Source organism: Streptomyces sp. ME19-01-6 (assembly GCF_033793745.1).
Lineage (GTDB): Bacteria > Actinomycetota > Actinomycetes > Streptomycetales > Streptomycetaceae > Streptomyces.
Genome location: NZ_JARAXF010000004.1, coordinates 607,052 through 664,722, shown reverse-complemented (window position 1 = coordinate 664,722; position 57,671 = coordinate 607,052). Strand labels below are relative to the sequence as shown.

Sequence of the window (57,671 nt, the reverse complement as noted above, 5' to 3'; positions counted from 1 at the left end):
CTGGCCTGGCTCGGCGGGCTGGCCCATGAGGTGCGCACCCGCAAAAACGGTGACGTGGTCCACTTCAACGTCAACCGCCACCTCAACATGACCAATGTGTGCACCGCCTCGTGCGCGTACTGCTCCTTCCAGCGCAAGCCCGGCGAGAAGGACGCGTACACCATGCGCATCGAGGAGGCCGTCCGCCTCGCCAAGGCGATGGAGAACGAGAACCTCACCGAGCTGCACATCGTCAACGGCCTGCACCCCACCCTCCCCTGGCGCTACTACCCGCGGTCGCTGAAGGCGCTGAAGGAAGCCCTTCCGCAGGTGTCCCTGAAGGCCTTCACCGCCACCGAGATCCACCACTTCGAGAAGATCTCCGGGCTGCCGGCCTCGGAGATCCTCGACGAGCTGATCGACGCCGGCCTGGAGTCGCTCACCGGCGGTGGCGCGGAGATCTTCGACTGGGAGGTCCGGCAGCACATCGTCGACCACGAGACCCACTGGGAGGACTGGTCGCGCATCCACCGGCTGGCGCACGAGAAGGGCCTCAAGACCCCGTGCACCATGCTGTACGGGCATATCGAGGAGCCCCGGCACCGGGTGGACCACGTGCTGCGGCTGCGCGAGCTGCAGGACGAGACCGGCGGGTTCCAGGTCTTCATCCCGCTGCGCTACCAGCACGACTTCGTGGACATGAAGGACGGCAAGATCCGCAACCGGCTGCAGGCCAGGACCTCCATGGCCACCGGCGCGGAGGCGCTGAAGACCTTCGCGGTCTCCCGCCTGCTGTTCGACAACATCCCCCATGTGAAGGTCTTCTGGGTGATGCACGGCGTGCGGACCGCGCAGCTCGCGCTCACCCATGGCGCGGACGACATGGACGGCTCCGTCGTCGAGTACAAGATCACCCATGACGCCGACAACTACGGCACGCCGAACAAGCTGACCCGGGACGATCTGCTGGAGCTGATCCGGGACGCGGGATTCCGGCCGGTGGAGCGGAACACCCGCTACGAGATCATCCGCGAGTACGAGGGTCCGGACCCGGCCCGGCGCGAGGCGCCGCAGCCGATGCGCGTCTGACACCGGTCGGCCGGTGTCAGAGGCTGTCTGAGGGCCGCCGCGGCGGGTACCCGTGGCCCTATGGCCGCCGCCCGAGGGTCCGCGGGGAAGGACGCCGCCGAGGACGCGTACACCGCCGAACCCTTCGTGCCGCGCGGCGCCGATCTGGCCGCGCTGCGCGAGGCGGCCGCCGGGTGCCGCGGCTGCCCACTGCACCGCGAGGCGACGCAGACCGTCTTCGGCTCGGGCGCCGAGGACGCCCGCGTCATGCTGGTCGGGGAGCAGCCCGGAGACCAGGAGGACCGGCAGGGGCGCCCGTTCGTCGGGCCCGCGGGCAAGGTGTTGATGCGGGCGCTGGACGAGGCGGGCATCGACCCGACCGAGACCTACATCACCAACGCCGTCAAGCACTTCAAGTTCGGCCACCTCCCCGGGCGCGGCAAGCGGCGCATCCACAAGCCGCCGAGCCTGCGCGAGATGACCGCCTGCCGGCCGTGGCTGGCCGAGGAGATGCACCTGATCGACCCCGAGGTGATCGTGGCGCTGGGCGCGACGGCCGGGAAGGCGCTGCTCGGCCCCTCCTTCCGGGTCACCAAGCAGCGCGGGATGCTGCTGCCCGTCCCCGAGGAGGGGGCGCGCGAGTGCGTGGTCGCCACCATCCATCCCTCCGCCGTGCTGCGCGCCGATGACCGGGAGGCGGCCTACCAGGGCCTGGTCTCGGATCTCAGGGTCGTCGCGGAGGCCCTGGGACGTCCGTGATTCACTGGATGGGCAGGACTCCCCAGCAGAAAGAAGACGGCCGTGTCTTTCAAGCCGAGCGCGACGTTCCGCTACACCGCCCTGCGCGTGGGAATCTTCGTGGGCTCCTTCCTGGTGATGTGGGGCCTGGTGTACTTCCGGGTGCTGCCCTCCGGGCTCGGCGGCTCCAACCTCTTCTGGGTCGCGCTGCTGGCCCTGATCGTCTCGGCGCCGCTGAGCTTCGTCCTGCTGCGCAAGCAGCGCGACGAGATGGCCGCACAGGTCGCGGAGCGGGTGGATCGCGCCAAGGCGCGGCTCGCGGCGAACCAGGGCCAGGAAGACGGCGTCTGAGCCCCGCCCTGCCCCGCTCTGTCGCCGACAATCGTCCTGTAAGACTCCTCACACGCCTCCGACGCCCCGTCGGCCAGCTTCCGCTGGTCGACGGGGCGTTGCTCGTTCTCGCCGCCCATGTGTAAAAGCCTGGCTATGGGGAACTCAAAGCCAGGGTGTTAATGTTTTTGTCATGACGACAGCAGCCGCGCCCCGCTTGACCATGAGCGTTCCGCTCGTGGCGCGCCTGCACATCGATCTCTGCCGCTGCCGCTCAGCGGCCTGTCGCCGCCGCTGACCTCCCCGTTCCAGCGGCCGGAGGTCCCGTACGGACTCCTGGCTTCTCTCTGCCCTCCGTCACTTCCTCTGACTTTCCCCGACTTTCCCTGCCTTCGGAGTGTGTCCGTTGTCATCCGTCCCCGAGACGTCGTCCAAGACGTCCATACGCCTGCCCAAGGTGCCGTTCTGGGCGCAGATCCTGCTGGGCCTCGTGCTCGGCGTACTGCTCGGCTGGATCGCCCGCAGCGGTGACGTCAGCTGGCTGGTCACCACCCTGGACAAGATCGGTTCGATCTTCGTCCAGCTGCTGAAGCTCGCCGTCGCCCCGCTGGTCTTCTTCGCGATCCTGATCTCGATCACCAACCTGCGGAACGTCAACAACGCCGCGCGCCTCGCGACCCGCACCCTCCTGTGGTTCATGGCGACCTCGCTGATCGCGGTCGCCATCGGCCTGACGATCGGCCTGCTCACCAACCCCGGCTCGGGCACCGGCCTGACCCCGCAGGACGGCTCCAAGCCCGACCACGCGGGCTCCTGGCTGGACTTCCTCACCGGCATCGTGCCGACCGACGTCATCACGCCGTTCACCGAGCTGAACGTCCTGCAGATCGTCTTCATGGCCGCCGTCGCGGGCGTCGCCGCCCTCCAGCTCGGCGAGAAGGCGCAGCCGATCCTCACCCTCAGCCAGGCCATCCTGGAGCTGCTGCAGAAGGCCCTGTGGTGGGTCATCCGCCTCGCCCCGCTGGGCACCCTCGGCCTCATCGGCTACGCCATCGCCGAGTACGGCTGGGACCTCATCGGCAAGTACGCCACCTTCACCGCCGACATCTACGTCGGCTGCGCCCTGGTGATGTTCGGCGTCTACCCGACGCTGCTGGCCACCGTCGCCAAGGTCAACCCGCTGCACTTCTTCAAGGGCGCCTGGCCCGCGATCCAGCTCGCCTTCGTCTCCCGCTCCTCGGTCGGCACCATGCCGGTCACCCAGAAGGTCACCGAGCGCCTCGGCGTCCCCAAGGAGTACACCTCCTTCGCGGTGCCCTTCGGGGCGACGACGAAGATGGACGGCTGCGCCTCGATCTACCCGTCCATCGCCGCGATCTTCATCGCGCAGATCTTCGACGTGCACCTCGGCGTCGGCGACTACCTGCTGATCGCCTTTGTCTCGGTCATCGGCTCGGCCGCCACGGCCGGCCTCACCGGCGCCACCGTCATGCTGACCCTGACCCTGTCCACCCTCGGCCTCCCGCTGGAGGGTGTCGGCCTCCTCATGGCCATCGACCCGGTCCTGGACATGATGCGCACCGCGACGAACGTCGCAGGTCAAGCCCTGATTCCGGTCCTCGTCTCGGCCCGCGAGAAGATCCTCGACCGCCACGCCTACGAACACGCCTCCGCCTCGCCCCTGGACGACGCGGACGCGGCCGACGACCGCCGGGTGGTCCCGGCCGCCGCGTAGCGAACGCGTCGCCTAGAGCCAACTGCAACGTCGCCCCACTCTCCGCTGAGGGTGGGGCGACGTGCTGTTCGGATGCGTCCTCGCTCAGAGCTGTCCCGCAGTGCGCCTACCGCGTCGGTACCGGGGCGCCCAGGCATTGGAGGGCTGGCGTCCACTTTCTGGGCAGAGATGTCCTACTGGACCGGTCTTTGTAATGATCGTCCGGTGAGTGATGAACTGCGCATACTCCCTTGCAAGGTGGCCGACGAACATACGTCTTTGGCCTCATTCCTCGAATATCAGCGCGCCACCTTGGCCATGAAGTGCCAGGGGCTGTCCGGCGAACAGCTGAAGGCGAGGGCGGTTCCGACCTCGGACCTGACCCTCCTCGGCCTGGTCCGGCATGCGGCCGTGGTCGAGACCATCTGGTTCTGCAGGGTGCTGAACGGGGAACAGGTCACGCCCCGGTGGCCCGACGTCGACGGCCTCTGCGGGGAATTCCTCGTAGATGATGCCGACGTGGACGAGGCGTTCACGCTCTGGCAGGAGGCGTGCAAGGGATCCCGCACGGTTACGGACGGCTTCGCGTCTCTCGACGACACCGTGGAGTTCCGCGGCGAGACCATCTCGCTGCGCTATGTCCTTACGCACATGATCGAAGAGTATGCGCGCCACAACGGCCATGCTGACCTGCTGCGCGAAGCGATCGACGGAGCTGTCGGAGAGTAGGGCATCAGGCGGGGGCGAATCGGCAGGCCCGGCCAACTCGGCCGCCCGCCCAGTCGGCCGCCGCTCGAACAGCAGGTAAGCGCTGCCCTTCGGCGAGAGCCGGGGCTGCTCATGGTCGGTCAGCCTCACGCTCGCTCAGTGCTGACGCTGCCGTGTCCAGGGCCAATTGCCATGGGTACCGCTCAGGTCGGCCCGTGCCAGGCTCATTGGGGACGAATCCACCTTCGCCGTACAGCACGCGTACGCCCATCGCGCGGAGCGTGGCAACGCTGGTGTCGAACTGCGTGTGCTGCACGTAGGCGGCGTTGACGCATGGCATGGTCACGGTGGGGATGCCCTTGCCGATGGCCTCGGCCACGAACCCGACGACGAACTTGTCGGTGATCCCCAGTGCCCATTGATTGATCGTGTTGAAGGTGGCGGGTGCCACGACGGCGACATCTGCGGGGGGCCAGACGTCCGGCTCCCGGGGAAGCTTGTACTGGCTGCGCACTGGGTGCCCGGTCAACTCCTCCAGCGCTGGCAGATCATCACCAAGCCAGCGTGCGGCGTCATGGCGGCAGTTCACCGCGTCGTACCCCTCACCCGCAATCCCTGCTCGATCGGGGCTGGATCGCCGTTCACCGTCGCACATCACCGGAAACGGGCCGGACTGACTCAGCGCGGGCTGGCTCAGAGAGTTCCCTGTTCGTACACCCTGCTCACCCAGGTTGAGTCCGGGCACAAGCCGGAGGTGGCCGGCCGGGGTCCAGGCCGCGATGGCGACCAACGCGGCCTGGTGGAAGCGGATACGTATGCTGCCGTGGCCCGCCGCAGGGCGGCCGTCTCCGTAGGCGTCCCCGGGGACGTGTTCGGCCCGGCCGGTGAGGCCGAGGCATGTGCGCGGGGCCTGGGTGAGCGCCGGCACGGTCTCGACTCGCTGCTGCGCTCCGCAGGGCCCGCGCAGCCGTAGTGGCAGCCGTAGTAGCGGTGACGGTCAGCCCACGCCGTCCTCGGCCAGGACGCGGGCCATGGTGCGCTCGGCCAGGGCCGTGATGGTCACGAACGGGTTGACGCCGATCGAGCCCGGGATGAGGGAGCCGTCGGTCACGTACAGCCTGTCGTAGCCGACGGCCCGGCCGTACGCGTCCGTGGCGCGGCCCAGGACGCAGCCGCCCAGGGGGTGGTAGCAGAAGTCGGCGGCGAAGGCGCGGGTGTCGCCGAAGAGGTCGGAGCGGTAGATGGTGCCGTTGGCCGAGTTGACGCGGTCGAAGAGGGCCTTGGCGGCGGTGATGGAGGGGGCGCTCTGGGCGCTGGTCCAGTTCAGGGTGGCGGTGTCCTTGGCGGCGTCGTAGGTGAAGGTGCCGCGTTCGGGGTTCTTGGTGATGGCCAGGTAGAGGCTGGCCCAGGTCTCGAGGCCGGCCGGGAGCGGGGCGATCTCGGCGAAGACGGGGTTGGCGGCGTTGGCCCAGTCGTCGATGGCCATCACCGGGATGGTGGACTGGTTGGCGCCGGTCGGGTTCCATATGTGGTTGGCGCGGCCGAGCATGACGTTGCCGTTGCCGCCCCAGCCGCGGCCGATCTGTGGGCTCAGGGAGGGCAGGGTGCCGGTCTCGCGGGCGCGCAGCAGGAGCTCGGTGGTGCCGAGGCTGCCGGCGCCGAGGAAGAGCGAGCGGCAGGAGACCTCGTCGGTGCCGACGACGGCGCCGGTGTCGTCGAGGCGGTCCACGGTCACGATGTAGGTGCCGTCGGTGGCTCTGCGGATGGCGCGGGCGCGGCTGAGGGTGCGGATGGTGACGTTTCCCGTGCCGAGGGCCGCCGCGAGGTAGGTCTTGTCGAGGCTGCGCTTGCCGAAGTTGTTGCCGTAGATGACCTCTTGGGCGAGGGCGGACTTGGTCGCGGTCCCGTCGGCCTCGCGCCGCATGTAGTCGAAGTCGTAGACATTGGGCACGAAGACGGCCTTCAGGCCCGCCGCCTTCGCCTGGTCGCGGGCGACGCGGGCGTACTTGTACCACTCGGTGGACTCGAACCACGCGGACGGGACGGTGGCCGTGCCGAGCATGCGATTGGCGCGCGGGAAGTAGGTGGCGTACATCGCGTCCGCGTCGACCTGGGGCAGGACCTCCTGGAAGTACGGACGGGACGGGGTGACCGCGATGCCGCCGTTGACGAGCGAGCCGCCGCCGACGCCGCGCCCGACGTAGACGGACATGTTGGGGAAGCGGACGCGGTCCAGGACGCCGGGGTAGGGCGTGATGTCCTTGTTGATGACGTCCAGCCACAGGAAGGTGGCCAGCGGCGCCTCGGTTCTGCTGCGGAACCACATGGAGCGCCGGTCGGGCGCGGTCATCGAACAGTAGATCTTGCCGTCGGCGGCCGGGGCGTTCCACAGCCGCCCCATCTCCAGGACCAGGGTCCGGACGCCCGCCTCGCCGAGCCGCAGGGCGGCGACCGCCGCGCCGTAGCCGGAGCCGACGACGACGGCCGGGGCGTATTCGGCGCTCGCCGTGGGGGCGGGGCGGTCGGCGGCCGCCGCCGGGGAGAGGGCTATCCGGGTGAGCCCGAGGGCCGCGGCGCCGCGCAGGGCGGCCAGACCAAGAATGTGACGACGCGTCAGATGTGCTGTCATGCTCGCATCATGTGCGGATTCCCGGGTTCCGCCCATCCCGTTCACACATGGTCTTTTGCTGACCACTCGCGTCACACGCCCACCAAAGGGTCATAGCAGCCCCTTCCGTCCCAGCCGCGTTATGAACGTCGGACGCGTACGGCGGCGGGCGGAGGAGCGATGGCAGTAGAGGCGAGGCGGGCGGAGCAGCGGGAGCCCGACCGGGAAAGCCGGAACAGAGTGGGCACAGTCATCATCGATTGGCTGACCACGACCGATCACAAGAAGATCGGCACCTTGTACATGGTGACGTCCTTCGCCTTCTTCCTCTTCGCCGGTTTGCTGGCGATGGTGATGCGGGCGGAGCTGGCGCGGCCCGGGACCCAGCTCATCTCCAATGAGCAGTACAACCAGTCGTTCACCATGCACGGCACCATCATGATGCTGATGTTCGCGACGCCGCTGTTCGCCGGTTTCACCAACGCGATCATGCCGCTCCAGATCGGCGCCCCGGACGTGGCGTTCCCGCGGCTGAACATGTTCGCCTACTGGCTCTATCTCTTCGGCTCGCTCATCGCGGTGGCCGGATTCATCACCCCGAACGGGGCCGCCGACTTCGGCTGGTTCGCCTATACGCCGCTGTCGGACAAGACGCATTCGCCGAGCTTGGGTGGCGATATGTGGGTCATGGGGCTCGCCTTTTCCGGATTCGGCACGATCCTGGGCGCGGTCAACTTCATCACCACGATCGTCTGCATGCGCGCCCCGGGCATGACGATGTTCCGGATGCCGATCTTCACCTGGAACGTCCTGCTCACCAGCGTGCTGGTGATCATGGTTTTCCCGGTGCTGGCCGCGACCCTCTTCGCGCTGGAGGCGGACCGCAAGTTCGGCGCGCGGGTCTACGACCCGTCGAACGGCGGTCCGCTGCTGTGGCAGCATCTGTTCTGGTTCTTCGGCCATCCCGAGGTCTACATCATCGCGCTGCCGTTCTTCGGGGTGATCACCGAGATCATTCCGGTGTTCAGCCGCAAGCCGATCTTCGGATACGTGGGTCTGATCGGGGCCACCATCTCCATCACCGGGCTGTCGGCCACGGTGTGGGCGCACCACATGTTCGTCACCGGGGCGGTGCTGCTGCCGTTCTTCGCCTTCATGTCCTTCCTCATTGCAGTGCCCACCGGGGTGAAGTTCTTCAACTGGATCGGCACCATGTGGAAGGGGGCGCTGTCGTTTGAGACACCGATGCTCTGGGCCGTCGGATTCCTTGTCACCTTCCTGTTCGGCGGGCTCACCGGGGTGCTCCTGGCCTCGCCGCCCCTCGACTTCCACGTCAGCGACAGCTATTTCGTGGTCGCCCACTTCCACTACGTCGTCTTCGGCACCGTGGTTTTCGCGATGTTCGGCGGCTTCTACTTCTGGTGGCCGAAGTTCACCGGAAGAATGCTTGACGAACGGCTCGGGAAACTCCATTACTGGACGCTGTTCACTGGGTTTCACACCACCTTCCTCGTCCAGCACTGGCTCGGCGTCACGGGAATGCCGAGGCGCTATGCCGACTATCTGGCCGCGGACGGATTCACCGCGCTGAACACCATCTCGACCATCGGCGCGTTCCTGCTCGGCCTGTCCACCTTCCCGTTCCTCTACAACGTGTGGAAGACCGCCAAGTACGGGGAAAAGGTGACCGTGGACGACCCCTGGGGATACGGCCGGTCGCTGGAGTGGGCGACCTCCTGTCCGCCGCCCCGGCACAACTTCCTCGCCCTCCCCAAGATCCGCAGCGAATCCCCCGCCTTCAACCTGCACCATCCCGACGTCGCCGCCGAGCCTGTGCACCGCGAGCGGGCGTAGGCACGCGTGCCCGATCCCTATGAGATCGAGTCGGGCATCGCCCGGCTGGAGGGCTATCTGCTGTGCCAGAGCGAGCTCGGCGACGCCCAGGCGGAGGCCGAGGCGTTCGCCGAACGGCTGGTCTGGCTCACCGTCGCCCAGCGCGAGGAGGTGGTCCGCCTGTACGCCGAGGAGCGCGTCGAGCTCTCCCGGCGCATGCTGCGCCGCATCGTCGACCGCTGCGAGGAGCTGCGCGCCGAGTACACGGCGCGGTACGACGAGCTGCGGCGGCGTCTGCTGTGCCGGTGCATCGCGGGGATCCTGGTGGCCGTGACGGCTCTGGCGGTCGTGGGCGCCGTCGCGCTGTGGGCGGCCCTGGGTGTGATCCCTTGATCCGGATCTTCCCGAACTGACGTGAGGCGTCTCCAGCAGCCTTAGGCTTGACGGCGGCCAGGCGACCCGGCGATCGAGGGCCGCCGGGCGGGCACGGGCGAAGGGGGCGGCCGGCGTGGGCGGGGCGACGAAGAGCAGGCGGATGCCGAGGGCGGTGCGTGAGCAGCAGATGCTCGACGCGGCCGTACGGACCTTCGCGCGGCGCGGCTACCGAAACGCCTCGATGGACGACATCGCCGAGCAGGCGGGGGTCTCCAAGCCGCTGGTCTACCTGTATCTGAACTCCAAGGAGGAGCTGTTCGCGGCGTGCATCCGGCGGGAGGCCGCCTCGCTGGTGGCGGCGATACGGGCCGCCGTCGAGCATGACGCGCCCGCCGACCGCCGGCTGTGGAGCGGGCTGCACGGCTTCTTCACGCACACCGCCAGGCACCCGGACGGATGGGCGCTGCTGCACGTCCAGGCCCGTACGCACGGCGATCCCTTCGCGCGGGAGGCCGCCGCGATGCGGGCGGAGATCGTCGAGTTCGTGACCCGCGTACTCCGGGCGGCCGTGCGGGAGAGTGCGTGCGGGGCGGCGCGGACCGGCCGGATGACCGGCGGCGAGGCGTCCGGGCTCGCGTACGCGCTGGTGGGCGCGGCGGAGTCGCTGGCCGAGTGGGCGGGTGACCGGACGGGCGGTGGGCCTTCGGCCGAGGAGGCGGCGGCCACGTTGATGAACTTCGCCTGGGCGGGGCTTGGGAACCTGCTGCGGGGCGAGCGCTGGTCGCCCGGCGAGCGGGCACCGGCGTAGCGCTCCGCCGGGGTGAGTCCACGGAGGAAGGTGGGTCCACGGAGGAAAACGACGACGAAAGCCGAAGTGAATAGGCGATTACGTCACTATGAAAGAGCTCGAGGTCGAAAAGAAGGCAGGACCCGGCCCCCCGCGGAAGCGGGGAAGGCCGGGTCCTTGGGTACTGCTTACTCAGGCCGCGCTGACGTTCTCCGCCTGCGGGCCCTTCGGGCCCTGGGTGACGTCGAAGGTAACGGCCTGGTTCTCCTCCAGAGAGCGGAAACCAGTCGCGTTGATCGCGGAGTAGTGAACGAAGACATCGGGGCCGCCGCCGTCCTGGGCGATGAAGCCGAAGCCCTTCTCGGCGTTGAACCACTTGACGGTTCCGGTAGCCATAAGCCCTCCTTGGGCCAAAGGGTTGCCCTGCTCCAGAACCTGCAAGAAGTCTGAAAATCTACAAAAGCCCGCGGTTACATGCTCCGCAGGCTTTGTACTGCAAGGAAACCAAACTGCAACTTGCGGTGAGCTTAGCACGCTGCGTGTGCACGGGGAAAGAGCCGAAGATCACGAATACGAGGGGTTTCCCTGACCGGCCGATTGGATAGAACCGCAGGTCGGGCAGTTCGCCCCCGGCCCCGAGGCGGCCCCGGGCGGCCCCCGCCGCCGCCGTCCACGAGGGGCGAGGCTAGCCTCCGTATGTGGACATTTCACCGAGTTCTTCTGCCCGGAGTGCATACGACGCCACAACCGCCGAAGGCGGTGCCCACCCCACCTGCCGGACCCGGCCGAGGGTCGGCCACATCCAGTACCTCAACTGTCTGCCCCTCTACTGGGGCCTGGCCACCAGTGGCGCCCTCCTGGACGTCGAGCTCACCAAGGACACCCCGGACGCGCTCAACGACAAGCTGGTCCGCGGCGATCTCGACATCGGCCCGATCAGCCTCGTGGAGTTCCTGCGCAACGCCGACGACCTGGTGGCGCTGCCCGACATCGCGGTCGGCTGTGACGGGCCCGTCATGTCCTGCGTGATCGTCTCGCAGCGGCCGCTCGAGCAACTGGACCGGGCCCGGGTCGCCCTCGGCTCGGCCTCGCGCACCTCCGTACGCCTGGCGCGGCTGCTGCTCGCCGAGCGCTACGGGGTCGCCCCCGACTACTACACATGCCCGCCCGACCTCAGCCTGATGATGCAGGAGGCGGAGGCGGCGGTGCTCATCGGCGACGCGGCGCTGCGCGCCAATCTGCACTACGCGCCGAAGCTCGGCCTCCAGGTCCACGACCTGGGGCAGATGTGGAAGGAGTGGACCGGGCTCCCGTTCGTCTTCGCGGTGTGGGCGGCGCGCCGTGAGTACATGGAGCGCGAGCCGGAGATCGTCCACAAGGTGCACGAGGCGTTTCTCGACTCCCGCGACCTGTCCCTGGTGGAGGTCACCAAGGTCGCCGAGCAGGCGGCGCGCTGGGAGGCGCTGGAGGCGCCGGTCCTGGAGCGCTACTTCACGACCCTCGACTTCAGCCTGGGCGCACGGCAGTTGGAGGGCATCGCCGAATTCACGCGCCGCACCGGCGACCCGGCGGCCGGCTACCCCGCCGACGTGCGGGTGCGCCCGGCGGGCCTGGGCTCCCGCCCGGGCGGCACTGTGGCCTGACCGCCTCGGGCGGTGGTGTTACGGCTTGGCGCGCATCGGGTTGCGTCCCGGGCGGTGTGTCGGGGGCAGGACCTAAGCTGGAGCGGAGCGGGCGAGGGGGGAGCGACGCGATGGAGCCGCTGGGAGCGGAGGACCCGCAAGTCATCGGCGCCTACCGGCTGCTCGGGCGGCTCGGCTCGGGCGGTATGGGCCGGGTCTTCGTGGGGCGTAGCGCGGGCGGCCGGACCGTGGCGGTGAAGGTCGTGCACGCACACTTCTCGCTCGACGCGGAGTTCCGCGCCCGGTTCCGGCGCGAGGTGGAGGCCGCGCGGCGGGTCGGTGGGGAGTGGACCGCGCCGGTCCTGGACGCCGACCCGGACGCGCGCGTCCCATGGGTGGCCACGGGCTATGTCGCGGGCCCGTCCCTGAGTCAGGCCATCGCCGCCGAGGGGCCGCTGCCCGAGCCGTCCGTACGGGTCCTGGGCGCCGGGCTGGCGGAGGCGCTGGTCGCCGTGCACGCGGTGGGCCTGGTCCACCGCGACGTCAAGCCGTCCAACGTGCTGCTCGCCCTGGACGGCCCGCGCCTGATCGACTTCGGCATAGCGCGGGCCACGCAGGGCACCGTGACCCTGACCTCCACCGGCGCCTCGATCGGCTCGCCCGGCTATATGGCGCCCGAGCAGATCCTGGGCAAGCGCGTGGGCGGGGCGGCCGATGTCTTCTCGCTGGGCGCCGTGCTGGCGTACGCGGCGACGGGCGAGCCGCCCTTCTCGGGCGACAGCTCGGCCGCGCTGCTCTACAAGGTGGTCCACGAGGAGGCCCGGCTCGGCCACGGCCTGACCGGGGAGCTGCGGGACCTGGTCGCCGCCTGCCTGGCCAAGGACCCGTCCGCCCGGCCCGCCCCGGAGCGGATCGTGAGCCGCCTCGCTCCGGACGGGGGCGCCTCGGGCCTGGTGCGGTCGGGGTGGCTGCCGGGGCCGCTGGTCGAGCGGGTGAGCCGGCAGGCGGTGGAGCTCCTCGATCTGGACGCGTCGGCGCCCGCCGCCCCCGCGATCACGTCGGCGGCTCCGCCGGCCTCCGGTACCCCGTCCGCTCCGGTGATTCCCACGGCTCCCGCGACCCCGGCGCCGTCGGCGGACACGCCCGCGATGCCCCTGGGGGCGTTCGGCCCGCCGGACCCGTCGTACGGCCGCCCGTCCCAGGCGGCCGCGCCGGAGGGCCGGGCTCCCGGCGCGCCCGCCCCGTCCGACGGACAGCCGTCCGAGGGACGCAGGGTCGCGGTGTCCGCCGCCATCGGGGGCAAGAACCGGCCCAAGGCGCTCAGCTGCACGCTGGTGCTGTCGGTCGCGGGCGCGCTGGCCGCCGCCACGACGGCGGCCGTCGTGTTCCACGTACTGCCGGGGACCGGCGGGGGCGCGGACGACAAGGGCGACGTCTCGGCCGAGAGCCCCAGCACGGGCGCGCCGGACCACGGTGGCGACGGTTCCAACGAGGGCGTGCCCAAGGCGTTTCTCGGCACCTGGAAAGGCGACCTGACCACCGACTCCAACCTGCCCGGGGGCGAGCTGACCATCACCATCCGCGCGGGGAAGCCGGGGGACAGGGTCGGCAGCGGCCGGGTCGAGCTGTCGGTACTCCGCTGCGACAGCAGCTGGAAGCTGGTCTCGGCCACCTCGACCGCGCTGGTCCTCGACTCGCGGATGAAGGAGAGCGAGAGGCAGACGGGCTGCAGCGCCGGCTCGGCCGAAGAGCGGTTCACGCTCGCCTCCGACGGCTCGCTGTACTACAAGACGAGGGACGAAGAGGGGGGCAACCCGAGCGGCACGCTGCGCAAGGTGAAGTGACCGCTCGTTCCGGGGGCCCGCCGAAGGCCGTCGTGGAGCTGTCGTGGAGCCGCCTCACAGTCGCCTGTGCGTCGTCGCGGAGTCGTTCGGGGGCCGGGGCAGAGTCGGCCGCGGGGCCTCGGCGGAGGGCCATGAGGGCTGGCGTACGCTGGGGCAGTCCGTCCGCAACCCGCCGAAAGGGACGCCCCGGTGACCGAGAACGCTTCGCTTCAGGCCGTCCTCGACCGCGCCGCCGCCGGGGGCCGTATCACCCCGCAGGAGGCGCTCGACCTGTACCGGTCCGCCCCGCTGCACGCGCTCGGCGCCGCCGCCGACGCGGCCCGCCGCCGCCGCTACGCGGGCGTCGAGCACATCGCGACGTACATCATCGAGCGGAACATCAACTACACCAACGTCTGCGTGACGGCCTGCAAGTTCTGCGCCTTCTACGCCCCGCCCAAGGACACCGCGAAGGGCTGGACCCGCGACCTCGACGACATCCTGCGCCGCTGCGCCGAGACCGTCGAACTCGGCGGCACGCAGATCATGTTCCAGGGCGGCCACCACCCGGACTTCGGAGTGGAGTACTACGAGAAGCACTTCTCGGCCATCAAGAAGGAGTTCCCGCAGCTGGTGATCCACTCGCTGGGGGCCTCCGAGGTCGAGCACATGGCCCGGATCTCCGGTGTGTCGGCCGAGGAGGCGATCCGCCGCATCCACGACGCGGGCCTGGACTCCTTCGCGGGCGCGGGCGCCGAACTGCTGCCCGAGCGGCCGCGCAAGGCCATCGCGCCGCTGAAGGAGTCGGGCGAGCGCTGGCTGGAGATCATGGAGACCGCGCACAACCTCGGGGTCGAGTCCACCTCCACGATGCTCATGGGCACCGGCGAGACGAACGCCGAGCGGATCGAGCACATCCGCATGATCCGCGATGTGCAGGACCGTACGGGCGGCTTCCGCGCCTTCATCCCGTACACCTACCAGCCCGAGAACAACCACCTGAAGGGGCAGACACAGGCGACCGTCTTCGAGTACCTGCGGATGATCGCGATCGCCCGGCTGTTCCTGGACAACGTGGCCCACATCCAGGGTTCCTGGCTGACCGTCGGCAAGGAGGCCGGTCAGCTGTCGCTGCACTACGGCGCGGACGACCTCGGCTCGGTGATGCTGGAGGAGAACGTGGTCTCCTCGGCGGGCGCCCGGCACCGGTCCAACCGGATGGAGCTGCTCCACCTCATCCGCACGGCGGGGCGGGTGCCCGCGCAGCGCGCCACCACGTACGAGCACCTGGTCGTGCACGACGACCCGGCGAACGACCCGGTCGACGACCAGGTCGTCTCCCACCTGTCGTCGACGGCGCTGGAGGGCGGCACCGCCCACCCGGAGCTGAAGCTGATCGACGCCTCCTGACACCCCTCCTGACACCCATTCCGATGCTCACCCTCCACGCCGCGCCCCTCGTCCGGCTCACCCCCGACGACGCGACGCCGCTGCGCGACGCCGCCGTCGCGGTCGACGGCGACCGGATCGCGGCGGTCGGGCCGCTGGACGCGCTGCTCCGGGCGTATCCGCAGGCCCGTGTGCGCCACTGGCCCGGCACGCTGGGGCCGGGCCTGGTCCACGACGCGCCGGTGCCGGACGCGCCCAGCCCGCGCGAGCGGATCCACGCGCTGCTGCGGCTGGGCGCGACGGCCGTCGTCGCGGCGCGGCTCACCGACCCCGAGCTGCTGGCGGCCGCGCGGCGGGGCGGCGTCGCCGTCCTGGACCGGCCGCGGCCACCCGCGCTGGCCGAGTCCGGCCGGGCGGACCTCGCGGCCTTCGACGCGGACGGCGCCTGCGTGGCCACGGTGCTCGCCGGGCGGCTGGTGCACCGCCGCCGCTGAGCGACGCAGGCGGGGTCCCGCGTGGCGCGCGGCGGGGCGGGTGAACAATGGGGGCGTGACCCGAGCATCCCTGGACAAGCAGCCGCACGAAGTCGCCGCGATGTTCGACGACGTGGCGGCCAAGTACGACCTCACCAACGACGTGCTCTCACTCGGGCAGGCCCGGCTGTGGCGCAAGGCCGTGGCGCGGGCCGTCGCCGCGCGCCCCGGCGAGCGCGTGCTCGACCTCGCCGCCGGTACGGGCACCTCCTCGCTGCCGTTCGCCGCCGCCGGCGCGTACGTCGTCCCCTGCGACTTCTCGCTCGGAATGCTCCAGGAGGGCAAGCGGCGCCACCCGCGGCTGCCGCTCACGGCGGGGGACGCGACCCGGCTGCCCTTCGCCGACGGGGTCTTCGACGCCGTCACGATCTCCTTCGGGCTGCGCAACGTCCAGGACACTCAGACCGCGCTGCGCGAGCTGCTGCGCGTGACCAGGCCCGGCGGCCGGATCGTGATCTGCGAGTTCAGCCACCCCACCTGGCGGCCGCTGCGCACCGTCTACACCGAATACCTGATGCGCGCCCTGCCGCCGGTCGCGACCGCGGTGAGCAGCAACCCGGACGCGTACGTCTACCTCGCCGAGTCGATCCGGGCCTGGCCCGACCAGGCCGGGCTGGCCGCGCGGCTGGGCCGGGCGGGCTGGGCGAAGGTCGCCTGGCGCGATCTGACGGGCGGGATCGTCGCCCTCCACCGGGGCGTCAAGCCGTAGCCGCCGGGGCGCCAAACCGTAGTCGCCGGGGCGTCACGCCACCGCGGCGTCATGCCGTGAGCGCGGTGAGCACGACCGGGGGTGGCCCTCCGTATCCGCCGGAGCACGCCCCATAGACTTCATCCGTCCAGTGCCCGGCGCGACCGGCACGCCGTTACCGAGCCTTCGGGAGACCCGCGTGAGCGAGACCGCACCCATGGAGCGGACCGCCGATGTCATCGTCGTCGGCGCCGGGCCCGCCGGCTCCACCACGGCGTACTACCTCGCCAAGGCGGGCCTGGACGTGCTGCTGTTGGAGAAGACGGCGTTCCCGCGCGAGAAGGTGTGCGGCGACGGCCTGACCCCGCGCGCCACCAAAGAGCTCGTCGCCATGGGCATCGACGTCTCCGAGGAGGCGGGCTGGCTGCGCAACCGGGGCCTGCGGATCATTGGCGGCGGGGTGCGACTGGAGCTCGACTGGCCGGAGCTGGCCTCGTACCCGGACTACGGGCTGGTCCGCAAGCGCGACGACTTCGACGAGCAGCTGGCGCGGCAGGCCCAGAAGGCCGGCGCCCGGCTGTACGAGCGCTGCAATGTGGGCGCCCCGGTCATCGACGACCGTACGGGCAAGGTCATCGGCGTCGAGGCCAAGCTCGGCCTGGAGAAGACTCCGGTCACCTTCCACGCCCCGCTGGTGGTCGCCGCGGACGGCAACTCCACCCGGCTCTCGCTGGCCATGGGGCTGCACCGGCGCGAGGACCGGCCGATGGGCGTGGCGGTGCGGACGTACTTCACCTCGCCCCGCCACGACGACGACTACCTGGAGTCCTGGCTGGAGCTGTGGGACCGCCGCGGCACCCAGGACCGGCTGCTGCCCGGCTATGGCTGGATCTTCGGCATGGGCGACGGCACCAGCAACGTCGGCCTCGGCGTGCTCAACACGTCCGGCTCCTTCAAGGAGCTGGACTGGCGCGAGGTGCTCAAGGTGTGGTGCGCCTCGATGCCCGAGGACTGGGGCTACACCCCTCAGAACATGACCGGCCCGATCCGCGGCGCCGCCCTCCCCATGGCCTTCAACCGCCAGCCGCACTACACCCGGGGGCTGTTGCTGGTCGGTGACGCGGGCGGCATGGTCAACCCGTTCAACGGCGAGGGCATCGCCTATGCGATGGAATCCGGCCGGATCGCGGCGGATGTCATCGTCCAGGCCCATGCCCGCGGCACCGCCGCCCGCCGCGAACTGGCCCTTCAGCGCTACCCGAAGATCCTCAAGGACACCTACGGCGGCTACTACTCGGTGGGCCGGGTCTTCGTGAAGCTGATCAGCAATCCGACGGTCATGAAGCTGGCGGCCCAGCGTGGTCTGACCCACCCGATGCTGATGCGCTTCACGCTGAAGCTGATGGCCAACCTCACCGATCCGACGGGCGGCGACGCCATGGACCGCATCATCAACGGCCTGGCGAAGGTGGCCCCCAAGGCCTAGCCGGGTGGGACGGGCCGGGCTGCGTCGGGCCGCTCAGCCGGCTGTCGCCGGGTTGGCGCTCGTGATGACGGCGAAGTGCGCGCCGGACGGGTCGGCCAGCCAGGCCATACGGCCGATGTCCTCGGCCGTCATGGCGGGCATCAGCACCGAGGCGCCGAGCTTCTCGGCCCGGTCGACGACCAGGTCGCAGTCCGCCACCTCGAAGTACGGCAGCCACTGCGCGACATCGTCTCCCTGCTGGAGCGGCGCCATGCCGCCGAAGGAGCCCTCACGGCCGCGCCCGGCCGTGGAGAGCACGGTGTAGCTCCCGCCGGAGAACGACATCTCCTCCGCGGTCCAGGCGAAGACCCGGTGGTAGAAGGCGAGATTGGCCGCCGGATCGGGGGTGTGCAGCTCCACCCAGCACAACGTGCCCTCCTCGGTGACCGCCTCGAGCCCCTGGGTCTTGCCGGGCTGCCAGACGGCGAACCGGGCGCCGCCGGGGTCGGTGAACTGGGCCATCCGCCCCTCGTCGAAGACATCGAACGGCTCGGCGCGCACCGTGCCGCCCGCCTCCGCGACCAGCGCGGCGGTGCCCGTGGCGTCGGTGGTGTGGAAGTACGGCGTCCAGGCGGGGCGGGCGCCCTCCTCGTGGAGCGGGCCGAGGGCCGCGGCCGTCCGCCGGTCCTTCTTGAAGAAGCCGTAGCCGCCCGCTTCGGGGCCGGCCGACTCAGAAGTCCAGCCGAACAGGCCGGTGTAGAAGGCGGTGGCCGTGTCGGTGTCGGGGGTGCCGAGATCGAGCCAGTTGGGCGCGCCGGGGACGTAGTCGGTGGTGAGCATGCGTGCTCCTTCGGCGGATGCTGATGAGCCGGGTTCGCTGGGGCCGAATCCCGCGCCGCCTCGGGGGCGACGGCGGCCGCCCCGGCAGTTCTCAGTCTGGCACCGGGCACCGGAGGCTGCCGCTGGGAGGCCGGAGCGGGCCGGAGGGCAGCTGGGGAGGGCCGCGGGCGGCGCCGGTCGCGAGGGTCCGGGGTGGTGGTGACAATGAATGGAAAGGGGGGCGCCGTGGCGTCGGCCGCGGTGACACCGGATCGGGCCCGCGGGTCGGTTCCGCGGCCGGTGGGCCGTCAGGAGGACACACCATGACCAAGGCCGCAGACATCATGCACCCGGGCGCGCAGTGGATCCCCGCCTCCCAGACGCTGGACCGCGCGGCTCAGCTGATGCGGGACCTGAACGTCGGGGCGCTGCCGATCGCCGACGAGAACGAGCGGCTGTGCGGCATCCTGACCGACCGCGACATCGTCGTCGGCTGTGTCGCCGAGGGCAAGGCCCCGTCCCAGGCGACGGCGGGGGACCTGGCGAAGGGCACGCCGCGCTGGATCCCGGCCGACGCGGACGTCAGCGATGTGCTCCGGGAGATGGAGCAGCACAAGATCCGCAGGCTGCCGGTGATCGACAAGGACAAGCGGCTGGTCGGCATCATCAGCGAGGCCGATCTGGCCCACCACCTCAGCGAACCCCAGATCGCCGAGTTCGTGGAGAAGGTTTACGCCTAGCCTGGGCGCGAAGAGCGGGCACGGAATGAGGCCGCCGCCCCGGACGCGTACGTACGGGAAGGCGGCCTCATGAGGCTCGCTCGGTGACTCCTCCGGCTCTCAAGGGGGCCTGGGAGCCTATGGGAGCCTAGAGGAGGCGGACGGCGCCGGTCGGCGGGTCGTAGCTCAGGTCGCGCTCGACGATGCCGGTGCTCGGGTTCTGGGCGCCGATGAACTTGCCGCCGCCGATGTAGACGCCGACGTGGTACGCGCTGCCCCGGGCGCCCCAGTAGAGCAGGTCGCCGGGCTGCAGGTTGTCCAGCGACACGGCGGTGCCCTGGCTGGACTGGTCCTGCGACACGCGCGGCAGGCTGATGCCGATCTGGTTGAAGGCGGCCTGGGTCAGGCCGGAGCAGTCGTACGAGGAGGGGCCGCTGGAGCCCAGGACGTACGCCTTGCCCAGCTGGGCCTTCAGGAAGTTGATGAGCGTGGCGGCATTGCCGGTCGCCTTCGTCGCGGTGGACGTCGCGTTGCTCGTCGCGGTGGAGAGGGTGGCGCGCTCGGCGGTGCGGGACGCCCGCTCGGCCTTCTCCTGGGCCGCGCGGCGGGCGGCGGCCTTGCGCGCCGCCTCCTTGGCCTCGCGGGCCTTGCGGTCGGCCTCGGCTTTGGCCTTCTTCGCCGCGGCCTTGGCCTTGGCGGCGGCCTGGTCCTGCTGAGCCTGGAGCTGGTAGTCGGAGGCCGCCTGCTGGGTGGCGTCGGCGGACTGCGCGGCGGTGCTCGCCAGGGTGGAGCCGAGGGTCGGCATCTCGAGCGTCGACTCGGCGGCGGCCGGCTCGGCGTCGGCGGCAAGGGCGGGAGTGGCGGCGCCGGCGACCGCGAGCGTGAGGAAGCCACCGGTGACCCCGGCGCGGAGTGCACGCGTGGAGGAGGCGGCACGACGGGGCTTCCGGTGGCTGGGTATGTGTGCGGTCTGGGACATAGGTCCAACCGCTATCAGGGTTCGGAGGCCGGGATCAAGAAAAGTGGAGTGCGCCACATTTGACGCGTACATGCCCGGAATCTCGGGTTCTCGATCTTGCTCCGCACCCGGGGTGTCGTGTCCGAATTTTTCGATCATGCGCATACGCACGGCATTTGACGGCCTCAGCGGGATCGTGTGCGGCCTACCATCAACCCGACTCGCGCACCAAGGATTCCCGTCAAATTGAGATCCACAACCTTTTGCGGGGTGGGATACCTCACTCCCGATCCCGGCTCGTGAACGAAAGCGCGTAGTAGCGATCAAGGGGCGGCGGGGAGAGGTGACCGTGCGGCGGTCCGTGGCCGGGTCACTCATCAGGATGGATGTCTCATATCAGGCAGAGGCGTCTATCGCAAATTTGCGTGTAGATGCCATATCTTATAAAGAGCGCAAGCCGCTCACCTGTGGTGATGGATCCATATGTCACTTCTCGTGATCGATCGGATGCTTCGAGTGCAAGATCACCGCTCATCCGACTTCATGATCCTTCGTCAGGTGGTGGAGATCACAAAGACGTTGTTGCACCCCGTGTCGCAGATCACATACCGACGGGCATAGGATGCAGGCGAAACGGGCTTGTGAACTGCCTCACATGTGCGCGATCTTCATGGGGGCGGTCCGTGAGTCCATGCGGTCCGCCAGACAGTCATCGTCGACTGAAGGGAGCGAGGACGGTGAACGCATACGCGCCCATCCTCGTACTGGGAGCCCTCGGGGCAGGTTTTGCGATCTTCTCGGTCCTCATGGCCGCGATCATCGGCCCCAAGCGCTACAACCGGGCCAAGCTCGAAGCCTATGAATGCGGCATCGAGCCGACTCCACACCCGGCCGGCGGTGGGCGCTTCCCCATCAAGTACTACCTGACGGCGATGCTCTTCATCGTCTTCGACATCGAGATCGTCTTCCTCTACCCCTGGGCCGTCACCTTCGACGCCCTGGGGCTGTTCGGGCTCGTGGAGATGCTCCTCTTCGTGCTCACCGTCTTCGTCGCCTACGCGTATGTGTGGCGGCGCGGCGGCCTGGAGTGGGACTAAGCGGCCTGGAATGGGACTGAGTGAGAGGAGAACCGTCGCATGGGTATCGAAGACAAGCTGCCGAGCGGCTTCCTGCTGACCACCGTGGAGCAGGCGGCGGGACTGGCGCGCAAGTCCTCCGTCTTCCCGGCCACCTTCGGGCTCGCCTGCTGCGCCATCGAGATGATGACCACGGGCGCCGGGCGCTATGACCTCGCCCGCTTCGGCATGGAAGTCTTCCGCGGCTCGCCCCGACAGGCCGATCTGATGATCGTGGCCGGGCGCGTCAGCCAGAAGATGGCCCCGGTGCTGCGGCAGGTCTACGACCAGATGCCGAATCCGAAATGGGTCATCTCGATGGGCGTGTGCGCCTCCTCGGGCGGCATGTTCAACAACTACGCGATCGTGCAGGGCGTCGATCACATCGTCCCGGTCGACATCTATCTGCCCGGCTGCCCGCCGCGGCCCGAGATGCTCATCGACGCGATCCTCAAGCTGCACCAGAAGATCCGCGAGGAGAAGCTCGGCGTGAACCGCGAGCGCGCGGCCCGCGAGGCGGAGGAAGCGGCGCTCAAGGCGCTCCCGACGATCGAGATGAAGGGGCTGCTGCGTTGACCAGTGGAGCCAATGGGGCCAATGGCGTTAACCCGGACCAGGACCTGAACGCCGAGAACCTCCCCGGCCGGCGAGGCGACCAGGGCGAGCCCATCCGCGTCCAGCGTGGCATGTTCGGCGCCAACAACGGCGGCGACACCTCGGGCTACGGCGGCCTGGTGCGTCCGGTGCGGCTGCCGGGCCCGGCCACCCGGCCGTACGGGGGCTGGTTCGACGAAGTCGCCGACGAGCTCGAAGGCGCGCTCGAGGAGCAGTCGCTGGTCCCGGAGAACGCGATCGAGAAGACCGTCGTGGACCGCGGCGAGCTGACCTTCCACATCGCGCGCGAGCACCTGCCGCGGGTGGCCAGGACCCTGCGTGACGACCCGGCGCTGCGCTTCGAGCTGTGCACGGGCGTCAGCGGCGTCCACTTCCCCGGCGACAAGGGCCGTGAGCTGCACGCCGTCTACCACCTGCGCTCGATCACCCACAACCGGCTGATCCGGCTGGAGGTGGGCGTCCCCGACAGCGACCCGCACCTCCCGTCGATCGTCGATGTCTATCCGACCAACGACTGGCACGAGCGCGAGGCGTACGACTTCTTCGGCCTGATCTTCGACGGTCATCCCGCGCTCACGCGGATCATGATGCCCGACGACTGGCAGGGCTTCCCGCAGCGCAAGGACTACCCCCTCGGCGGCATCCCCGTCGAGTACAAGGGCGCCCAGATCCCGGCTCCGGACCAGCGGAGGTCGTACAGCTGATGTCTGCCACCCACGCAACCCCCTCCGCCTCCACGCGCGAGACGACCGAAGGCACCGTCTACACCGTCACCGGCGGTGACTGGGACGAGGTCGTGGCCGCCGCGTCCCGGGCCGACGACGAGCGGATCATCGTCAACATGGGTCCGCAGCACCCGTCCACCCACGGTGTGCTCCGGCTGATCCTGGAGATCGACGGCGAGACGGTCACCGAGGCCCGCTGCGGCATCGGATATCTGCACACCGGGATCGAGAAGAACCTCGAATTCCGGAACTGGACGCAGGGCACCACCTTCGTGACCCGCATGGACTATCTGACGCCCTTCTACAACGAGGCCGCGTACTGCCTGGGCGTCGAGAAGCTGCTGGGCATCGAGGACCAGGTACCGGACCGGGCCTCGGTCATCCGGGTGATGCTGATGGAGCTCAACCGGCTCTCCTCCCACCTGGTGGCGATCGCCACCGGCGGCATGGAGCTCGGCGCGACCACCATCATGATCTACGGCTTCCGCGACCGCGAGCTGATCCTGGACATCTTCGAGCTGATCACCGGCCTGCGGATGAACCACGCGTACATCCGGCCCGGCGGGCTCGCCCAGGACCTGCCGCCCGGGGCGGTCGACCAGGTGCGCGCCTTCGTGAAGAAGATGCGCAAGAACCTGCCCGAGTACGACAAGCTCGCGACCGGGAACCCCATCTTCAAGGCCCGGCTGCAGGACGTCGGCTACCTCGACCTCGCCGGCTGCATGGCGCTCGGCGTGACCGGCCCGATACTGCGGTCCACCGGGCTGCCGCACGACCTGCGCAAGGCCCAGCCGTACTGCGGCTATGAGACGTATGACTTCGAGGTCCCCACCGCCGACACCTGCGACGCCTACGGCCGCTTCCTGATCCGGCTGGAGGAGATGCGCCAGTCGCTGCGGATCGTCGAGCAGTGCCTGGACCGGCTGGCGCCGGGACCGGTCATGGTCGAGGACAAGAAGATCGCCTGGCCGGCGCAGCTGTCGCTGGGGCCGGACGGGCTCGGCAACTCCCTCGACCACATCAAGAAGATCATGGGCACCTCGATGGAGGCCCTGATCCACCACTTCAAGCTGGTGACCGAGGGGTTCCGGGTTCCGCCGGGACAGGCGTACACGGCCGTCGAGTCGCCCAAGGGTGAGCTGGGCGTGCATGTGGTCAGCGATGGCGGCACCCGCCCGTACCGGGTGCACTTCCGCGACCCGTCCTTCACCAACCTGCAGGCCGTGGCGGCGATGTGCGAGGGCGGCCAGGTCGCCGACGTGATCGTCGCCGTGGCGTCCATCGACCCCGTGATGGGAGGCGTCGACCGGTGAGCGATGTGCAGCTGGGAATGCCGCAGCTCCCCGCCCCCGACTACCCGGCCGAGGTCCGGGCGCGGCTCGAGGCGGATGCCGAGGAGGTGATCGCCCGCTACCCCGACAGCCGCAGCGCGCTGCTGCCGCTGCTGCACCTGGTGCAGTCGGAGGAGGGCCATGTCACCCGCACCGGGGTCCGGTTCTGCGCCGAGGTGCTGGGACTGACCACCGCCGAGGTCACCGCGGTCGCCACCTTCTACACCATGTACCGGCGGGGCCCCTCCGGCGACTACCAGGTGGGGGTGTGCACCAACACCCTGTGCGCGGTGATGGGCGGCGACGCGATCTTCGAGGCCCTGCAGCGCCATCTGGGCGTGGGCAACGGTGAGACCACCGAGGACGGCAAGATCACCCTTGAGCACATCGAGTGCAACGCGGCCTGCGACTACGCGCCCGTGGTGATGGTCAACTGGGAGTTCTTCGACAACCAGACCGTGGAGTCCGCCACGCGGATGGTCGACGACCTGCGGGAGGGCCGCACCGTCGAGCCGACCCGCGGCGCGCCGCTGTGCACCTTCAAGGAGACCGCGCGCGTCCTCGCCGGTTTCCCCGACGCGCGCCCGGGCGCGGTCGAGGCGGGCGGCAGCGCCGGCCCGGCCTCGCTGGTCGGGCTGCGGCTGGCCAAGGGGGAGGCGGCGCCCGGCCGGGTCGTATCGCCCAGGTCCGCGAACCACCCGGTGGGAGAGCAGGCGGACGAGCAGGCGCCCACGCACCCGAGCTCCCATGACGCGCCACAGCGGACCTCGGCCTCCGACCCGCACCACCCGTCCGGTCCGGTCACAGAGGAGGGGGAGTGATGACCGTGACAGTCGAGCGGGGCGAGTCCAGCCCCGAGAAGCTGCTGGCACCCGTACTGTCGTCGTTCTGGGACGAGCCCAGGTCCTGGACCATGGACACGTATCTGCGTCACGAGGGCTACGAGGGCATGCGCAAGGCCCTCGCCATGGCGCCCGACGATGTGATCGCGCTGGTGAAGGACTCGGGGCTGCGCGGCCGCGGCGGCGCGGGCTTCCCCACCGGGATGAAGTGGCAGTTCATCCCGCAGGGCGACGGCAAGCCGCACTACCTGGTCGTCAACGCGGACGAGTCCGAACCCGGCACCTGCAAGGACATCCCCCTCCTCTTCGCCAATCCGCACGCCCTCATCGAGGGCATGATCATCGCCTGTCACGCCATCCGCTCCCAGCACGCCTTCATCTATCTGCGCGGCGAAGTCGTGCCCGTGCTGCGCCGGTTGCACGAGGCCGTACGCGAGGCGTACGAGGCGGGCTACCTCGGCAAGGCCGACGCGCGCAGGCAGAAGCTGGGGCTGGCTGATCTGCCCGATCTCGAGATCACCGTCCACGCGGGCGCCGGCGCGTACATCTGCGGTGAAGAGACCGCGCTGCTGGACTCCTTGGAAGGGCGGCGCGGGCAGCCCCGGCTCCGGCCTCCCTTCCCGGCGGTCGCGGGTCTGTACGCGTGCCCCACTGTCGTCAATAACGTCGAGTCCATCGCGTCGGTTCCCGCCATCCTCACCAAGGGCAACGAATGGTTCCGGTCGATGGGCAGCGAGAAGTCCCCGGGCTTCACGCTCTACTCGCTGTCCGGTCATGTCGCCAACCCCGGCCAGTACGAGGGCCCGCTGGGCATCACCCTGCGGCAGCTGCTGGACATGAGCGGCGGCATCCGGCCCGGCCACCGGCTGAAGTTCTGGACGCCCGGCGGCTCTTCGACGCCGCTGCTCACCGAGGAGCACCTGGACGTCCCCCTCGACTACGAGGGCGTGGGCGCCGCCGGGTCGATGCTCGGCACCAAGGCGCTGCAGTGCTTCGACGAGACGACCTGCGTGGTGCGCGCGGTGACCCGCTGGACCGAGTTCTATGCGCATGAGTCCTGCGGCAAGTGCACGCCCTGCCGTGAGGGCACGTACTGGCTGGTGCAGCTGTTGCGCGACATCGAGGCGGGCAAGGGCCGCATGGAGGACCTCGCCAAGCTGGCCGACATCGCCGACAACATCAACGGCAAGTCCTTCTGCGCGCTCGGCGACGGCGCCGCCAGCCCCATCTTCTCCTCCCTCAAGTACTTCAAGGAGGAGTACGAGCAGCACATCACCGGTGGCGGGTGCCCCTTCGACCCCGCCAAGTCCACCGTCTGGGCCGACGATCCGAGCTCCACTCACCTGGGGGTGACCGCATGACCGTGACCACCAATGCACCCTCCGGAGGCGGAGAGGCGGCGGTGCCGCGCGAAGATCTGGTCGCCGTCACCATCGACGGAATCGAGATCTCCGTCCCCAAGGGGACCTTGGTGATCCGCGCGGCCGAGCTGCTCGGCATCGAGATCCCCCGCTTCTGCGACCATCCGCTCCTCGACCCGGCCGGCGCCTGTCGCCAGTGCATCGTCGAGGTCGAGGGTCAGCGCAAGCCGATGGCCTCCTGCACGATCACCTGCACCGACGGGATGGTGGTCAGGACCCAGCTCACCTCGCCCGTGGCCGAGAAGGCGCAGCGCGGCGTGATGGAGCTGCTGCTGATCAACCACCCGCTGGACTGCCCGGTCTGCGACAAGGGCGGCGAGTGCCCGCTGCAGAACCAGGCCATGTCCACCGGGCAGGCCGACAGCCGCTTCGAGGGCCACAAGCGCACCTTCGCCAAGCCGGTGCCGATCTCCGCGCAGGTGCTGCTGGACCGTGAGCGGTGCGTGCTGTGCGCGCGCTGCACCCGGTTCTCCAACCAGGTCGCGGGCGACCCGATGATCGAGCTGCTGGAGCGCGGCGCCCTGCAGCAGGTGGGCACGGGCGAGGGCGACCCGTTCGAGTCGTACTTCTCCGGCAACACCATCCAGATCTGCCCGGTGGGCGCGCTGACGTCGGCCGCCTACCGCTTCCGCTCCCGCCCGTTCGACCTGGTCTCCTCGCCGAGCGTGTGCGAGCACTGCTCGAGCGGCTGCGCGACCCGCACCGACCACCGGCGCGGCAAGGTCATGCGGCGGCTCGCGGCGGACGACCCCGAGGTCAACGAGGAGTGGATCTGCGACAAGGGGCGCTTCGGCTTCCGCTACGCGCAGCTCCCCGACCGGCTCACCACCCCTTTGCTGCGCGACCGGGAGACGGGCGAGTTCACGCCCGCGAGCTGGCCCGAGGCGCTGGAGGCGGCAGCGCGCGGCCTGGCCGCGGCCCGTGGCCGTGCGGGTGTGCTGACCGGCGGCCGGCTCACCGTCGAGGACGCCTACGCGTACGCGAAGTTCGCGCGGGTCGCCCTGGACACCAACGACATCGATTTCCGGGCCCGGGCGCACAGCGCCGAGGAGGCCGACTTCCTGGCCACCCAGGTGGCGGGCCGGGGCCGTGACCTGGACGGCGGCGGGCTCACGTACGCCGCGCTGGAGAAGGCCCCGGCCGTCCTCCTGGTCGGCTTCGAGTCGGAGGAGGAGGCGCCCGGCGTCTTCCTGCGGCTGCGCAAGGCCCACCGCAAGCACGGCCAGCGCACCTTCTCGCTGGCCACCCACGCCACCCGGGGCCTGACGAAGGCGGGCGGCACGCTGCTGCCCGCGGCCCCCGGCACCGAGACCGAGTGGCTGGACGCGCTCGCGGGCCGCACCGGCCTGGACGCCGACGGGGAGCAGGCGGCCGAGGCGCTGCGCGCCGAGGGCGCGGTGATCGTCGCCGGCGAGCGGCTGGCGACCGTGCCGGGCGCGCTGACCGCCGCCGTACGGGCCGCCGCCGCCACCGGCGCCACGCTGGTCTGGATCCCGCGCCGGGCGGGGGAGCGGGGCGCCATCGAGGCGGGCGCGCTCCCCGGGCTGCTGCCCGGCGGCCGCCCGGTCACCGACCCGCGGGCCCGCGAGGAGACCGCCGAGGTCTGGGGCGTCGCCGAACTGCCCGGTCGGGCGGGCCGGGACACCGGCCGGATCGTCGAGGCCGCGGCCGACGGCGGGCTCGGCGCGCTGCTGGTCGCGGGCGTCGAGATCGCCGACCTGCCCGACCCGGCGCGGGCGCTCGAGGCTCTGGAGGCGGTCGGCTTCCTCGTCAGCCTGGAGCAGCGGCCCACCGAGGTCACGGCGCACGCGGACGTGGTGCTGCCGGTCGCGGCGGTCGTCGAGAAGTCAGGCACCTTCCTCAACTGGGAGGGGCGGGCCCGGCAGTTCGAGGCGGCCATCAAGCCCGACCAGATGACCCGCCGCCATGTCCTTCCGGACGCCCGGGTGCTGCACATGCTGGCCGACGCGATGGATGTGCCGTTCGACCTGCCGGATGTGCAGGCCGTACGGGCCGAGCTGACGCGGCTGGGCACCTGGGGCGGCTCCCGCGGCATCGGGCCGATGGAGACCGGCGGGCCGCTGCCCCGCCCGGGCGAGGGCGAGGCGCTGCTCGCCGGCCACCGGCTGCTGCTGGACCAGGGCCGGCTGCAGGAGGGCGACGCGGCGCTCGCCGCGACCCGGCACGCGGCGGTGGCCCGGCTGTCGGAGGCGACCGCGGCGGAGGCGGGGGTGCGCGACGGCGAGACCGTACGGGTCACCGGCCCGGCCGGGTCGGTCCACCTGCCCCTGGCGGTGACGGCGATGCCCGACCGGGTGGTCTGGCTGCCGCTGAACTCCACGGGCGGCGGCGCGTACGGCGACCTGGGCGCGCGCCCGGGTGAACTGGTCAAGATCGGCGCTCTCGCGACCGAACCGGAGGTGACCTCATGAGCCTGAGCTACCTCGCCGCAGAAGACCTGTCGATGTTCGGCCGCGACCCCTGGTGGCTGGTCCTGATCAAGGCGGTCTTCTGCTTCGCCTTCCTGATGGTGACCGTGCTGATCTCCATCGTCATGGAGCGCAAGGTCGTCGGGTGGATGCAGCTGCGCATCGGGCCGAACCGGCACGGCCCCTGGGGCATGCTGCAGTCCTTGGCCGACGGCGTGAAGCTGATGCTGAAGGAAGACATCGTCGTCAAGGGCGCGGACAAGGTGGTCTACGTCCTGGCGCCGGTCGTCGCGGCCATCCCCGCCTTCATGGCGGTCGCGGTCATCCCCTTCGGCCCGGCCGGGAACGAGATCTCGATCTTCGGGCACCGCACCACGATGCAGCTGACCGACCTGCCGATCGCGATCCTCTACATCCTGGCCACCGCCTCGGTGGGCATCTACGGCATCGTGCTGGCGGGCTGGTCGTCCGGCTCCACGTATCCGCTCCTCGGGGGCCTGCGCTCCTGCGCCCAGATGATCAGCTACGAGATCGCGATGGGCATGTCCTTCGCGGCGGTCTTCCTCTACTCCGGGTCGATGTCGACCTCCGAGATCGTCAACTCCCAGCACGACCGCTGGTACGCGCTGCTGCTGCCGGTCTCCTTCATCATCTACATCATCGCGATGGTCGGTGAGACCAACCGCGCGCCCTTCGACATGCCGGAGTCCGAGGGCGACCTGGTCGGCGGCTTCAACACCGAGTACTCGTCCATCAAGTTCGCGATGTTCATGCTCGCCGAGTACATCAACATGGTCACCGTCTCGATGGTCGCGGTCACCCTCTTCCTGGGCGGCTGGCGGGCCCCATGGCCGATCAGCACCTTCTGGGCGGGGGCCAACCACGGCTGGTGGCCGATGCTCTGGTTCGTCGGCAAGGTCCTCTCGCTGCTGTTCGCCTTCGTCTGGATCCGCGGCACGCTGCCGCGCGTGCGCTACGACCAGTTCATGAAGCTGGGCTGGAAGGTGCTCATCCCGGTCTCGATGGTGTGGCTGATGCTGGTCGCGACGGTGCGGGCGCTGCGCAACGAGAACTACGACTACCAGGACATCGTGCTGTACGTCGGCGGCGCGGTCCTCGTCCTCCTGCTGCTGTCGTTCGTCGTCGACATCTTCCGCGACAGGGAGGTCCGCGACCGGGAGACGGCGGAGGCGGAGGCCGAACAGGGCCCGGAGCCCGCCTTCGACCCGATGGCGGGCGGCTTCCCGGTGCCGCCGCTGCCCGGCCAGACCCTGCCGCCCGCACCGCGCCGACGCCCGCGACACGACCGCGAGCTGATTGTCAGTGGCGGGCCTGACACTGTCAGTGACGGAAAGGAGGCCGACGGTGTCTGACTTCCAGAACCCGGTGGCCGGCTTCGGCGTGACCTTCAAGGCCATGTTCAAGAAGCGGCTCACCGAGCAGTACCCCGAGGTGAAGAAGCCGACCGCGCCCCGATTCCACGGACGCCACCAGCTCAACCGCCACCCGGACGGGCTGGAGAAGTGTGTCGGCTGCGAGCTGTGCGCATGGGCCTGTCCGGCGGACGCGATCTATGTGGAAGGCGCGGACAACACGGACGAGGAGCGCTACTCCCCGGGGGAGCGCTACGGCCGCGTCTACCAGATCAACTATCTGCGCTGCATTCTGTGCGGCCTGTGTGTCGAGGCGTGCCCGACCCGGGCGCTGACCATGACCAACGAGTACGAGCTCGCCGACCGGACCCGCGAATCGCTCATCTACACCAAGGAGGAGCTGCTCGCGGGGCTGGAGGAGGGCATGGTCGACTCCCCGCACGCCATCTACCCCGGCATGGACGAGCAGGACTACTACCGCGGTCTGGTGACCGAGGCCGCGCCCGGGACGGAGCGTCAGGCGGCGGTCAGCAAGGGCGAGGTCCCTCCCGGGGGCGCCGTACCGGTCGCGGGTGACGAGGAGCTCCGGCAAGAGGGGGCGCAGGCATGAGCGTGTCTTGGCGCGCTGCGCGGGCTGGACTGAGGAGCCGCGCAGCGACGGAGGAGCGAGCAGTGACGAGGGAAGCCCGCGTGTTGGAGCGCGGCGGGACTGAGCGGGGGGAGGGGTGCGTGTCTTGGCGCGCTGCGCGGGCTGGACTGAGGAGCCGCGCAGCGACGGAGGAGCGAGCAGTGACGAGGGAAGCTCGTGCGTTGGAGCGCGCCGGGACTGAGTGGGAGGGAGGGGCATGAGCAGCACGCTGGCCGCCGCCGTGACCACCACCTCCACCGGCGAGGCCGTGCAGTTCTGGGTCCTGGCCACCGTGGCCGTGATCGGCGCGCTGGGCACGATCCTGATGCGCAAGGCCGTGCACAGCGCCCTGTGCCTGGCGGGCACCATGATCGTCCTGGCGGTCTTCTACCTGGCCAACGGCGCGTACTTCCTGGGCGTCGTCCAGATCGTCGTCTACACCGGCGCGATCATGATGCTCTTCCTCTTCGTCGTCATGCTGGTCGGCGTCACCGCCGCCGACTCGCTCAAGGAGACGCTGAAGGGGCAGCGCTGGCTCGCCGCCCTGTGCGGGCTCGGGTTCGGCATCCTGCTGTGCGCCGGGATCGGCAATGCCTCGCTGAAGAGCTTCAACGGCCTCGGCCAGGCCAACTCCGGCGGCAATGTGGAGGGCCTGGCCGCCCTGATCTTCACCAAGTACGTCTTCGCCTTCGAGATCACCGGCGCGCTGCTGATCACCGCGGCGGTCGGCGCGATGGTGCTGACCCACCGCGAGCGCACCGAGCGCGCGCTCAGCCAGCGCGAGCAGGCCGAGCGGCGGGTGCGCACCGGCACGCAGGTGCCGCCGCTGCCCGCGCCCGGCGTCTACGCCCGGCACAACGCGGTGGACATCCCCGGCCTGCTGCCCGACGGCACACCCGCCGAGCTCTCGGTCAACGCGACGCTGCGTGGCCGCGGCCAGGTCCGGGACGTCTCCGGGAAGGCGCTGGCCCAACTGGCCGCCCTGGAGCAGCGCTCGGCGCGCTGGCTGGGGCGGGACGCCAAGGGCGCGGGGCGCCCCGGGGGCGGAAAGGGTGCCGAGGGCGCCGAGGGACCCGCCGGCGAGAACGGCGCGGCCGGGGCGAACGGCGCGGCTGATCCGGCAGACGCCGAGCATCCCGAGGACTCGAAGGGGGTCGCCAAGTGAACCCGGTCAACTACCTTTATCTGGCCGCCCTGTTGTTCACCATCGGCGCGGCCGGGGTGCTGATCCGGCGGAACGCGATCGTCCTCTTCATGTGCGTCGAGCTGATGCTGAACGCCTGCAATCTGGCGTTCGTCACCTTCTCCCGGATGCACGGCAATCTGGACGGCCAGATCATCGCCTTCTTCACGATGGTCGTCGCGGCCGCCGAAGTCGTGGTCGGTCTCGCGATCATCGTGTCGGTGTTCCGCGCCCGCCATTCGGCCTCGGTCGACGACGCCAGCCTGATGAAGCTCTAGAAGGGTCGCGTTCACGTGGAGAACCTCATCGGATTGCTTGTCGCGGCCCCGCTGCTCGGCGCGGCCCTGCTGCTGTGCGGGGGGCGGCGGCTGGACGGCAAGGGCCATTTGCTGGGCACCGCGCTCGCGGTCGCCTCCTTCGTGATCGGGGCGGTGCTCTTCGCCGACATGCTCGGCCGGGACGAGCACGACCGGGCCCTGCACAGCCACCTGTTCAGCTGGATCCCGGTCGGCGGCTTCCGGGCGGACGTCGCCTTCCAGCTCGACCAGCTGTCGATGACCTTCGTGCTTCTGATCACCGGTGTGGGCAGCCTGATCCACATCTACTCGATCGGCTATATGGAGCACGACGAGCGCCGCCGCCGCTTCTTCGGCTATCTCAACCTCTTCCTCGCGGCGATGCTGCTGCTCGTCCTCGCCGACAACTACCTGCTGCTGTACGTGGGCTGGGAGGGCGTCGGTCTCGCCTCGTATCTGCTCATCGGCTTCTGGCAGCACAAGCCCAGCGCGGCCACGGCGGCGAAGAAGGCGTTCATCGTCAACCGGGTGGGCGACGTCGGTCTGTCGATCGCCATCATGCTGATGTTCACGACCTTCGGGACGTTCGCCTTCGCCCCGGTGCTCTCCCATGCCACCGACGCGGGCGAGGGCAAGCTCACCGCCATCGGGCTGATGCTGCTCCTGGCCGCCTGCGGCAAGTCGGCCCAGGTGCCGCTGCAGTCCTGGCTCGGGGACGCGATGGAGGGCCCGACCCCGGTCTCCGCCCTGATCCACGCGGCCACCATGGTGACCGCGGGCGTCTATCTGATCACCCGCTCGGGCGCGATCTTCAACGCCGCGCCGGACGCCCAGACCGCGGTGGTCACCGTCGGCGCGGTCACGCTGCTCTTCGGTGCGATCGTCGGTTGTGCGAAGGACGACATCAAGAAGGCCCTGGCCGGCTCGACGATGTCGCAGATCGGCTACATGATCCTGGCGGCCGGGCTCGGCCCGATCGGGTATGTCTTCGCGATCATGCACCTGGTCACCCACGGCTTCTTCAAGGCGGGGCTCTTCCTCGGCGCCGGCTCGGTCATGCACGCCATGAACGATGAGGTCGATATGCGCAAGTACGGCGGCCTGCGAAAGTACATGCCGGTCACCTTCGTGACCTTCGGGCTCGGCTATCTCGCGATCATCGGCTTCCCGGGTCTCTCCGGCTTCTGGTCCAAGGACAAGATCATCGAAGCGGCCTTCGCCAAGGGCGGCACGGAGGGCTGGATCCTGGGCGGTGTGGCGCTGCTCGGCGCGGCCATCACCGCGTACTACATGACCCGCGTGATGCTGCTGACCTTCTTCGGCGAGAAGCGCTGGGGCACCACCCCTTCGCCCGAGGAGCCCAGCGCGGAGCCCGCCGCCGAGACCGCCGGGGCGCACGCCGAGCCGCACCCCCACGAGTCGCCGAGGTCCATGACCATCCCGATGATCGTGCTGGCCTTCGGATCGGTGTTCGCGGGCGGGCTGTTCAGCCTGAATGACGCGTTCCTGAAGTGGCTGGAGCCCGTCACCAGCCACAGCCACGGGGACTCCCCGCTCAGCGCCGCCACCGTCACCGCCGGGACCATGGTCGTCCTGCTGATCGGCGTCGCGCTCGCCTGGGCGCAGTACGGGCGCCGGCCCGTGCCGCGCACCGCCCCGCGCGGCAGCCTGCTCACCCGGGCCGCCCGGCGCGACCTGCTGCAGGACGACTTCAACCACGTCGTCCTCGTCAAGCCCGGCGAGTACCTCACCCGCGGACTGGTCTACGTGGACCACAAGCTGGTCGACGGCGTGGTCAACGGCACCGCGGCGTCGGTCGGCGGCCTCTCCGGGCGGCTGCGGAAGCTCCAGAACGGCTACGCCCGCACGTACGCGGTCTCGATGTTCGGCGGTACGGCGGTGCTCATCGCCGCGACCCTGCTGATGAGGGCGGTCTGAGTCATGTCATTTCCCCTGCTGACGGTCACGGCCGCGGTGCCCGCGCTGGGCGCGATCGCCACCGCCGCCGTGCCCGCCGCCAAGCGCACCGCCGCCAAGTGGGTGGCCCTGGGCTTCTCGCTGGCCACGCTCGTCCTGGCGGCGATCGTGCTGGTGCGCTTCAACCCGGACGGCGCCCACTTCCAGCTCACCGAGTCGCACGCCTGGATCAAGGACTTCGGCGTGCGGTACGAACTGGGCGTGGACGGCATCGCGGTCGCCCTGATCGCGCTGACCGCGGTCCTCATCCCCTTCATCATCCTGGCCGGGTGGCATGACGCCGACCCACTCGAAGAGGCCAGCCCCAACCGGCGCTGGCGGCCCACTCAGGGCTTCTTCGCGCTGATCCTGATGGTCGAGGCGATGGTGGTGATCTCCTTCGAGGCCACCGACGTCTTCGTCTTCTACATCTTCTTCGAAGCCATGCTGATCCCGATGTACTTCCTCATCGGCGGCTTCGGGGACCGGGCCGGGGGGCGGTCCGAGGAGGAGGCGGCCACCCAGCGCTCGTACGCCGCCGTCAAGTTCCTGCTCTACAACCTGGCGGGCGGCCTGATCATGCTGGCCGCGGTGGTCGGTCTGTACGTGGTCACCGCCGACGACCTGGGCACCGGCACCTTCTCGCTGCAGCAGATCACCGACGCGCGGGCCGCCGGCACCCTGGACTTCGCGACCAGCACCGAGCGGCTGCTGTTCCTCGGCTTCTTCTTCGCCTTCGCCGTGAAGGCGCCGCTGTGGCCGCTGCACACCTGGCTGCCCAACGCGATGGGGGAGGCCACCTCCCCCGTCGCCGTGCTGATCACCGCGGTGGTCGACAAGGTCGGCACCTTCGCGATGCTCCGCTTCTGCCTCCAGCTCTTCCCGGAGGCCAGCAAGTGGGCGACGCCGGTGATCCTCGTCCTCGCCCTCGTCAGCATCATCTACGGGGCGCTGCTGGCGGTCGGCCAGCGGGACATCAAGCGGCTGATCGCGTACGCCTCGATCTCCCACTTCGGCTTCATCATCCTCGGCATCTTCGCCATGACGACGCAGGGCCAGGGCGGAGCCACCCTCTACATGGTCAACCACGGCATCTCGACCGCCGCGCTGATGCTGGTGGCCGGATTCCTGATCACGCGGCGCGGGTCGCGGCTCATCGCCGACTACGGCGGGGTGCAGAAGGTCGCCCCGGTGCTCGCCGGCACCTTCCTGATCGGCGGTCTGGCCACCCTGTCGCTGCCCGGCCTGGCGCCCTTCATCAGCGAATTCCTGGTCCTCGTCGGCACGTTCAGCCGCTATCCGGTGCTCGGCGTCATCGCGACCGTCGGCATCGTGCTGGCCGCGCTGTACGTCCTGGTGCTGTACCAGCGCACCATGACCGGCCCGGTGAAGGCCGAGGTGCGGGGCATGCCCGATCTGAAGGTGCGCGAGCTGGTGGTGGTGGCGCCGCTGATCGCGCTGCTGATCTTCCTCGGCGTCTACCCGAAGCCGCTGACCGACATCGTCAACCCGGCGGTCGATCACACGTTGTCCGTGGTGGACAAGAAGGATCCCAAGCCCGATCACCCCGTCACTGACGCGGGCTGGTTCAGTTACAGCCCGATGCACGACCGTGCTTCCGGAGGTGCCAAGTGAGCCACGCGGCCACTGTCCACAACCTGTGGACGACAGCGGCGGTGTCGCCCGACAAGATCCCCGCGCCGGACATCGAGTACGGTCAGTTGGCGCCCACGCTGATCGTCCTCGGCGCCGCGATCGTCGGGGTGCTGATCGAGGCCCTGCTGCCGCGCCGCCACCGCTACGCCGCCCAGCTCTTCGTCTCGGTGGTCGCCCTGGCCGCGGCCTTCGCCGCCGTCCTGGGCCTGGCGGCCGGGGACTACGGCACGAGCAAGGCGCGCATCGCGGCCATGGGGGCCATCGCGGTCGACGGACCCGCGCTCTTCCTGGAGGGCACGATCCTCCTTGTCGCGCTGGTCGCGGTCTTCACCTTCGCCGAGCGGCGGCTCGACCCGGCGGCACACGGCAACCGCGTCGACTCCTTCGCCGCGCAGGCCGCCGCCGTCCCGGGCGGCGAGGCCGAAAAGGCCGCCGTCAAGGCCGGCTTCACCACCACCGAGGTCTTTCCGCTGGTCCTCTTCGCGGTGGGCGGCATGCTCGTCTTCCCCGCCGCCAACGACCTGCTGACCCTCTTCGTGGCGCTGGAGGTCTTCTCACTCCCGCTGTATGTGCTGTGCGCGCTCGCCCGGCGCCACCGCATGCTCTCGCAGGAGGCCGCCGTCAAGTACTTCCTGCTCGGCGCCTTCTCGTCCGCCTTCCTGCTCTTCGGGATCGCGCTGCTGTACGGCTACGCGGGCACCGTCACCTACGCGGGGATCGCCGATGTCGTCGACGGCCAGGTCCGCGAGGTCACCCCGGCGCTCGCCGGGACCATGGGCAATGACGCGCTGCTGCTCATCGGCGGCGCGATGGTCCTGATGGGTCTGCTGTTCAAGATCGGTGCCGTGCCCTTCCACATGTGGACGCCGGACGTCTACCAGGGTGCCCCGACCCCGGTGACCGGCTTCATGGCGGCGGCGACCAAGGTCGCGGCGTTCGGCGCGCTGCTGCGTCTGCTGTACGTCGTGCTGCCGGGACTGCGCTGGGACTGGCGGCCGGTGATGTGGGGCGTCGCGATCGTCACCATGCTGGGCGGCGCGATCGTCGCGGTCACCCAGACCGATGTGAAGCGACTGCTGGCCTACTCCTCGATCGCCCACGCCGGCTTCATCCTGGCCGGTGTCGTCGCCACGACGCCCGAGGGCATCTCCTCGGTCCTCTTCTACCTCGCCGCGTACTCCTTTGTGACCCTCGGCGCGTTCTCCGTGGTCACCCTGGTCCGCGACGCGGGCGGTGAGGCCACCCATCTGTCCAAGTGGGCCGGGCTCGGCCGCCGTTCTCCCCTGGTGGCCGCGGTCTTCGCGGTCTTCCTGCTGGCCTTCGCCGGGATCCCTCTGACGAGTGGTTTCGCGGGGAAGTTCGCGGTCTTCAAGGCGGCGGCGGACGGAGGCGCGGGGCCGCTGGTGGTGATCGGTGTGATCTCCTCGGCGATCGCCGCGTTCTTCTACATCCGGGTGATCGTCCTGATGTTCTTCAGCGAGCCGCGGACCGAGGGCCCGTCGGTGGCGGTGCCGAGCCCGCTGACGTCGGCGGCGATCGCGATCGGCGTCGCGGTGACGATCGTGCTCGGCGTCGCCCCGCAGTACTTCCTCGACCTGGCCGGCCAGGCGGGGGTCTTTGTGCGCTGAGCCGCCCGTCGCCTTCCGTGGCCGCTGGGCGGCCGTCCGCCCGGTCCCCCGTATGGAGGGCCGGGCGGACGGGCGTTCTGGCCTCCGGTCAGCCGCCGGTGACGCCGCCCACACTCTCCAGACCGGGGATGTCGGTCGGGAAGTCGGTGGGCATGTCGGCGGGCGTGGTCACCTTGGTGAAGGTGTCGTTCAAGCCGGCGTCCCAGCTGACCTTGAGGGTCTTGCCGTCCGCGCTCGCCTTCACCGAACCCATGGTGCGGTCGGTGTTGCCGTCGGCGCAGTCGAGCATCAGCATCTTGTTGCCCATGTCGGCGTACTCGCCTTTGCACTGGTGCTTGCCCGCGACCAGGGCTGCCGTTTCGCCCTTGATGGAAAGGATCAACGCGTCGCCGCCGGACTTCGCCACATAGGCGCCCGACACCTCGCCGCCCGCGCCCCCCTCCGCAGGGGCGCTCGACTGCTCGCTCGACGGGGCCTTCTTGGACGGATCCGACTTGCCGTCGCCCCCGTCGCTGTCGCTGCCGCATCCGGTCATCAACAGGGCGGCCGCGGCCGCCGCACCGGCGATGCGCACTGCCTTGATCACGTGTCTCTCCTCGATCGTGGGACGGGAACACGACAAGCTAGCAGCCGCTCACGGCACTGACGGGACGACGCAACCCGTTACTTCCCCTAGTGCGACAACGCTGTTACCGGGGCCCGGGGCCCAGGCGCTGAGGGTCACCTCGTCGCCGTCCTCCAGGAACGTCCGCTCTCCGTCGGGCAGTCGCAGCGGGTCTCGGCCCGACCAGGTCAACTCCAGCAGACAGCCGCGCTGGTGTGGCTCGGGGCCGCTGACCGTGCCGGAGGCGAAGAGGTCGCCGGTGCGCAGCGAGGCGCCGTTGACGGTCATGTGCGCGAGCTGCTGGGCGGCCGTCCAGTACATGGCGGCGAAGGGCGGGTGGGAGACGGGGTGGCCGTTGATGGCGACTTCGATGCGCAGGTCGAGCCCGCCCGGCTCAGCGGCCCCGGCGGTCCCGGCAGCGGAGTCGTCGAGGTAGGGGAGGGGCGGGACGTCGCGGGCGGGCGGGTCGGTGCGGGCGGCGGCGAGGGCGTCCAGCGGGGTGATCCAGGCGGCCACGGAGGTGGCGAAGGACTTTCCGAGGAAGGGCCCGAGCGGGCGGTACTCCCAGCTCTGGATGTCGCGCGCGGACCAGTCGTTGAGCAGGCAGACGCCGAAGACGTGGTCGTGGAACCCGGAAAGCGGCACCGGTGTATTCAAGGGTGAAGGGGCACCGACGACGAAGGCGACCTCCGCCTCGAAGTCGAGCCGGCGCGAGGGGCCGAACGGGGGGAGTGCGGAATGACCGGGAGGGGAGCCCAGTTGGCCGCGGGGGCGTACGACGGGCGTGCCGGAGACGACGACCGTGCCCGCGCGCCCGTGGTAGCCGATGGGCATGTGCTTCCAGTTGGGGGTGAGCGGCCCGCCCTCCGGGCGGAAGATCCTGCCCACGTTGGACGCGTGGTGCTCGCTGGCATAGAAGTCGACGTAGTCCGCGACGTCGAAGGGCAGATGGAGCGCGACGGTGGTGAGGGAGTGCAGAAGGGGCTCGATGGCGGACCGATGCGCCGACTCGGTCAGCCAGGCGCGCAGCTCTTCTCGCACCGCCCGCCAGACGGGGCGGCCCGCGGCCATCAGCGGATTGAGCGTCGGATGGCCGAGCAGCGCGGCGTGCGGGGAGCCGACGGCGGCCGCGGCGGCGCCCGCGTCCAGGACGTGGGCGCCGTAGCGGACCCCGATTCGGCGCAGGTCAGGGGCGTCGGGGGTGGTGAAGACGCCGTAGGGGAGGTTGTGCGGGCCGAAGGGATCGTCGTGGGGCAGGTCGAGCGGGCTCAGTGGGGGCATGGGACTGCCTCGCCTTCTCCTGGTCGCCGGAGGTTGCCGGGATCGCCGGGCCACACCCTACGGGGGCGGGCGAGTGAAGGGAGGGCTGTACCGACTACTGCCTAAAGAGCAGGCAATGTCCGGATAGTTCTTGCTGTGGTCGTCAATTCCCCAGTAGCGTCCTTCATCGGGTCACGCACAGTGGGGGGGCCACTGCGCTGCGGTGACCGAGGGGGACTCTTGACCTCCTCCGTCGGCTTGAAGGCCGTGGATTCTCCGTCTGACGGTGGCTTCTCGGAGTGGGAGACCACCGGCTCGGGCGGGTTCCTGTTTCCTCCCCACGTGGATGGGGGTTGTGCGCGCTGCCAGGGCATCCCCTGGTCTTAATGGCGCTCCGCAGGCGTTTACCCGTGCCGTTACCGGCTTGGGGCCCCAGGTCCTGGGGTGGGTGGTGCTGTCGTGTTGGCCGTGAGGATACGTCGGCCTTCGTCGCGGACGTTCCCGCCCGGCATTCCAGTCCCGGTCGTGCCGCGTGTGGCAGTGCGGGCATGTCCAGGTGCGGATGTGCAGGGGCTTGGGGCTGTCCCGGTGTCCGCAGGCGGAACATATCTGGGAGCTGGGGAAGTTGCGGGCGACGTTGACGAAGGCCCGTCCGCGTCGGGCTGCTTGTATTCGCAGCACATTACGAACTGTGCCCAGCCCGCGTCGTGCACGCTCTTGGCCAGCCGTGTGCGTGCCAGTCCTCGCACGTTCAGGGTCTCGGTGAAGACGGCTTGGTTCTCGCGCGTCAGCCTGTGGGACCACTGATGGTGGAAGTTCCGGCGCGCATCGGCCACGGCGGCGTGAGCACGGGCGACCTTGATCCGGGCCTTGTCCCGGTTGTTGCTGCCCTTCTTCTTGCGCGACAGCTCCCGCTGCCGCTTCTTCAGCTTCTTCTCCGCCCTCCGCAGATACTTCGGGGAGGCGATGTGCGAGCCGTCCGCGAGCACCGCGAAGCGGGTAAGGCCAAGGTCGATACCCTGGTCCCGCTCGGTCGGCGGGAGGAGGTCGTCGGCCGGGTCGGTCTCCACTGCGAAGGACACCCAGTACCGGCTGCAGCGGTCCTTGATCAGCGTCACCGAGCTGGGCTCGGAGGGCAGGGTGCGGGTCCACGTGACCCGCACATCACCGATCTTCGGCAGGCGAAGCCTGCCGGTCTTGAGGATCGACCAGCGGTCGGAACGGGTGAACCGCGCGGTCTGCCGATTGTCCTTGCGACTCTTGAACTTCGGCGGGGCGAGCTTCGGCCCCTTGCGCTGCCCGTCTTGGAGTCCTCGTGTGCCTTCCACGCCGCATCCAGATCGCGGAGGGTCTGCTGCATGACGCCGACCGGCGCATCGCATGGGAACGCACGCTGCTCGGTCTTCTTTGCCGCTGTGATCAGTGTCTTGCCCAGCTCGGCGTTCTTCGGGATCGGCTGATACGGGCCCTCAGTGATCCGGTCCCTCGGACTGCCGAGCAGCTTGTTCGACGCCTTGCGCGGCTTTTGCATCGCCAGCGCGTCGTTCCAGACCACGCGTCGGCACCCGAACACCCGGGCGGCGCGGATGCGCTGGGCGGGCGTCAGAGTGACGCGGTACTGGTAGCGAAGCTGCATGCTGGCATCGTACGAATGTTGCTTTTGGTCGAATACCAAGAGACCGGAACAGGCGTAAACTGCCGTTTTCTTCTCCATGTGCTTGGTTTTCGTTACGAAGTACAGGCACAACGCGTTCGCCGAACCAGCAGATGCGGGCCGTGCGCGCGCATTTCGAAATCGAACTCGCCGAGTTCGCCGCCACCGTCCCTGACGGCCTCTCTCCCACCGGGCCCGTCTCGCACAGCTCGCAACACCGCGACCTGGGGCGTTTCGCCGGGCGTGAGGTGGTGGTGGTCGGGGCCGGGCAGTCGGCGTTGGAGTCCGCGGTGCTGCTGGCCGAGGCGGGCGCCGCGGCGGTGCGCGTGGTGGCGCGCGGGAAGCGCGCGGTCGCGTTCGGTGCGCCGCCGGACCGTCAGCCGCGGCTGCGCCCCGAGTCGCCCTTCGGGCGCGCCTGGTCGCTGTACGCGCTCTCGTACCACGCCGCGGCCTTCAGGCGGCTGCCCGCGCCGGCCCAGCGGTCTTTGGTCCGCACGGTCCTGGGGCCGCTGGGCGCCTGGTGGCTGCGGGAGCGCTTCGCGGGGCGGGTGCAGGTCACGCAGGGGCAGCGGGTCACCCGGGTGGAGGTGGAGAGCGGCGGGCGCGTGGCGCTCTCCCTGCGCGGCGGCGGGCGCGTGGCGCTCTCCCTGCGCGGCGGCGGGCGCGCCGGTGAGCTGGCAGCCGACCATGTGATGGCCGCGACCGGATACCGGATGAATGTGGCGGCGCTGGGCTTCCTCGGGCTCGAGCTGCGGGCCGCGGTGGTGACCGGCGCCGGAGGGCCGTGGCTGGACGCGGGCTATGGCTCCTCCGTGCCGGGCCTGTATTTCACCGGATTGCCCGCGGCGGCGAGCTTCGGGCCGGTCATGCGGTTCGTCTGCGGCACCGAGAACGCCTCGCCCCGACTGGCCAAGGCGGTGGCGTTGGCCCGTGGGTGACGGTGTGGCCATCCGCCCGAGGAAGCCGTGTCAGCCGCTGATGTCACGGCCGTCACGGAATGACCGACTGTTGATCAGTGATCGACCCACAGTCGATCACTGATCGATCGGGGACCGGAGCACGATTGATCTGTCGGTGAGCGCGGAAAATGTCGTGGAGAGCCGGTCGGCAGAGCGCCGGAAGTGATAGCTCGCACAAGGCGGGAAGGCGCCCATGGTGATCGCCAGCCGACCGGATACGCTGCCTTTAGTGGAGACAGCGACACATCGACATTGCGTGTGACCGCAGGCAGACAGGAGTACCCCGTGAGCGTGGTCGGGCCCTTCGGGCTGAGCGTGCGGGACCGGACTCTGGAAGCCGATACCCAGGCCGGGCTGACAGCCGTCGAAGAGGGCCTGCTGGAGGCCACGAAGAGCGACGTGCCGTTCATCACCGAGGCCGCCCAGCATCTGATGCGGGCGGGCGGCAAGCGGTTCCGGCCGCTGCTGGTGCTGCTCGCCGCGCAGTTCGGCGACCCGTACGCGCCCGGGGTGGTGCCCTCCGCCGTCGTCGTCGAGCTGACTCACCTGGCGACGCTCTATCACGACGACGTCATGGACGAGGCGGACGTCCGCCGCGGTGTGGCCAGCGCCAACGCCCGCTGGGGCAATTCGGTGGCGGTGCTCACCGGCGACTTCCTGTTCGCCCGCGCCTCGCACATCCTGGCCGATCTGGGCCCGGAGGCGGTGCGGATCCAGGCCGAGGCGTTCGAGCGGCTGGTGACCGGGCAGATCCTGGAGACGGCGGGGCCGAGGGACGGCCGCGACCCGATCGACCACTACCTGGACGTGCTCCAGGGCAAGACCGGTTCGCTGGTGGCGGTCTCCGGGCGGTTCGGCGCGATGATGTCGGGGGCCGACGAGTCCGTCGTCAGCATCCTCACCCAGTACGGCGAGCGGCTGGGCATCGCCTTCCAGCTGGCCGACGATGTGCTGGACATCGCCAGCGACAGCCATGAGTCGGGCAAGACCCCCGGCACCGACCTGCGGGAGGGCATCGCCACCCTCCCCGTGCTCCATCTGCGGGCGCAGGCGGAGGCGTCCGGCTCGGCCGAGGACCGCGAGCTGTGCGAGCTGCTGGACGGAGACCTCAGCGACGACGGGCTCCACGGCGAGGTGCTGCGGCGGCTGCGTGCCCACCCGGCGCTGGAGCAGGCCCGCCGGGACACCCTGCGCTATGCGGCGGAGGCCCGCGCGATGCTGGCGCCGCTGCCCCAGGGAGCGGCGAAGGCCGCGCTCGAGGGGCTGTGCGACGCGGTGGTGCACCGGGCCGGCTGACCGCCGCCCGCGGCGCCGTTCGCGTCGCTGTCCCGGGTGGGCTCCGCGGGCCTCCCGGGCGCTCCTTCGGCTCAGCCCTGGGGTGCACCGGGTCCTACCTCAGGGGTACCCGGACGTGATCCTGTCGGCTGACGCGCCAAGACGGTCGATTTGGTGGGATTGAAGGACCACCACACGGCGGTATCGGGTGACAATGGCCCGAGAGGTGGACGAGTGCGAGGCTGACAACCGCCGCCGACGACGGAGGTAGAGCACATATGGCACGGATCCGACCGACACAGGTCGCCGACGACGGTTTCTGGGACGAGGATCGGCCGAAAGGGCGCCACAAAGCCGCCCGGTACGCCGCCCCGGTGGCGGTGGCCGGCATCGCGGCGGCGACGATCGGACTGGTCCCGGCGCTCGCCAGCACCGGGGCCCCCGATCTGCCGAAGATCACGGCAGAGGAGCTGATCAGCAAGATCGCCGCATCGGACACCGAGCAGCTGTCCGGCTCGGTGAAGGTCACGACCGACCTGGGCATACCGTCCCTGCCCGGAGGCGCCTCGCTCGGCGACCTCGCGGGCGGGCAGCAGGGGGACGGCGGCGCCTCGCCGGAGTCGAAGCTCGCCGAGCTCGCGTCCGGCACCCACACCCTGCGGGTGGCCGCCGACGGGCCGGAGCGGCAGCGGGTCTCGATCATCGAGAAGGCCGCCGAGTACAGCGTCATCCACAACGGCGACGAGGTGTGGGCGTACAACAGCGCCGACAACTCGGTTTACCACGCCGAGTCCCCCGCGAAGGCCGCCAAGGGCGACCACCGGCGGGACGTGCCCGAGGACCTGAGCGGCCTCACCCCGCGGGAGGCCGCCAAGAAGGCGCTCGCCGCCGTGGACGCCACAACCCAGGTCAAGGTCGACGGCACCGCGCGCGTCGCCGGACGGGACGCCTACCAGCTGCTGATACGTCCCAAGCAGAGCGATTCCACAGTCGGCGCCATCCGGATCGCCGTGGACGCGAAGAACGGCGTGCCGCTGAAGTTCGCCCTGGAGCCCAAGAGCGGTGGCAGGGCGGCGATCGACGTGGCCTTCACGCAGGTGGACTTCGGCAAGCCCAAGGCGAGCACCTTCCACTTCACCCCGCCCAAGGGGGCCAAGGTCACCGAGGAGGGCCGCGCCGAGCACAAGGCCAAGGGCGAGGAGAAGAGCCTTCGCGAGCTGTCCGGGCTGAATGTGGTCGGCAAGGGCTGGGACTCGGTGGCGCGGTTGGACCTCCCCGGCGGCCTGCCCGCCAGCGCGAGCGGCGGGGGCGAGCCCAGCGACTTCCTCGGCAGCCTGGGCAAGAAGGTCAAGGGGGACTTCGGCTCGGGCACGGTGCTCAGCACCCGCCTGGTCAACGCCTTGATCACCGATGACGGCAAGGTCTTCGTCGGCGCGGTGGACAAGAGCGCCCTGATCGACGCCGCGGACGCGGCCAAGTGACCGCCTGACGAAGGGGGAGCCTGTGGAGCCGTCCGCCGAGGACACGGCCGGGGCGCCGGCCGCCCGCGCGGCGACCGACGCCCGGACGGGCGCCGGGGCCGACGCGGCGGTCGACGCCGTGGTCGATGGCGTGGTCGAAGCCGCGGTGGAGACCCGCGGGCTCACCAAGCGCTACCGAGGCGGACAGCTCGCCGTCGACGCGCTGGACCTGATCGTGCCGCGCGGTAGCGTCTTCGGCTTCCTCGGGCCCAACGGCTCGGGGAAGACGACGACCATCCGCATGCTCATGGGCCTGATCGAGCCGACCGCCGGAAGGGCCCGGCTGCTCGGCGCGCCCATGCCGCGCGCCGCGCGCAGCGTGCTGCCCAGGGTCGGGGCCCTCATCGAGGGCCCCGCCCTGTACCCCTTCCTGACCGGCCGGGACAATCTGATCCGCTTCGACGCCGCCGACCCCACCGCGGATCCGCGCACCCGGGCCGCGCGGGTCTCGGCCGCCCTGGAGCGGGTGGGCCTCTCGGCCGCGGCGCGCAAGAAGGCCCGCGCCTACTCCCTCGGCATGAAACAGCGCCTGGGCCTGGCCGCGGCGCTTCTCCAGCCGCGGGAACTCCTCGTCCTCGACGAGCCGACGAACGGCCTCGATCCGCAGGGCATGCGGGAGATCCGCACCCTGGTGCGCGAGCTGGCCGAGGACGGCACCACCGTCTTTCTCTCCTCCCACCTCCTCGATGAGATCGAACAGGTGTGCAGTCATGCGGCGGTCATGGCCCAGGGCAGGCTCATCGCCCAGGGCACCGTCGCCGAACTGGCGGCCGGCAGCCGCGGCCGGCTGTCCGTCACCACCCCGGATGCCGCCGACGCGGTCCGCGTTCTGAAGGAACACGGGGTGACGGACATCGTGGTCCTGGACGAGCGCGTCACCGGGGAGCTGCCCTCGGCCTCGGCCTCCGCATCCGTGCCGGACGAGAGCGCCCCGCCGCTCGACCTCGCGGACCTCAACGCCGCCCTCGTACGCGCCGGGGTGCGGGTCCGGGCCTTCGGGGCCGAGCGGGCCTCGCTGGAGGACGCCTTTGTCGCACTGACCGGGGAGGGCTTCGATGTCGCAGGCTGACGTGAGCCGGGCCGAGGCGAGCAAGGGAGCGGGCAGGGCGAAGGCGACCGGCCCGGCCGGGGCGCCGGCCCGGCGGCCGAGCCCCCTGTGGACGCTGGCCCTGTTCCGCAGCGAGCTGGGCACCACCTTTCGCCGCTGGCGGACCATCGCCCTGCTCGGCGTGCTCGCGGTCATCCCGGTCCTCACGGGAATCGCGGTGAAGATCGAGACGAGCGACGGCGGCTCGTTCGGCGAGGGGCGCGGGGGAGACGGCCAAGGCCCCGCCTTCTTCTCGCAGATCACCAACAACGGCATATTCCTGGTCTTCGCGTCGCTGGCGGCGACGCTGCCCGTCTTCCTGCCGATGGCCATCGGCGTGATCGCCGGTGACTCCGTCGCGGGCGAGGCGGGCTCCGGGACGCTGCGCTATCTCCTGGTCGCCCCGGCCGGACGGACCCGCCTCCTCCTCGCCAAATTCACCACCTTGATGGCCTTCTGCCTGGTCGCCACGGGTGTGGTGGCGGCTGCCGGACTGGCGACCGGGGCGCTGCTCTTCCCGCTCGGCGATGTCACGCTGATCTCGGGAACCACCGTCTCGTTCGCGGACGGACTGCTCCGGGTCCTCGCGGTGGCGGGCGTCGTGGCGTACTCCCTCATCGGCATCGCGACGGTGGGCCTGTTCATCTCCACCCTGACCAACAGCGGGATCGCGGCCATGGCGGCGACCGTCGGTCTGCTGGTCACCGTGCAGATCCTGGACACCATTCCGCAACTGCACGCGATCCAGCCGTACCTGTTCCCGCATTACTGGCTGTCCTTCGCGGACGTCCTCCGGGACCCGGTCTACTGGGACCAACTCGCCAAGAACTTCCAGTTGCAGGCCCTTTACGTGGCGGTGTTCGGCTCGGCCGCCTGGGCGCGATTCACCGCGAGAGACATCACCGCCTGAATCGCGCCCTGCGCACAAGGGCGACGGCGGTCGCGGGTGGTGACACCCCGCGACCGCCGCTTGAGTGGCCCGCCGAAAACAGGTGCTGTCAGCTGCTGAGGGTCCAGATGGCGTAGGCGATGGCGTCGGTGTTGCGGTCCAGCGCGGTGTCGTTGATGTTGCTCGTGGTGTCGCAGGACCGGTGGTAGCAGCGGTCGAACGCCTGGCCGGAGGTGCCGCCCCACTTCTGCGCCTGGGCGGCGGTCTTGGTGTAGTCGGCGCCGCTGAACAGCCCGCCCACCGGCACGCCCACGTTCTTGAACGGCGCGTGGTCGGAGCGCCCGTCGCCCTCCGTCTCGATCTCGGTGGGCACGCCCTTGGCCGCGAAGAACTCCTTGAACACGGACTCGATGCGCGCGTCGTCGTCGTAGACGAAGTAGCCCGGGTTGGGCGAGCCGATCATGTCGAAGTTGAGGTACGAGTCGATCTTCGCGCGATTCGCGGTCGACAGGCTGTTCACGTAGTACCGGGAGCCCACCATCCCGAGCTCCTCGGCGCCCCACCAGCCGAACCGCAGGTGCTTGGTGGGCTGCAGCCCCGCCCGGGAGACGGCGAGCGCGGTCTCCAGGACGCCCGCGGAGCCCGAGCCGTTGTCGTTGATGCCGGGGCCGGCGCTGACGGAGTCCAGGTGGGCGCCCGCGAACACCACGTTGTTGGTGTCGCCGCCGGGCCAGTCGGCGATGAGGTTGTAGCCGGTGGCGCCGCCGGAGGTGAACTGCTGCACGGTGGTGGTGAACCCGGCCGCGTCCAGCTTGGCCTTGATGTAGTCGAGCGAGGCCTTGTAGCCGGGGCGGCCATGGGCGCGGTTGCTGCTGTTGGCGGTGGCTATGGACTGCAGCTGGCTCAGGTGGGCCTTGACGCCTGCGACCGGGATGTCGGGCGCGGCGAGGGCGGTCGCGGCCGCCGGGGCGGGCGCCGGGGCGGTCGGTGACAGCGGCGCGGCGGGCGCCGCCGCGGCCAGGGCAGCGACGACCGCCCCTGCCGCTGTGGCGGCGGTGGCGGCCCGGCGTATCAAGGATCTTCGGGTTGACGACATGGGGGGCTCCGGATTCCGAACGAGGACAGGACGGAATGAACGTGACGCTGTGTGGTGCACGCACCCGTGGGGCCGGGGGAGCGCTGAAGCGGTGACACGGTCGCGCGGTGGGACGGCGTAGCAGTGGCACGTATTGCGGAGTGTCGCAAAGGCAGATGCTCCGGGTCCGGTTGACGCCGCGTCAAGGGGGGAAACCGGACAGCGGCCGCCGCATATCGATCCGCGCGCCCTCGGCGGACGTGACCGCCGCGCTCTCAGCCGGGCACGGGGTCCTCTGCCGCCGCGTCGCCGTTCGGCGCCGCCGCCGCGGTGGCGCGCGCGGCGGCCTCGCGCAACTGGGCCCGCGCCCGGTGGGCCGTGTGCAGCGCGTCCCAGGTGAGCAGGGCGAGCGCGAGCCATACGAGGGCGAAGCCCGCCCATCGCTCGGGCGGCATGGACTCGTGGAAGACGGCGACGCCGAGCGCGAACTGGAAGATCGGGGCGACGTACTGCAGCATCCCGATCGTCGACAGCGGCAGCCGCACGGCCGCCGTTCCGAAGCAGATCAGCGGCAGCGCGGTGATCAGCCCGCTGCTCGCCAGCAGCGCCGAGTGCCCGGTGCTCCCGCTGCCGAAGGTGCTGTCCCCACGCACGGCCAGGAAGATCACGAAGCCGAGTGCGGGCAGGAACTGGACGGCGGTCTCGGCGGCGAGCGACTCCAGGCCGCCCAGCCCGATCCGCTTCTTGACCAGGCCGTAGGTGGCGAAGGAGAAGGCGAGCGTGAGCGCGATCCAGGGCAGGGTGCCGTAGCCGACCGACAGGACGGCCACGGCGGCCACGCCGACGCCGACCGCCGCCCACTGCACCGGCCGCAGCCGCTCGCGCAGCAGCAGGACGCCGAAGCCGATGCTGACCAGTGGGTTGATGAAGTATCCGAGCGAGGTCTCGACGACATGGCCGCTGTTGACGCCCCAGATGTACAGGCCCCAGTTGACGGAGATGACGGCCGCGGCGACCGCGATCATCCCCAGCCGCGCCGGCTGTCGCAGCAGCGGGGGTATCCAGGACCAGCGGCGCAGTACGAGCAGGACGAGCACGACGGCCACCAGCGACCACACCATGCGGTGGGCGAGGATCTCGACGGCCCCGGCGGGCTCCAGCAGCGGCCAGAAGAGGGGGACCAGGCCCCACATGCCGTAGGCGGCGAAGCCGTAGGCGAGTCCGCTGCGATGCTGCTGCTGGCTCTGCGGCTTCACATGTCCTCCCCGGCGGCACACGGCAACGCGTCGAACGTAGCGCCGAAGCGGCCCGCTGTCATCTCCGTATCGTCATACGGTCATGACAAGCGGGCCGCTGGGCCGGTGGCCCCGGAATTCCGGGCGCTCAGCCCTTGAGGGCCGCCGCGATCGAGTCCGCGATGGGGGTGGTCGGCCGGCCGATGAGGCGGGAGAGGTCGCCGGGCGTGCCGGCCAGCAGGCCGCGGGAGATCGCGGCGTCGACGTCCACCAGGATCTCGGCGAACGGCTCGGGGAGGCCGGCGCCGGTCAGGATGGTCTTGTGGGTCTCGGGCGGCACCGGGCCGTACGCGATCTCCTTGCCGGTCTGCTTGGCGATCTCGGCGGCGTACTCCTCGAAGCTCCAGGCGGTGTCGCCGCTGAGCTCGTACGTCTTGCCCTCGTGGCCCTCGCCGGTCAGCACCTCGACGGCGGCGGCCGCGTAGTCGGCGCGCGCGGCGGAGGCGACGCGGCCGTCGCCCGCGCTGCCGACGACGGCGCCGTGCTCCAGCACGGGGGCGAGCTGCTCGGTGTAGTTCTCGTTGTACCAGCCGTTGCGCAGCAGGACGTGCGGCAGGCCGGAGGCAAGGATGGCCTCCTCGGTGGCCTTGTGCTCGTCGGCCAGGGTGAAGTCGGCGGCGGGGCCGCCGAAGACGCCGGTGTATGCGAGCAGCGCGACGCCCGCCTCCTTGGCGGCGTCGATGACGGCCTGGTGCTGCGGAAGGCGCTGCCCGACCTCGCTGCCGGAGATCAGCAGCACCTTGTCGCCGGCGGCGAAGGCGCTCTGGAGGGTCTCCGGCCGGCTGTAGTCGGCGATGCGCAGCTGCACGCCGCGCGCCGCGAGGTCGGCCGCCTTGTCGGCGTTCCGTACCACGGCCACGACCTGGTCCGCGGGGACCTTCTCCAGCAGGCCCTCGACGACGAGGCGGCCGAGGTGGCCGGTGGCTCCGGTGACGACGATGCTCATGCCTGTTTTCTCTCTTTCATCCTTTTGGTGTCGGTCTGCGGGTCACTCTAGCCTTGACGCTAACTATTTGAAAGTACCCACTTTGAGGTAAGGTACTGGCATGCCGGTTAGTAACAAGGTCATCGACAAGACGCAGGGTGTGCTGAGAGGCGACCCCGATGCCGCCATGTGCCCGTCGCGTCTGGTGCTGGAGCATGTCACCAGCCGCTGGGGCGTCCTCGTCCTCGCCGTGCTGCTGGACGGCACGCACCGCTTCAGCGAGGTGCGGCGCGCGATCGGCGGCGTCAGCGAGAAGATGCTCACGCAGACCCTCCAGACCCTGGAGCGGGACGGCTTTGTGCGCCGCGAGGCCCATCCCGTCATTCCGCCGCATGTGGACTACTCGCTGACCGGGCTCGGCGAGGAGGCGGCGCGGCGGGTGTGGGCGCTGGCCCGCTGGACGGAGGAGAAGGTTCCGGAGGTCTTGGCCGCCCGTGAGGCGTACGACGCCGTCAAGTCCGGCTCTGCCAAGTAACCCCTCGCTTCAATCGGGCTGCGGCCGACGCCCCGCCTTCAGGGCCCGCACGGCCCGTGTGACATCGAAGGGCAGGATCGTCACCGCGACGCTCGGCAGGTGCTCAAGAGCCCTGGCCAGCGACTCCGCGGTGCCCCGGTGCAGCAGCTTGCCCAGCGGGGTGGCGTAGGTGCGGCGCGGCACCAGCAGCGTCAGCGCGGTCTCTCCGTCCTCGATGATCCGGGCCGCCAGCTCGACCACGGCCGGGCGCAGCTGCCGGTCCTGGCACTCCACCACCTCCAGTGAGATGGATGTGCCCGCCGTGGTCTCCCACGTCGCCATCAGCCGTCGGGCCTGTGTCTCGTCGATCATGAAGTGCACCGCGCGTACCGCGTCGGCCCGCAGCTCATGCGCGTACCGCAGCGCCTTGATCGTCGCCAGGTCGAGGTTCTCGACGAGTACGTGGACGACATGGCGCCGCCGGCGCGGTTGGTCCATGCCGATCCGCGGCGCCGCCTCCAGGGCCGCCGCCTCGGCGCGGTACTCGCGGTTGATCCGGATCAGCGCCCAGACCCCGAGCGGGAAGACCACCACGACCAGCCAGGCGCCCTCGGTGAACTTGGTGACGGCGAAGATCAGCACCACCGCCGCCGAGACGGTCGCGGAGGCGGCGTTGGCGGCGATCCTCCGGAGTCGCCCCGGCTCGCTGCGGCGCAGGTGATAGGCCGTCAACCCGGCGCCGGCCATGGTGAAGGCGGTGAACACGCCGATCGCGTACAGCGCCACCAGCCGGTCGACGTTCGCGTCGGTGACGATCAGCAGCGCGAGGGCGATCACGGCCAGCGAGATGATGCCGTTGGAGAACGCGAGCCGGTGGCCGCGCCGGGTCAGCTGCCGGGGCAGAAAGCGGTCCTCGGCGACAAAGCTGGCCAGGAAGGGAAAGCCGGTGAAGGGGGTGTTGGCGCCGGTGTAGAGGATGAGCACGGTCGCCAGCTGGACGAGGGCCAGTCCGGCGGCGCCGAACCAGCCGCCGCCGAAGACCAGGTGCGCCTCCTGCGCGAGAACGGTCGGGGTGCCGTCCCGGTAGGGCGTGGCATGGGTGAAGTGGGCGAGGGCCGAGACGCCGAGCACGAGGGTGCCGAGGATGCAGCTCATCGCGATCAGCGTGTGGCGGGCGTTGCGGCCCTGGGGTTCGCGGAAGACGGAGACGCCGTTGGAGATCGCCTCCAGGCCGGTGAGCGAGGAGCCGCCGTTGGCGAAGGAGCGCAGCACGATGAAGAGCGAGGCGCCGTAGAGCCAGCCGCTGCCCGGTTGGCCCACCTCGACGGCGCCGGGGGCGTGCACATCGGCGCGCGGCAGTTCCCCGCCGATGCCGCGGATCACGCCGATCACCAGCATCAGGCCGATGGCCGCCGTGAACAGGTAGGCGGGCGCCGTGAAGACCCGCCCGGCCTCCCGTACCCCGCGCAGATTGCCGTACGCGAGGATCAGCACCACGCCGACGGTGATGGGCAGTTGGAGGTGGTCGATGCCGGTCCACCGGCCGCCGATGAGATGGGCCCACGAGATGATCGCGTTGGTGCCGGCCGAGGCCTGCACGGCGACGGTGACGATGTAGTCGACCAGCAGCGCGACGGAGGCGATCTGGGCGATGTCCGGGCCGAAGTTCTCGCGGGCGACGATGTACGAGCCGCCCGCCCGGGTGTAGATCGTCACCACATCGCTGTAGCTGAGCGTGACCAGCACCAGGACGAGGAGGATCGCCCCGGTCACCGGGAGGAGGAGGGCGAAGGCCGCCACCCCGATCACCGGCACCAGGATGCGCAGCATCTCCTCACTGCCGTACGCGGTCGAGGAGATGCAGTCGGAGGCGAGGACGCCGAGCGCGGTGGGGTTGCCGAGCTTCTCCCCCCTGATGCGCTCGGTGACCAGCGGTGGACCGAGCAGCCGCCGCTTGACGTGGTAGACGATGCGGTCGCGGGGCGGAAGCAGTGCGGCGGGGTCGGCCATGGGCCCCATCAGAGCGGGTGCCCGCCCGAGGCGCCGTCAGACGCTCCGGGCAGGCACCCGCCCCGCGTACGGAGCCACTCACCCGTACGGGTGGGCGCGGTGGGCCGCCGCCGGGTCAGCCGACGACGGTCCAGGTGTCGTGGCCGGCGAGCAGGGCACCGAGGTCGCCCTTGCCCTTCTGCTCCACGGCGGCCTCGAGCTGGTCGGCCATCTCGGCGTCGTAGACCGGGCGGGTGACATCGCGCAGCACCCCGATGGGGGTGTGGTGCAGCGTGTCGGGGTCGGCGAGGCGGGTCAGCGCGAAGGCGGTGGTGGGCGAGTCGGCGTGCGCGTCGTGGACCAGCACCCCCTGGGCGCCCTCCCGGGTCACATCGATGACCTTGAGGTCGCCGGTGGCCGGGTCGCGGACGACGCCCTTGGAGCCGAGGCCGTCCCCGCCGTCCTCCTCGCTGAACGGCGCGCCGAAGCGGATCGGCTTGCCGTGCTCCAGGCGGATGACGGCCTCCTGCGCCCGCTCCTTGTCCTTGAGGGCCTCGAAGGCGCCGTCGTTGAAGATGTTGCAGTTCTGGTAGATCTCCACCAGCGCGGTGCCCGGGTGGGCGGCAGCCTCGCGCAGCACCTGGGTGAGGTGCTTGCGGTCGGAGTCCACGGTGCGGGCGACGAACCCGGCCTCCGCGCCCAGCGCGAGCGAGAGGGGGTTGAAGGGCGCGTCGAGCGAGCCCATCGGCGTGGACTTGGTGATCTTGCCGATCTCGGAGGTCGGGCTGTACTGGCCCTTGGTGAGGCCGTAGATCCGGTTGTTGAACAGCAGGATCTTCAAGTTGACGTTGCGGCGCAGCGCGTGGATGAGGTGGTTGCCGCCGATGGACAGCGCGTCGCCGTCACCGGTGACCACCCACACCGACAGATCGCGGCGCGAGGCGGCCAGGCCCGTGGCGATGGCGGGGGCGCGGCCGTGGATCGAGTGCATCCCGTAGGTGTTCATGTAATACGGGAAGCGGGAGGAGCAGCCGATCCCCGAGACGAAGACGATGTTCTCCTTCGCCAGACCGAGTTCGGGCATGAAGCCCTGGACGGCGGCCAGGACCGCGTAGTCGCCGCAGCCGGGGCACCAGCGCACTTCCTGGTCGGACTTGAAGTCCTTCATGGTCTGCTTGGTGCCGGCCTTCGGCACCAGCGAAAGCGCGTCGACGGAAGAGAGCCCTCCCGCGATCGTCTCAGTCATCGATGGCCTCCTTAAGGGCCGTCGCAAGCTGCTCGGCCTTGAATGGCAGCCCCCGCACCTGGGTGAAGGAGCGGGTGTCGACCAGATACCTGGCGCGGAGCAGGGTGGCGAGCTGCCCGAGGTTCATCTCGGGCACGACCACCTTGTCGTAGCGGGCCAGGACCGCGCCGAGGTTCCCCGGGAAGGGGTTGAGATGGCGCAGGTGGGCCTGGGCGATGGAGTCTCCGGCGGCGCGGACCCGGCGCACTGCGGCGGTGATCGGCCCATAGGTCGAACCCCAGCCCAGCACCAGCGTCCGGGCGTCGCCGGTCGGGTCGTCCACCGCGATCTCCGGCACCTCGATGCCGTCGACCTTGGCCTGCCGGGTGCGCACCATGTGGTCGTGGTTGGCCGGGTCGTAGGAGATGTTGCCGGTGCCGTCCTGCTTCTCGATGCCGCCGATGCGGTGCTCGAGGCCGGGGGTGCCGGGCACCGCCCAGGGGCGGGCGAGCGTCTCGGGGTCGCGCTTGTACGGCCAGAAGACCTCGGTGCCGTCCGCCAGGGTGTGGTTGGGGCCACCGGCGAACCGGACCCGCAGATCCGGCAGGTCCTCGAGGTCCGGCACCCGCCACGGCTCCGACCCGTTGGCGAGGTAGCCGTCGGAGAGGAGGAAGACGGGGGTGCGGTAGATCAGCGCGATCCGCGCCGCGTCCAGCGCCGCGTCGAAGCAGTCGGCCGGGGTCTTGGGGGCCACGATCGGCACCGGGGCCTCGCCGTTGCGCCCGTACATCGCCTGCAGCAGATCGGCCTGTTCGGTCTTGGTGGGCAGGCCTGTCGACGGGCCGCCCCGCTGGATGTCGATCACCAGCAGCGGCAGCTCCAGGCTGACCGCGAGCCCGATGGTCTCCGACTTGAGCGCCACGCCGGGGCCCGAGGTGGTGGTCACCGCGAGCGCCCCACCGAACGCGGCGCCCAGCGCCGCGCCGATGCCCGCGATCTCGTCCTCGGCCTGGAAGGTGCGCACGCCGAAGTTCTTGTGCCGGGACAGCTCATGCAGGATGTCCGAGGCGGGCGTGATCGGGTACGAGCCCAGGAACAGCGGCAGATCCGCCTGGTGCGAGGCCGCGACCAGCCCGTACGACAGCGCCAGATTGCCGGAGATGTTGCGGTACGTCCCCGGCGGGAAGGCGGCGGAGGCGGGCGCCACCTCGTAGGAGACCGCGAAGTCCTCCGTCGTCTCGCCGAAGTTCCAGCCGGCCCGGAAGGCGGCCACATTCGCCTCGGCGATCTGCGGCTTCTTGGCGAACTTCTGGCGCAGGAACTTCTCGGTGCCCTCGGTCGGGCGGTGGTACATCCACGACAGCAGGCCGAGCGCGAACATGTTCTTGCTGCGCTCCGCCTCCTTGCGGGACAGCCCGAACTCCTTGAGCGCCTCGATGGTCAGCGTCGTCAGCGGCACGGGGTGGACGTTGTAACCGTCCAGCGAGCCGTCCTCGAGCGGGCTCTGGTCGTAGCCGACCTTGGCCATCGGCCGCTTGGTGAACTCATCGGTGTTCACGATGATCTCGGCGCCGCGCGGCACATCGCCCAGGTTGGCCTTCAGCGCGGCCGGGTTCATCGCCACCAGCACGTTCGGCGCGTCGCCCGGGGTGAGGATGTCGTGATCGGCGAAGTGCAGCTGGAAGCTCGAGACGCCGGGGAGGGTGCCGGCAGGGGCGCGGATCTCGGCCGGGAAGTTCGGCAGCGTGGACAGGTCATTGCCGAATGACGCCGTCTCCGAGGTGAACCGGTCACCCGTGAGCTGCATACCGTCGCCGGAGTCCCCCGCGAACCGGATGATCACCCGGTCCAGACGGCGGACCTCTTTGCCACCGTCCGACGCTCGCTGTCCCCCGACGAGCGTCTGCCCGTCCTGCTGATCGGCTGGTTCGGCCTGCTCGGCCGGGCTACTGACCTGGCTGGTCACTGATTCGGACCTCCCTTGAGGCGGCGCTCATGGACATCGGTGCCGACCGGCTGTCCCATGGCCATCGTACGTCGGTAAGGGTCGCCTTCCCTGACCGGATCGCATAATGGACGGCCTGGCACCGCCCCTTTATTTCGTGAATTGTCATGCTCTGCATGCGCCCCCGTACTCATGTCGAGCGATCCTCCCCTTTAGGTCTTTGGTTTTACGACCGTCAGTTGACCGGTCCAGCTTGGCCCGGAGTCCCCATGCCCGTCTTACATTCCGTGCCGTCTCAGGAATCGAGATAGGTCAGCACCGCGAGCACACGGCGGTGATCTCCCTCACTCGGCGACAGGCCGAGCTTCAGGAAGATGTTGCTGACGTGCTTCTCGACCGCGCCGTCGCTCACCACCAGCTGCTTGGCGACCGCCGAGTTCGTCCGGCCCTCGGCCATCAGACCGAGGACCTCCCGCTCGCGCGGGGTGAGCCCGGCCAGCACGTCCTGCTTGCGGCTGCGCCCCAGCAGCTGCGCCACGACCTCCGGGTCCAGCGCCGTGCCGCCCCGGGCCACCCGCACCACGGCGTCCACGAACTCCCGGACGTCGGCCACCCGGTCCTTGAGCAGATAGCCGACGCCACGGCTGCTGCCCGCCAGCAGCTCCGTCGCGTACTGCTCCTCCACGTACTGTGACAGCACCAGCACACCGAGTCCGGGATGGTCGCGCCGCAGCCGGACCGCCGCCCGCACCCCCTCGTCGGTGTGGGTCGGCGGCATCCGTACGTCCGCGACCACCACATCCGGCAGCGCGCCCCCGCCGGCCAGCTCCTGGACCGACTTCACCAGCGCGTCCGCGTCCCCGACCCCCGCGACCACGTCATGCCCACGGTCGGTCAGCAGGCGGGTCAGCCCCTCCCGGAGCAGCACCGAATCCTCGGCGATGACCACCCGCACCCTGTCCTCCACAGCCCGCCCCCCACTCGTCGGATCCTCGGCCCCCAGCATCCCAGGGATCGGACCCGCCCGACGCCCGGCACGCTCACCGGGGCAGGGCGCGGCGGGGCGAAGGGCGGACCAGGGAGCGGGCGAGGCGCGGGCCGAGGGGCGGGCGGCGGGGGCGCGGGTCACCTTCGCCAGGGAAGCTCGGCGGTGACGGAGGTCGGGCCGCCGGCCGGGGAGTGCACGACGAGGAGACCGTCGACCGCGTCGAGCCGCTCGGCCAGCCCGGCGAGCCCCGACCCCGCCCGCGCGTCCGCACCGCCCCGGCCGTCGTCCGAGACCTGCAGCATCACCCGGTCCTCGGAGCGCCACACATCCACGGCGGCCCTCCGGGCGCCGCTGTGCTTGCTGATGTTCTGCAGCAGTTCGGAGACGGTGAAATACGCGATGCCCTCGATGGCGGGCGCGGGCCGCTGCGGCAGGTCCACCGTCACCGTCACGGGCACCGCGCAGCGGGCCGCCAGAGCGGACAGGGACGGGCCGAGGCCCCGGTCGGTGAGGATCGCCGGGTGGATGCCCCGGGCGAGGTCGCGCAGCTCCTGGAGGGCCAGCTTCACCTCGCCGTGCGCCTCGTCGACCATCACGGCCGCCGCCTCCGGGTCCTCCTGGAGCTTCTCCTTCGCCAGCCCCAGGTCCATGGCGAGGGCGACCAGCCGGGCCTGGGCCCCGTCGTGCAGATCGCGCTCGATGCGCCGCAGATCCGCCGCCGCCGTGTCGACCACCGTGCCCCGGTCCGACTCCAGCTCCCACACCCGCTCCGCGAGCCGCGAGGGGCCCAGCAGCCCGGCCACCATCAGCCGGTCGACCGAGGTCAGCCCCCGTATCACGAACGGCGTCCCCACCAGCAGCAGCGCCCCGGCGACGCTGGTGGCGGCTATGTCGAGCGGGGTGTCGAGGAAGAAGCCACGGCCGTCGACCTCGAAGAGCTGCACGCCTGGCTGGTCGCTGTAGGTGGGCAAGACCCACTGCCACAGCGGATAGGTCACAAAGCCCCAGGCGTTCACCCACAGCGCCAGCGACAGAGCGAAGGCGAAGATCGCCCACGGCAGGTGGATCACGGCGTAGAGGGCATGGCGCCAGGAGGTGCCGCTCTTGAGCAGC

General features: G+C 70.3%; 50 protein-coding genes and 3 pseudogenes (2 of these 53 running past the window's edge). 35 read left to right on the top strand and 18 right to left on the bottom strand.

Annotated elements, in window-relative coordinates:
- The 5 genes from mqnE to PV419_RS13065 all read left to right on the top strand — a co-directional run.
- Positions 1–1,068: the 3' portion of an aminofutalosine synthase MqnE gene (gene mqnE / locus PV419_RS13085; RefSeq protein ID WP_319688120.1), read on the top strand. Its footprint begins 111 nt before the window's first position; only the last 1,068 of its 1,179 coding nucleotides appear in the window; its start codon lies beyond the left edge, outside the window; its stop codon occupies positions 1,066–1,068.
- A gap of 60 nt (positions 1,069–1,128) precedes the next feature.
- Positions 1,129–1,806 (top strand): UdgX family uracil-DNA binding protein, encoded by a 678-nt coding sequence (locus tag PV419_RS13080; protein WP_319688119.1) that lies wholly within the window; start codon positions 1,129–1,131, stop codon positions 1,804–1,806.
- Positions 1,807–1,848: 42 nt separating this feature from the next.
- On the top strand, positions 1,849–2,136 hold the full coding sequence (locus PV419_RS13075) for a DUF4229 domain-containing protein (RefSeq protein ID WP_319688118.1): 288 nt from the start codon (positions 1,849–1,851) through the stop codon (positions 2,134–2,136).
- A gap of 385 nt (positions 2,137–2,521) precedes the next feature.
- Positions 2,522–3,850 (top strand): dicarboxylate/amino acid:cation symporter, encoded by a 1,329-nt coding sequence (locus tag PV419_RS13070; protein ID WP_319688117.1) that lies wholly within the window; start codon positions 2,522–2,524, stop codon positions 3,848–3,850.
- 204 nt (positions 3,851–4,054) lie between these two features.
- On the top strand, positions 4,055–4,558 hold the full coding sequence (locus PV419_RS13065) for a DinB family protein (protein WP_319688116.1): 504 nt from the start codon (positions 4,055–4,057) through the stop codon (positions 4,556–4,558).
- A gap of 109 nt (positions 4,559–4,667) precedes the next feature.
- Here the strand turns inward: PV419_RS13065 and PV419_RS13060 are convergent, their stop codons facing one another.
- Both PV419_RS13060 and PV419_RS13050 read right to left on the bottom strand, forming a co-directional pair.
- Entirely contained in the window at positions 4,668–5,192 is a 525-nt protein-coding gene (locus tag PV419_RS13060) for a flavoprotein (protein ID WP_415925296.1), read from the bottom strand.
- A 342-nt stretch (positions 5,193–5,534) separates the two neighbouring features.
- Complete coding sequence (locus tag PV419_RS13050) at positions 5,535–7,166, bottom strand: GMC oxidoreductase (protein WP_319688114.1); 1,632 nt, start codon at positions 7,164–7,166, stop codon at positions 5,535–5,537.
- Between the two features lie 159 nt (positions 7,167–7,325).
- Here PV419_RS13050 and ctaD point away from each other — a divergent pair, with 159 nt between their 5' ends.
- The 3 genes from ctaD to PV419_RS13035 all read left to right on the top strand — a co-directional run bounded on the left by ctaD (position 7,326) and on the right by PV419_RS13035 (position 10,161).
- Complete coding sequence (ctaD, locus tag PV419_RS13045) at positions 7,326–8,999, top strand: cytochrome c oxidase subunit I (RefSeq protein ID WP_319688113.1); 1,674 nt, start codon at positions 7,326–7,328, stop codon at positions 8,997–8,999.
- Positions 9,000–9,005: 6 nt separating this feature from the next.
- Positions 9,006–9,371, top strand: a complete 366-nt coding sequence (locus PV419_RS13040; protein ID WP_319688112.1) for a hypothetical protein — start codon at positions 9,006–9,008, stop codon at positions 9,369–9,371.
- Positions 9,372–9,513: 142 nt separating this feature from the next.
- The gene (locus PV419_RS13035; RefSeq protein ID WP_319688190.1) at positions 9,514–10,161 is read left to right on the top strand and encodes a TetR/AcrR family transcriptional regulator; all 648 of its coding nucleotides are present in this window, start codon (positions 9,514–9,516) and stop codon (positions 10,159–10,161) included.
- Positions 10,162–10,332: 171 nt separating this feature from the next.
- Here PV419_RS13035 and PV419_RS13030 read toward each other — a convergent pair whose 3' ends face one another.
- On the bottom strand, positions 10,333–10,536 hold the full coding sequence (locus PV419_RS13030) for a cold-shock protein (RefSeq protein ID WP_319688111.1): 204 nt from the start codon (positions 10,534–10,536) through the stop codon (positions 10,333–10,335).
- A 404-nt stretch (positions 10,537–10,940) separates the two neighbouring features.
- Between PV419_RS13030 and PV419_RS13025 the strand changes: the two genes are divergently transcribed.
- From PV419_RS13025 to PV419_RS13000, 6 genes and pseudogenes are all read left to right on the top strand, one after another.
- Positions 10,941–11,783, top strand: a complete 843-nt coding sequence (locus PV419_RS13025) for a menaquinone biosynthesis protein (protein WP_319688189.1) — start codon at positions 10,941–10,943, stop codon at positions 11,781–11,783.
- A 110-nt stretch (positions 11,784–11,893) separates the two neighbouring features.
- Positions 11,894–13,606 carry a serine/threonine-protein kinase gene (locus PV419_RS13020; RefSeq protein ID WP_319688110.1) on the top strand — a complete coding sequence of 571 codons (1,713 nt, stop codon included), beginning with the start codon at positions 11,894–11,896 and terminating at the stop codon, positions 13,604–13,606.
- A 189-nt stretch (positions 13,607–13,795) separates the two neighbouring features.
- The gene (mqnC, locus tag PV419_RS13015) at positions 13,796–14,995 is read left to right on the top strand and encodes a cyclic dehypoxanthinyl futalosine synthase (RefSeq protein ID WP_319688109.1); all 1,200 of its coding nucleotides are present in this window, start codon (positions 13,796–13,798) and stop codon (positions 14,993–14,995) included.
- 23 nt (positions 14,996–15,018) lie between these two features.
- Positions 15,019–15,468, top strand: a complete 450-nt coding sequence (locus tag PV419_RS13010; RefSeq protein ID WP_319688108.1) for an imidazolonepropionase-like domain-containing protein — start codon at positions 15,019–15,021, stop codon at positions 15,466–15,468.
- Positions 15,469–15,523: 55 nt separating this feature from the next.
- Complete coding sequence (locus PV419_RS13005; RefSeq protein WP_319688107.1) at positions 15,524–16,216, top strand: demethylmenaquinone methyltransferase; 693 nt, start codon at positions 15,524–15,526, stop codon at positions 16,214–16,216.
- 109 nt (positions 16,217–16,325) lie between these two features.
- Positions 16,326–17,681: pseudogene (locus PV419_RS13000) on the top strand (geranylgeranyl reductase family protein); the annotation flags it as partial.
- Positions 17,682–17,714: 33 nt separating this feature from the next.
- Here the strand turns inward: PV419_RS13000 and PV419_RS12995 are convergent.
- Positions 17,715–18,500, bottom strand: a complete 786-nt coding sequence (locus PV419_RS12995; protein WP_319688106.1) for a VOC family protein — start codon at positions 18,498–18,500, stop codon at positions 17,715–17,717.
- 302 nt (positions 18,501–18,802) lie between these two features.
- Between PV419_RS12995 and PV419_RS12990 the strand changes: the two genes are divergently transcribed.
- Positions 18,803–19,219 carry a CBS domain-containing protein gene (locus PV419_RS12990; protein WP_319688105.1) on the top strand — a complete coding sequence of 139 codons (417 nt, stop codon included), beginning with the start codon at positions 18,803–18,805 and terminating at the stop codon, positions 19,217–19,219.
- A 127-nt stretch (positions 19,220–19,346) separates the two neighbouring features.
- On the opposite strand, the gene PV419_RS12985 is transcribed toward PV419_RS12990, so the two are convergent.
- A complete protein-coding gene (locus PV419_RS12985; RefSeq protein WP_319688104.1) occupies positions 19,347–20,177 on the bottom strand; it encodes a C40 family peptidase in 831 nt (276 codons plus the stop codon).
- A 716-nt stretch (positions 20,178–20,893) separates the two neighbouring features.
- Here PV419_RS12985 and PV419_RS12980 point away from each other — a divergent pair.
- From PV419_RS12980 to nuoN, 14 genes are all read left to right on the top strand, one after another.
- Positions 20,894–21,253, top strand: a complete 360-nt coding sequence (locus tag PV419_RS12980) for an NADH-quinone oxidoreductase subunit A (RefSeq protein ID WP_030834888.1) — start codon at positions 20,894–20,896, stop codon at positions 21,251–21,253.
- A gap of 39 nt (positions 21,254–21,292) precedes the next feature.
- Entirely contained in the window at positions 21,293–21,847 is a 555-nt protein-coding gene (locus tag PV419_RS12975) for a NuoB/complex I 20 kDa subunit family protein (protein WP_065962853.1), read from the top strand.
- On the top strand, positions 21,844–22,590 hold the full coding sequence (locus PV419_RS12970) for an NADH-quinone oxidoreductase subunit C (RefSeq protein ID WP_319688103.1): 747 nt from the start codon (positions 21,844–21,846) through the stop codon (positions 22,588–22,590). Before PV419_RS12975 ends, PV419_RS12970 begins: the two co-directional genes overlap by 4 nt.
- Positions 22,590–23,924: an NADH-quinone oxidoreductase subunit D gene (locus PV419_RS12965; RefSeq protein ID WP_319688102.1), complete on the top strand. Its 1,335-nt coding sequence runs from the start codon at positions 22,590–22,592 to the stop codon at positions 23,922–23,924. The genes PV419_RS12970 and PV419_RS12965 overlap by 1 nt, the downstream gene beginning before the upstream one ends.
- 17 nt (positions 23,925–23,941) lie before the next feature.
- Positions 23,942–24,763 carry an NADH-quinone oxidoreductase subunit NuoE gene (gene nuoE, locus PV419_RS12960; protein WP_319688188.1) on the top strand — a complete coding sequence of 274 codons (822 nt, stop codon included), beginning with the start codon at positions 23,942–23,944 and terminating at the stop codon, positions 24,761–24,763.
- The gene (nuoF, locus tag PV419_RS12955) at positions 24,763–26,145 is read left to right on the top strand and encodes an NADH-quinone oxidoreductase subunit NuoF (RefSeq protein WP_319688101.1); all 1,383 of its coding nucleotides are present in this window, start codon (positions 24,763–24,765) and stop codon (positions 26,143–26,145) included. Before nuoE ends, nuoF begins: the two co-directional genes overlap by 1 nt.
- Entirely contained in the window at positions 26,142–28,637 is a 2,496-nt protein-coding gene (locus tag PV419_RS12950; RefSeq protein ID WP_319688100.1) for an NADH-quinone oxidoreductase subunit G, read from the top strand. Before nuoF ends, PV419_RS12950 begins: the two co-directional genes overlap by 4 nt.
- On the top strand, positions 28,634–30,007 hold the full coding sequence (nuoH, locus tag PV419_RS12945) for an NADH-quinone oxidoreductase subunit NuoH (RefSeq protein WP_319688099.1): 1,374 nt from the start codon (positions 28,634–28,636) through the stop codon (positions 30,005–30,007). Before PV419_RS12950 ends, nuoH begins: the two co-directional genes overlap by 4 nt.
- Positions 30,000–30,617 carry an NADH-quinone oxidoreductase subunit NuoI gene (nuoI, locus tag PV419_RS12940; protein ID WP_319688098.1) on the top strand — a complete coding sequence of 206 codons (618 nt, stop codon included), beginning with the start codon at positions 30,000–30,002 and terminating at the stop codon, positions 30,615–30,617. The genes nuoH and nuoI overlap by 8 nt, the downstream gene beginning before the upstream one ends.
- Positions 30,618–30,852: 235 nt before the next feature.
- Positions 30,853–31,800 carry an NADH-quinone oxidoreductase subunit J gene (locus PV419_RS12935; protein WP_319688097.1) on the top strand — a complete coding sequence of 316 codons (948 nt, stop codon included), beginning with the start codon at positions 30,853–30,855 and terminating at the stop codon, positions 31,798–31,800.
- Positions 31,797–32,096, top strand: a complete 300-nt coding sequence (gene nuoK / locus PV419_RS12930; protein ID WP_014178692.1) for an NADH-quinone oxidoreductase subunit NuoK — start codon at positions 31,797–31,799, stop codon at positions 32,094–32,096. Before PV419_RS12935 ends, nuoK begins: the two co-directional genes overlap by 4 nt.
- Before the next feature lie 15 nt (positions 32,097–32,111).
- On the top strand, positions 32,112–34,052 hold the full coding sequence (nuoL, locus tag PV419_RS12925) for an NADH-quinone oxidoreductase subunit L (RefSeq protein ID WP_319688096.1): 1,941 nt from the start codon (positions 32,112–32,114) through the stop codon (positions 34,050–34,052).
- 3 nt (positions 34,053–34,055) lie between these two features.
- Positions 34,056–35,705: an NADH-quinone oxidoreductase subunit M gene (locus tag PV419_RS12920; protein ID WP_319688095.1), complete on the top strand. Its 1,650-nt coding sequence runs from the start codon at positions 34,056–34,058 to the stop codon at positions 35,703–35,705.
- Complete coding sequence (gene nuoN / locus PV419_RS12915) at positions 35,702–37,354, top strand: NADH-quinone oxidoreductase subunit NuoN (protein ID WP_319688094.1); 1,653 nt, start codon at positions 35,702–35,704, stop codon at positions 37,352–37,354. The genes PV419_RS12920 and nuoN overlap by 4 nt, the downstream gene beginning before the upstream one ends.
- Positions 37,355–37,442: 88 nt before the next feature.
- On the opposite strand, the gene PV419_RS12910 is transcribed toward nuoN, so the two are convergent.
- From PV419_RS12910 to PV419_RS12890, 5 genes and pseudogenes are all read right to left on the bottom strand, one after another.
- Entirely contained in the window at positions 37,443–37,940 is a 498-nt protein-coding gene (locus PV419_RS12910; protein ID WP_319688093.1) for a hypothetical protein, read from the bottom strand.
- A gap of 48 nt (positions 37,941–37,988) precedes the next feature.
- A complete protein-coding gene (gene fahA / locus PV419_RS12905; protein WP_319688092.1) occupies positions 37,989–39,239 on the bottom strand; it encodes a fumarylacetoacetase in 1,251 nt (416 codons plus the stop codon).
- 171 nt (positions 39,240–39,410) lie between these two features.
- Complete coding sequence (locus tag PV419_RS12900) at positions 39,411–39,899, bottom strand: zinc ribbon domain-containing protein (RefSeq protein WP_319688187.1); 489 nt, start codon at positions 39,897–39,899, stop codon at positions 39,411–39,413.
- 44 nt (positions 39,900–39,943) lie between these two features.
- A pseudogene (locus PV419_RS12895) lies at positions 39,944–40,435 on the bottom strand (RNA-guided endonuclease InsQ/TnpB family protein); the annotation flags it as partial.
- Positions 40,333–40,854 (bottom strand): helix-turn-helix domain-containing protein, encoded by a 522-nt coding sequence (locus tag PV419_RS12890; protein ID WP_319688186.1) that lies wholly within the window; start codon positions 40,852–40,854, stop codon positions 40,333–40,335. The pseudogene PV419_RS12895 and the gene PV419_RS12890, both read right to left, overlap by 103 nt.
- Before the next feature lie 167 nt (positions 40,855–41,021).
- Between PV419_RS12890 and PV419_RS12885 the strand changes: the two are divergent.
- The 5 genes and pseudogenes from PV419_RS12885 to PV419_RS12865 form a co-directional block, all read left to right on the top strand.
- Positions 41,022–41,810: pseudogene (locus PV419_RS12885) on the top strand (NAD(P)/FAD-dependent oxidoreductase); the annotation flags it as partial.
- Positions 41,811–42,116: 306 nt separating this feature from the next.
- Complete coding sequence (locus tag PV419_RS12880; protein ID WP_319688091.1) at positions 42,117–43,127, top strand: polyprenyl synthetase family protein; 1,011 nt, start codon at positions 42,117–42,119, stop codon at positions 43,125–43,127.
- A 257-nt stretch (positions 43,128–43,384) separates the two neighbouring features.
- Positions 43,385–44,587, top strand: coding sequence for a LolA family protein (locus tag PV419_RS12875; protein WP_319688090.1), 1,203 nt, complete (start codon positions 43,385–43,387; stop codon positions 44,585–44,587).
- Between the two features lie 118 nt (positions 44,588–44,705).
- Positions 44,706–45,695: an ABC transporter ATP-binding protein gene (locus PV419_RS12870; protein ID WP_319688185.1), complete on the top strand. Its 990-nt coding sequence runs from the start codon at positions 44,706–44,708 to the stop codon at positions 45,693–45,695.
- A complete protein-coding gene (locus PV419_RS12865; RefSeq protein WP_319688089.1) occupies positions 45,682–46,623 on the top strand; it encodes an ABC transporter permease in 942 nt (313 codons plus the stop codon). The genes PV419_RS12870 and PV419_RS12865 overlap by 14 nt, the downstream gene beginning before the upstream one ends.
- 88 nt (positions 46,624–46,711) lie before the next feature.
- Here the strand turns inward: PV419_RS12865 and PV419_RS12860 are convergent, their stop codons facing one another.
- The 3 genes from PV419_RS12860 to PV419_RS12850 all read right to left on the bottom strand — a co-directional run bounded on the left by PV419_RS12860 (position 46,712) and on the right by PV419_RS12850 (position 49,918).
- The gene (locus PV419_RS12860; RefSeq protein WP_319688088.1) at positions 46,712–47,698 is read right to left on the bottom strand and encodes a M28 family metallopeptidase; all 987 of its coding nucleotides are present in this window, start codon (positions 47,696–47,698) and stop codon (positions 46,712–46,714) included.
- Between the two features lie 254 nt (positions 47,699–47,952).
- Positions 47,953–48,933: an EamA family transporter RarD gene (rarD, locus tag PV419_RS12855; protein ID WP_319688087.1), complete on the bottom strand. Its 981-nt coding sequence runs from the start codon at positions 48,931–48,933 to the stop codon at positions 47,953–47,955.
- Between the two features lie 127 nt (positions 48,934–49,060).
- Positions 49,061–49,918: an SDR family oxidoreductase gene (locus PV419_RS12850; protein ID WP_319688086.1), complete on the bottom strand. Its 858-nt coding sequence runs from the start codon at positions 49,916–49,918 to the stop codon at positions 49,061–49,063.
- 100 nt (positions 49,919–50,018) lie between these two features.
- Here PV419_RS12850 and PV419_RS12845 point away from each other — a divergent pair, with 100 nt between their 5' ends.
- Complete coding sequence (locus tag PV419_RS12845) at positions 50,019–50,432, top strand: winged helix-turn-helix transcriptional regulator (RefSeq protein WP_415925291.1); 414 nt, start codon at positions 50,019–50,021, stop codon at positions 50,430–50,432.
- A gap of 9 nt (positions 50,433–50,441) precedes the next feature.
- Here PV419_RS12845 and PV419_RS12840 read toward each other — a convergent pair whose 3' ends face one another.
- From PV419_RS12840 to PV419_RS12820, 5 genes are all read right to left on the bottom strand, one after another.
- Positions 50,442–52,421 (bottom strand): APC family permease, encoded by a 1,980-nt coding sequence (locus tag PV419_RS12840; protein ID WP_319688085.1) that lies wholly within the window; start codon positions 52,419–52,421, stop codon positions 50,442–50,444.
- Positions 52,422–52,536: 115 nt separating this feature from the next.
- Positions 52,537–53,646 carry a 2-oxoacid:ferredoxin oxidoreductase subunit beta gene (locus tag PV419_RS12835; RefSeq protein ID WP_319688084.1) on the bottom strand — a complete coding sequence of 370 codons (1,110 nt, stop codon included), beginning with the start codon at positions 53,644–53,646 and terminating at the stop codon, positions 52,537–52,539.
- Entirely contained in the window at positions 53,639–55,591 is a 1,953-nt protein-coding gene (locus PV419_RS12830; protein ID WP_319688083.1) for a 2-oxoacid:acceptor oxidoreductase subunit alpha, read from the bottom strand. Before PV419_RS12830 ends, PV419_RS12835 begins: the two co-directional genes overlap by 8 nt.
- A gap of 274 nt (positions 55,592–55,865) precedes the next feature.
- Positions 55,866–56,525: a response regulator transcription factor gene (locus PV419_RS12825; RefSeq protein WP_319688183.1), complete on the bottom strand. Its 660-nt coding sequence runs from the start codon at positions 56,523–56,525 to the stop codon at positions 55,866–55,868.
- A 170-nt stretch (positions 56,526–56,695) separates the two neighbouring features.
- Positions 56,696–57,671 carry the 3' portion of a sensor histidine kinase gene (locus PV419_RS12820; RefSeq protein ID WP_319688082.1) on the bottom strand. Its footprint extends 365 nt past the window's final position, so 976 of the gene's 1,341 nt are visible here — the last part of the coding sequence; its start codon lies beyond the right edge, outside the window; the stop codon is at positions 56,696–56,698.

Bases quoted from the DNA above. Each gene is read 5' to 3' on its own strand.
- PV419_RS12860 (WP_319688088.1), bottom strand. From the start codon at position 47,698: ATGTCGTCAACCCGAAGATCCTTGATACGCCGGGCCGCCACCGCCGCC.
- fahA (WP_319688092.1), bottom strand. From the start codon at position 39,239: ATGCCCCCACTGAGCCCGCTCGACCTGCCCCACGACGATCCCTTCGGC.
- PV419_RS12835 (WP_319688084.1), bottom strand. From the start codon at position 53,646: ATGACTGAGACGATCGCGGGAGGGCTCTCTTCCGTCGACGCGCTTTCG.
- nuoE (WP_319688188.1), top strand. From the start codon at position 23,942: ATGCCGCAGCTCCCCGCCCCCGACTACCCGGCCGAGGTCCGGGCGCGG.
- nuoH (WP_319688099.1), top strand. From the start codon at position 28,634: ATGAGCCTGAGCTACCTCGCCGCAGAAGACCTGTCGATGTTCGGCCGC.
- PV419_RS13080 (WP_319688119.1), top strand. From the start codon at position 1,129: ATGGCCGCCGCCCGAGGGTCCGCGGGGAAGGACGCCGCCGAGGACGCG.
- PV419_RS13030 (WP_319688111.1), bottom strand. From the start codon at position 10,536: ATGGCTACCGGAACCGTCAAGTGGTTCAACGCCGAGAAGGGCTTCGGC.
- PV419_RS12965 (WP_319688102.1), top strand. From the start codon at position 22,590: ATGTCTGCCACCCACGCAACCCCCTCCGCCTCCACGCGCGAGACGACC.
- PV419_RS12840 (WP_319688085.1), bottom strand. From the start codon at position 52,421: ATGGCCGACCCCGCCGCACTGCTTCCGCCCCGCGACCGCATCGTCTAC.
- PV419_RS12950 (WP_319688100.1), top strand. From the start codon at position 26,142: ATGACCGTGACCACCAATGCACCCTCCGGAGGCGGAGAGGCGGCGGTG.
- PV419_RS12875 (WP_319688090.1), top strand. From the start codon at position 43,385: ATGGCACGGATCCGACCGACACAGGTCGCCGACGACGGTTTCTGGGAC.
- PV419_RS13060 (WP_415925296.1), bottom strand. From the start codon at position 5,192: ATGTGCGACGGTGAACGGCGATCCAGCCCCGATCGAGCAGGGATTGCG.
- PV419_RS12935 (WP_319688097.1), top strand. From the start codon at position 30,853: ATGAGCAGCACGCTGGCCGCCGCCGTGACCACCACCTCCACCGGCGAG.
- PV419_RS12920 (WP_319688095.1), top strand. From the start codon at position 34,056: ATGTCATTTCCCCTGCTGACGGTCACGGCCGCGGTGCCCGCGCTGGGC.
- PV419_RS12865 (WP_319688089.1), top strand. From the start codon at position 45,682: ATGTCGCAGGCTGACGTGAGCCGGGCCGAGGCGAGCAAGGGAGCGGGC.
- PV419_RS12890 (WP_319688186.1), bottom strand. From the start codon at position 40,854: ATGCAGCTTCGCTACCAGTACCGCGTCACTCTGACGCCCGCCCAGCGC.
- PV419_RS12995 (WP_319688106.1), bottom strand. From the start codon at position 18,500: ATGCTCACCACCGACTACGTCCCCGGCGCGCCCAACTGGCTCGATCTC.
- PV419_RS13050 (WP_319688114.1), bottom strand. From the start codon at position 7,166: ATGACAGCACATCTGACGCGTCGTCACATTCTTGGTCTGGCCGCCCTG.
- PV419_RS13035 (WP_319688190.1), top strand. From the start codon at position 9,514: ATGCCGAGGGCGGTGCGTGAGCAGCAGATGCTCGACGCGGCCGTACGG.
- PV419_RS12975 (WP_065962853.1), top strand. From the start codon at position 21,293: ATGGGTATCGAAGACAAGCTGCCGAGCGGCTTCCTGCTGACCACCGTG.
- PV419_RS12990 (WP_319688105.1), top strand. From the start codon at position 18,803: ATGACCAAGGCCGCAGACATCATGCACCCGGGCGCGCAGTGGATCCCC.
- nuoF (WP_319688101.1), top strand. From the start codon at position 24,763: ATGACCGTGACAGTCGAGCGGGGCGAGTCCAGCCCCGAGAAGCTGCTG.
- ctaD (WP_319688113.1), top strand. From the start codon at position 7,326: ATGGCAGTAGAGGCGAGGCGGGCGGAGCAGCGGGAGCCCGACCGGGAA.
- PV419_RS13020 (WP_319688110.1), top strand. From the start codon at position 11,894: ATGGAGCCGCTGGGAGCGGAGGACCCGCAAGTCATCGGCGCCTACCGG.
- PV419_RS13010 (WP_319688108.1), top strand. From the start codon at position 15,019: ATGCTCACCCTCCACGCCGCGCCCCTCGTCCGGCTCACCCCCGACGAC.
- PV419_RS12845 (WP_415925291.1), top strand. From the start codon at position 50,019: ATGCCGGTTAGTAACAAGGTCATCGACAAGACGCAGGGTGTGCTGAGA.
- PV419_RS12985 (WP_319688104.1), bottom strand. From the start codon at position 20,177: ATGTCCCAGACCGCACACATACCCAGCCACCGGAAGCCCCGTCGTGCC.
- PV419_RS12850 (WP_319688086.1), bottom strand. From the start codon at position 49,918: ATGAGCATCGTCGTCACCGGAGCCACCGGCCACCTCGGCCGCCTCGTC.